General features: G+C 33.3%; 48 protein-coding genes and 2 pseudogenes (1 of these 50 running past the window's edge). 29 read left to right on the top strand and 21 right to left on the bottom strand.

Annotated elements, in window-relative coordinates; translation table 11 throughout:
• The 3 genes in view from VOI25_RS04035 to VOI25_RS04025 are tightly spaced (at most 12 nt apart) and all read left to right on the top strand, a layout consistent with a single transcriptional unit that may run on beyond the window.
• On the top strand, positions 1–873 hold the 3' portion of the coding sequence (locus tag VOI25_RS04035) for an RHS repeat domain-containing protein (RefSeq protein WP_323787685.1). It extends 2,595 nt beyond the left edge of the window; the window shows 873 of its 3,468 coding nt (coding positions 2,596–3,468); the start codon falls outside the window, past its left edge; its stop codon occupies positions 871–873.
• Positions 874–880: 7 nt separating this feature from the next.
• Positions 881–5,413 carry a DUF6443 domain-containing protein gene (locus VOI25_RS04030; protein ID WP_323787684.1) on the top strand — a complete coding sequence of 1,511 codons (4,533 nt, stop codon included), beginning with the start codon at positions 881–883 and terminating at the stop codon, positions 5,411–5,413.
• A gap of 12 nt (positions 5,414–5,425) precedes the next feature.
• The gene (locus VOI25_RS04025) at positions 5,426–6,088 is read left to right on the top strand and encodes a hypothetical protein (RefSeq protein WP_323787683.1); all 663 of its coding nucleotides are present in this window, start codon (positions 5,426–5,428) and stop codon (positions 6,086–6,088) included.
• A 351-nt stretch (positions 6,089–6,439) separates the two neighbouring features.
• On the opposite strand, the gene VOI25_RS04020 is transcribed toward VOI25_RS04025, so the two are convergent.
• Both VOI25_RS04020 and VOI25_RS04015 read right to left on the bottom strand, forming a co-directional pair.
• Positions 6,440–7,705, bottom strand: a complete 1,266-nt coding sequence (locus tag VOI25_RS04020) for a DDE-type integrase/transposase/recombinase (protein ID WP_323787682.1) — start codon at positions 7,703–7,705, stop codon at positions 6,440–6,442.
• 152 nt (positions 7,706–7,857) lie between these two features.
• Complete coding sequence (locus VOI25_RS04015) at positions 7,858–8,523, bottom strand: hypothetical protein (RefSeq protein WP_323787681.1); 666 nt, start codon at positions 8,521–8,523, stop codon at positions 7,858–7,860.
• 399 nt (positions 8,524–8,922) lie between these two features.
• Between VOI25_RS04015 and VOI25_RS04010 the strand changes: the two genes are divergently transcribed.
• The 3 genes and pseudogenes from VOI25_RS04010 to VOI25_RS04000 all read left to right on the top strand — a co-directional run.
• The gene (locus tag VOI25_RS04010; RefSeq protein WP_323787680.1) at positions 8,923–10,458 is read left to right on the top strand and encodes a ComEC/Rec2 family competence protein; all 1,536 of its coding nucleotides are present in this window, start codon (positions 8,923–8,925) and stop codon (positions 10,456–10,458) included.
• Between the two features lie 283 nt (positions 10,459–10,741).
• Positions 10,742–11,569 (top strand): annotated as a pseudogene (locus VOI25_RS04005) (recombinase family protein); the annotation flags it as partial.
• A 549-nt stretch (positions 11,570–12,118) separates the two neighbouring features.
• Positions 12,119–12,955: pseudogene (locus tag VOI25_RS04000) on the top strand (YifB family Mg chelatase-like AAA ATPase); the annotation flags it as partial.
• A 4-nt stretch (positions 12,956–12,959) separates the two neighbouring features.
• Here VOI25_RS04000 and VOI25_RS03995 read toward each other — a convergent pair.
• Positions 12,960–15,104 carry a hypothetical protein gene (locus VOI25_RS03995; protein ID WP_323787679.1) on the bottom strand — a complete coding sequence of 715 codons (2,145 nt, stop codon included), beginning with the start codon at positions 15,102–15,104 and terminating at the stop codon, positions 12,960–12,962.
• A gap of 121 nt (positions 15,105–15,225) precedes the next feature.
• Here VOI25_RS03995 and VOI25_RS03990 point away from each other — a divergent pair, with 121 nt between their 5' ends.
• The 7 genes from VOI25_RS03990 to VOI25_RS03960 all read left to right on the top strand — a co-directional run bounded on the left by VOI25_RS03990 (position 15,226) and on the right by VOI25_RS03960 (position 21,977).
• Positions 15,226–16,353, top strand: coding sequence for a DUF2891 domain-containing protein (locus VOI25_RS03990; RefSeq protein ID WP_416376061.1), 1,128 nt, complete (start codon positions 15,226–15,228; stop codon positions 16,351–16,353).
• Positions 16,346–17,572 (top strand): Nramp family divalent metal transporter, encoded by a 1,227-nt coding sequence (locus tag VOI25_RS03985; protein ID WP_323787678.1) that lies wholly within the window; start codon positions 16,346–16,348, stop codon positions 17,570–17,572. Before VOI25_RS03990 ends, VOI25_RS03985 begins: the two co-directional genes overlap by 8 nt.
• Before the next feature lies 1 nt (position 17,573).
• On the top strand, positions 17,574–18,308 hold the full coding sequence (gene pxpA, locus VOI25_RS03980) for a 5-oxoprolinase subunit PxpA (protein ID WP_323787677.1): 735 nt from the start codon (positions 17,574–17,576) through the stop codon (positions 18,306–18,308).
• Positions 18,309–18,311: 3 nt separating this feature from the next.
• On the top strand, positions 18,312–19,046 hold the full coding sequence (gene pxpB / locus VOI25_RS03975) for a 5-oxoprolinase subunit PxpB (protein WP_323787676.1): 735 nt from the start codon (positions 18,312–18,314) through the stop codon (positions 19,044–19,046).
• Positions 19,039–19,887 (top strand): biotin-dependent carboxyltransferase family protein, encoded by an 849-nt coding sequence (locus VOI25_RS03970; RefSeq protein WP_323787675.1) that lies wholly within the window; start codon positions 19,039–19,041, stop codon positions 19,885–19,887. Before pxpB ends, VOI25_RS03970 begins: the two co-directional genes overlap by 8 nt.
• Positions 19,888–19,975: 88 nt before the next feature.
• Positions 19,976–20,488, top strand: coding sequence for a hypothetical protein (locus VOI25_RS03965; protein WP_323787674.1), 513 nt, complete (start codon positions 19,976–19,978; stop codon positions 20,486–20,488).
• Positions 20,489–21,161: 673 nt separating this feature from the next.
• On the top strand, positions 21,162–21,977 hold the full coding sequence (locus tag VOI25_RS03960) for a sensor histidine kinase (RefSeq protein ID WP_323787673.1): 816 nt from the start codon (positions 21,162–21,164) through the stop codon (positions 21,975–21,977).
• Here the strand turns inward: VOI25_RS03960 and VOI25_RS03955 are convergent.
• The 5 genes from VOI25_RS03955 to VOI25_RS03935 form a co-directional block, all read right to left on the bottom strand.
• Positions 21,974–22,678 (bottom strand): RluA family pseudouridine synthase, encoded by a 705-nt coding sequence (locus VOI25_RS03955; RefSeq protein WP_323787672.1) that lies wholly within the window; start codon positions 22,676–22,678, stop codon positions 21,974–21,976. The genes VOI25_RS03960 and VOI25_RS03955 overlap by 4 nt on opposite strands.
• Positions 22,679–22,726: 48 nt before the next feature.
• Positions 22,727–23,008, bottom strand: a complete 282-nt coding sequence (locus tag VOI25_RS03950; RefSeq protein WP_323787671.1) for a four helix bundle protein — start codon at positions 23,006–23,008, stop codon at positions 22,727–22,729.
• A gap of 67 nt (positions 23,009–23,075) precedes the next feature.
• The gene (panB, locus tag VOI25_RS03945; protein ID WP_323787670.1) at positions 23,076–23,894 is read right to left on the bottom strand and encodes a 3-methyl-2-oxobutanoate hydroxymethyltransferase; all 819 of its coding nucleotides are present in this window, start codon (positions 23,892–23,894) and stop codon (positions 23,076–23,078) included.
• A gap of 76 nt (positions 23,895–23,970) precedes the next feature.
• Entirely contained in the window at positions 23,971–25,395 is a 1,425-nt protein-coding gene (locus VOI25_RS03940) for an L-serine ammonia-lyase (RefSeq protein ID WP_323787669.1), read from the bottom strand.
• A gap of 76 nt (positions 25,396–25,471) precedes the next feature.
• A complete protein-coding gene (locus tag VOI25_RS03935) occupies positions 25,472–25,969 on the bottom strand; it encodes a hypothetical protein (protein ID WP_323787668.1) in 498 nt (165 codons plus the stop codon).
• Positions 25,970–26,161: 192 nt separating this feature from the next.
• Between VOI25_RS03935 and dnaK the strand changes: the two genes are divergently transcribed.
• From dnaK to VOI25_RS03890, 9 genes are all read left to right on the top strand, one after another.
• On the top strand, positions 26,162–28,066 hold the full coding sequence (gene dnaK / locus VOI25_RS03930; RefSeq protein WP_323787667.1) for a molecular chaperone DnaK: 1,905 nt from the start codon (positions 26,162–26,164) through the stop codon (positions 28,064–28,066).
• A gap of 312 nt (positions 28,067–28,378) precedes the next feature.
• The gene (locus VOI25_RS03925; RefSeq protein ID WP_323787666.1) at positions 28,379–28,915 is read left to right on the top strand and encodes a hypothetical protein; all 537 of its coding nucleotides are present in this window, start codon (positions 28,379–28,381) and stop codon (positions 28,913–28,915) included.
• A gap of 146 nt (positions 28,916–29,061) precedes the next feature.
• The gene (locus VOI25_RS03920) at positions 29,062–29,391 is read left to right on the top strand and encodes a nucleotide pyrophosphohydrolase (protein ID WP_323787665.1); all 330 of its coding nucleotides are present in this window, start codon (positions 29,062–29,064) and stop codon (positions 29,389–29,391) included.
• Entirely contained in the window at positions 29,388–31,583 is a 2,196-nt protein-coding gene (locus VOI25_RS03915; RefSeq protein ID WP_323787664.1) for a DNA/RNA helicase domain-containing protein, read from the top strand. The genes VOI25_RS03920 and VOI25_RS03915 overlap by 4 nt, the downstream gene beginning before the upstream one ends.
• A 7-nt stretch (positions 31,584–31,590) precedes the next feature.
• Positions 31,591–32,820, top strand: a complete 1,230-nt coding sequence (locus tag VOI25_RS03910; RefSeq protein ID WP_323787662.1) for a class I SAM-dependent rRNA methyltransferase — start codon at positions 31,591–31,593, stop codon at positions 32,818–32,820.
• Between the two features lie 88 nt (positions 32,821–32,908).
• A complete protein-coding gene (locus VOI25_RS03905; RefSeq protein ID WP_323787661.1) occupies positions 32,909–33,709 on the top strand; it encodes a hypothetical protein in 801 nt (266 codons plus the stop codon).
• 59 nt (positions 33,710–33,768) lie between these two features.
• Positions 33,769–34,668: a DUF2167 domain-containing protein gene (locus tag VOI25_RS03900; protein WP_323787660.1), complete on the top strand. Its 900-nt coding sequence runs from the start codon at positions 33,769–33,771 to the stop codon at positions 34,666–34,668.
• A gap of 43 nt (positions 34,669–34,711) precedes the next feature.
• Positions 34,712–34,858 (top strand): hypothetical protein, encoded by a 147-nt coding sequence (locus VOI25_RS03895; protein ID WP_173424380.1) that lies wholly within the window; start codon positions 34,712–34,714, stop codon positions 34,856–34,858.
• 3 nt (positions 34,859–34,861) lie between these two features.
• The gene (locus VOI25_RS03890; RefSeq protein ID WP_323787659.1) at positions 34,862–35,152 is read left to right on the top strand and encodes a DUF2188 domain-containing protein; all 291 of its coding nucleotides are present in this window, start codon (positions 34,862–34,864) and stop codon (positions 35,150–35,152) included.
• Between the two features lie 20 nt (positions 35,153–35,172).
• Here VOI25_RS03890 and VOI25_RS03885 read toward each other — a convergent pair whose 3' ends face one another.
• Positions 35,173–36,363: a multidrug effflux MFS transporter gene (locus VOI25_RS03885; protein ID WP_323787658.1), complete on the bottom strand. Its 1,191-nt coding sequence runs from the start codon at positions 36,361–36,363 to the stop codon at positions 35,173–35,175.
• A 120-nt stretch (positions 36,364–36,483) separates the two neighbouring features.
• On the opposite strand from VOI25_RS03885, the gene VOI25_RS03880 reads away from it, so the two are divergent.
• Genes VOI25_RS03880 through VOI25_RS03870 form a run of 3 tightly spaced genes read left to right on the top strand, consistent with a single transcriptional unit; the run spans position 36,484 to position 39,330 of the window.
• Positions 36,484–38,253, top strand: a complete 1,770-nt coding sequence (locus VOI25_RS03880; RefSeq protein ID WP_323787657.1) for an ABC transporter ATP-binding protein — start codon at positions 36,484–36,486, stop codon at positions 38,251–38,253.
• A 40-nt stretch (positions 38,254–38,293) separates the two neighbouring features.
• Positions 38,294–38,740, top strand: coding sequence for a DinB family protein (locus tag VOI25_RS03875; protein ID WP_323787656.1), 447 nt, complete (start codon positions 38,294–38,296; stop codon positions 38,738–38,740).
• 56 nt (positions 38,741–38,796) lie between these two features.
• Entirely contained in the window at positions 38,797–39,330 is a 534-nt protein-coding gene (locus VOI25_RS03870; protein ID WP_323787655.1) for a GNAT family protein, read from the top strand.
• Here the strand turns inward: VOI25_RS03870 and VOI25_RS03865 are convergent, their stop codons facing one another.
• The 7 genes from VOI25_RS03865 to VOI25_RS03835 form a co-directional block, all read right to left on the bottom strand.
• Positions 39,331–40,872 carry an acyl-CoA carboxylase subunit beta gene (locus VOI25_RS03865; protein WP_323787654.1) on the bottom strand — a complete coding sequence of 514 codons (1,542 nt, stop codon included), beginning with the start codon at positions 40,870–40,872 and terminating at the stop codon, positions 39,331–39,333.
• A 7-nt stretch (positions 40,873–40,879) separates the two neighbouring features.
• Positions 40,880–42,319: an acetyl-CoA carboxylase biotin carboxylase subunit gene (accC, locus tag VOI25_RS03860; RefSeq protein ID WP_323787653.1), complete on the bottom strand. Its 1,440-nt coding sequence runs from the start codon at positions 42,317–42,319 to the stop codon at positions 40,880–40,882.
• Positions 42,320–42,333: 14 nt separating this feature from the next.
• A complete protein-coding gene (locus VOI25_RS03855; protein WP_323787652.1) occupies positions 42,334–42,810 on the bottom strand; it encodes an acetyl-CoA carboxylase biotin carboxyl carrier protein subunit in 477 nt (158 codons plus the stop codon).
• 84 nt (positions 42,811–42,894) lie between these two features.
• A complete protein-coding gene (locus tag VOI25_RS03850; RefSeq protein WP_323787651.1) occupies positions 42,895–43,572 on the bottom strand; it encodes a PrsW family intramembrane metalloprotease in 678 nt (225 codons plus the stop codon).
• A 19-nt stretch (positions 43,573–43,591) separates the two neighbouring features.
• Positions 43,592–44,146 carry an NUDIX hydrolase gene (locus VOI25_RS03845; RefSeq protein WP_323787650.1) on the bottom strand — a complete coding sequence of 185 codons (555 nt, stop codon included), beginning with the start codon at positions 44,144–44,146 and terminating at the stop codon, positions 43,592–43,594.
• Between the two features lie 3 nt (positions 44,147–44,149).
• On the bottom strand, positions 44,150–45,301 hold the full coding sequence (locus VOI25_RS03840) for an aminotransferase class V-fold PLP-dependent enzyme (protein WP_323787649.1): 1,152 nt from the start codon (positions 45,299–45,301) through the stop codon (positions 44,150–44,152).
• A 33-nt stretch (positions 45,302–45,334) separates the two neighbouring features.
• On the bottom strand, positions 45,335–46,423 hold the full coding sequence (locus VOI25_RS03835; protein WP_323787648.1) for a M42 family metallopeptidase: 1,089 nt from the start codon (positions 46,421–46,423) through the stop codon (positions 45,335–45,337).
• Positions 46,424–46,547: 124 nt separating this feature from the next.
• Here VOI25_RS03835 and VOI25_RS03830 point away from each other — a divergent pair, with 124 nt between their 5' ends.
• Both VOI25_RS03830 and trhA read left to right on the top strand, forming a co-directional pair.
• Positions 46,548–47,234, top strand: coding sequence for a DUF4294 domain-containing protein (locus VOI25_RS03830; RefSeq protein ID WP_323787647.1), 687 nt, complete (start codon positions 46,548–46,550; stop codon positions 47,232–47,234).
• Entirely contained in the window at positions 47,234–47,860 is a 627-nt protein-coding gene (trhA, locus tag VOI25_RS03825) for a PAQR family membrane homeostasis protein TrhA (protein ID WP_323787646.1), read from the top strand. Before VOI25_RS03830 ends, trhA begins: the two co-directional genes overlap by 1 nt.
• Here trhA and VOI25_RS03820 read toward each other — a convergent pair.
• The 4 genes from VOI25_RS03820 to thrA are packed head-to-tail and all read right to left on the bottom strand — an operon-like array spanning position 47,853 to position 52,773.
• A complete protein-coding gene (locus VOI25_RS03820; protein ID WP_323787644.1) occupies positions 47,853–48,098 on the bottom strand; it encodes a CBU_0592 family membrane protein in 246 nt (81 codons plus the stop codon). The two genes, trhA and VOI25_RS03820, sit on opposite strands and share 8 nt — an antisense overlap.
• Positions 48,099–48,105: 7 nt before the next feature.
• Positions 48,106–49,398 (bottom strand): threonine synthase, encoded by a 1,293-nt coding sequence (thrC, locus tag VOI25_RS03815; protein ID WP_323787643.1) that lies wholly within the window; start codon positions 49,396–49,398, stop codon positions 48,106–48,108.
• A 6-nt stretch (positions 49,399–49,404) separates the two neighbouring features.
• Positions 49,405–50,325, bottom strand: a complete 921-nt coding sequence (locus VOI25_RS03810; RefSeq protein WP_323787641.1) for a homoserine kinase — start codon at positions 50,323–50,325, stop codon at positions 49,405–49,407.
• Positions 50,326–52,773, bottom strand: a complete 2,448-nt coding sequence (thrA, locus tag VOI25_RS03805) for a bifunctional aspartate kinase/homoserine dehydrogenase I (RefSeq protein WP_323787640.1) — start codon at positions 52,771–52,773, stop codon at positions 50,326–50,328.
• Between the two features lie 84 nt (positions 52,774–52,857).
• Here thrA and VOI25_RS03800 point away from each other — a divergent pair, with 84 nt between their 5' ends.
• Complete coding sequence (locus VOI25_RS03800; RefSeq protein ID WP_323787639.1) at positions 52,858–54,408, top strand: NAD(P)H-hydrate dehydratase; 1,551 nt, start codon at positions 52,858–52,860, stop codon at positions 54,406–54,408.
• A 69-nt stretch (positions 54,409–54,477) separates the two neighbouring features.
• On the opposite strand, the gene VOI25_RS03795 is transcribed toward VOI25_RS03800, so the two are convergent.
• Positions 54,478–55,515, bottom strand: coding sequence for a TlpA family protein disulfide reductase (locus VOI25_RS03795; protein ID WP_323787638.1), 1,038 nt, complete (start codon positions 55,513–55,515; stop codon positions 54,478–54,480).
• Positions 55,516–55,641: 126 nt separating this feature from the next.
• On the opposite strand from VOI25_RS03795, the gene hutH reads away from it, so the two are divergent.
• Complete coding sequence (gene hutH / locus VOI25_RS03790; RefSeq protein ID WP_323787637.1) at positions 55,642–57,153, top strand: histidine ammonia-lyase; 1,512 nt, start codon at positions 55,642–55,644, stop codon at positions 57,151–57,153.
• The last annotated feature ends 518 nt before the right edge of the window (positions 57,154–57,671 follow it).

Raw genomic sequence — 57,671 nt, 5'->3', positions numbered from 1 at the left:
CCACAATTAGCAACTGATTTTAAATCAGGTTGGGCTCAAATGTTAGGTACTACAACAACCGAATATTTCTATGACGAACAATCCAACCAAACTTCAAGTGTTTCACGCCAGGAATTTGAGTATAATACAGATAACTTCCAGATATCTAAGCAATATTCTTATTTCGATGAAAAAGGTACTGAACAAGAATATCTAACACAATTTTATTACCCCATTGATAATACTTACCCTGGAGGTGGAAATTCTGGTTCAATTAGACAGCAGCTTATAGATATCAACAAAATAAATGTCGTTCTAGAGACAAAAAACAAAAAAAACAACACTTGGTTATCACAGACTTTTAATATATATAATGATTTTGATCAAGATCCTAATAAAAAATTATTACTTCCAGAAAAGATTAAAGTAGGTAAAGGGGCAGTAACACCTGAAGAACGTATTAAGTTCTATGACTATGATGATTATGGAAATCCATTGGAAGTATCAAAAACATTAGGCGCTCATATTACATATATTTGGGGTTACAATGACATGTACCCCATTGCAAAGATAGAGAACGCAACCTATGCTGATGTTAGTAATTATGTTGTAAATCTAAAAGCACTTTCAAATGCAGATGACGATACCACTATAGGCTTTGTTGGGAATGAAGGTAGTCTAAGACAGGCACTCGACAATTTGAGAAATGACCTACTAGATAGTCAGGTCACGACATTTACCTATGATCCAATTATTGGCGTTACCAGTGTCACTGATCCTAGAGGTAACACCTCATACTATGTCTATGATGATTTTAATAGATTGAAAATGATAAAAGACAAGGATGGTAACATCCTTAGCGAAAACGAATATGTCTACAGAACACAAAACTAAACTAACTATGAAAAATTCAATATACATCCTTATAAGTATTCTGTTGCCATATACAATTTTAGCACAGACCACAACCGAGAACCATGTCCAAACAACTACCTACCAAGTTGAAACAACAGATGGTATAAATAAAGCAGGGACAACTATGCCTTTAATTCAAGACGATAAGATTGAAAGCATTACCTATTTCGATGGACTCGGAAGACCAATACAAAGTATTTCTAAACATTCAGGAAGCAATAAACAGGATATCATTGTTCCTTTTGAGTACGACGCTATTGGAAGACAGGTCTTTGATTATCTTCCTTATGCTGACGAAGATCAAGTATTAGGAACAGGAAATCTTAATTACCGTAACCATAACCAATTACTTCTAGATTTGGAAGGTCATTATGCTATTAAATACACTGAGGATATTATCAGTTCTGGTGAGATAAATGCCTATTCAGAAAAAAGATTCGAAGCCTCTCCGCTTAATCGCATTTTGGAGCAGGCAGCTCCTGGAAAAGATTGGAGTATGAATGAAAATCACACCATCAAATTGGATTATCTTGTTAACAAAACAAGTGAAAATATAAGACATTTTATAGTCAATCATCCTGGTGGTAATATGGATGAAGCTAATCTGGCTTATAATGGCATTTATAAAGATGGTGAACTATATAAAGCAATTACAAAAGATGAAAACTGGGAAACATTAGATGCTGAAAATCACACAACAGAAGAGTTTAAAAATAAACAAGGGCAAATTGTTTTAAAAAGAACTTATGAAACTACTGATATTTATGATACTTATTATGTATATGACAATTTTGGAAACTTAACTTTCGTTATTTCTCCTGAAGGATCTGAGAATATTTTAGATTCAAATGACAATGTAATTCAATCAGCATTAGATGATTTATGTTACCAATATCATTATGATTCTAGAAATAGGCTTATAGAAAAGAAAATACCTCAAAAAGGTTGGGAATATATTGTTTATGACATGGCAGATCATCCTATACTTACCCAAGATGCCAATTTGAGAACTAATAACGATTGGTTATTTACCAAATATGACAAATTTGATAGAGTCATTTATACTGGAAAGCATCATTTTGTGCCCAATGGAGGGAACGATAATTCTGGACGGATCGAACTTCAAAACGATGTAAATACAGAAGGTAATTATAGCGAACCAAGATTACTTAATTATATTACTGTAAATGGAACTGATATTTACTATGATAACAAGATTATTCCAAAAGTGGATATTGATATATACACCATAAATTATTACGATGACTATCAGTGGGACACCCAGGATTCTTTTGAGGCTTCATACGAACTAGAAATAGATGCTAATGATGGTTTAGTTGAAACTGGAAATGTGGTTGAGAAGCCTGATGGAGCAGTTGGTGGTTGGAATGCCGGTTTCGAAACTACAGCAACAATAGGAAGTGATGGATATATTCAATGGACTGCTTCTCAAACTGATAAAGGTGTAATGGTTGGTCTCTCAAAGACTAGCTCAGCACCAGATAATAATTACACATCTATAGATTATGCTGTTTTTCTTAGGAAAAATTTCGGATACTTTGATGTATATGAAGAAGGTGTAGTTAAGTACAGTTCGACTTCTACAAGTAGTGTATATTCCGTTGGAGATGTATTCAAGGTTGAACGATATGGTAATCAAATTACTTATTATAGAAATAATATAGCATTTTATACATCTTCTGACTCAAGTACTAGTGCGCTTATAGGTGATAGTTCGTTCTTTGATTCAGGTACTAAAATTGAAAATGTATTTATAGGATATACATTATTAAATCAGCCATTTGCATTAAACACAAAAGGTCTTAGCACAGGTGGGAAAGTGCGAATTCTAGACACGAATAAGTGGACAGTAAGTACCTCATCTTATGATACAAAAGGAAGGCCTATTCATTCTGTTTCAAGAAATGATTACTTAACATCATTAGATGCTTTAAGTAGCTACCTTGATTTTAGTGGAAAAGTTATAAGGTCAATCAATTCTCATGCAACTAAATTTAGTCCATTGACAATAGTTGTTAATGATGAGTTTAGATATGACCATACTGGAAGACTAATCAGACACGAACAAGCTATAAATAATTCACCTTTTGAGCTCATAGCAAAAAACAACTATGATGAACTTGGTCAGCTAACAAAAAAGTATGTTGGTGGAGAACTACACCCTAGTCCTTCGTCTTCATACGCTAACGAAGTAGGAGTTTCCACTTCAACAGATATAATAAACTCGACAGCAAGTGGTTGGGGTAATTCAGGTCTTTCAACTACAAATTCTATTTCGGGAGATGGTTATATAACATTTGAAACTACTGATTTAAATAAACTCTATATAGCTGGTCTTTCATATACAGATACTAACCAACATTGGAATACAATTGATTACGGCATAAGAATATTTTGGAATGGAGTTGTTTCTATTAGAGAAGGTGGTGTAAGTATTAATAATGTAGAAACCACCCATTTTCCTGGAGATAAATTTTCTGTAGAAAGACGTGGTACAACAGTTTATTATCTTAAAAACGGAGAACCATTTTACGTCTCTGGAGTTCAAACTACAAATGCACCTATGATTGGTGATTTATCAATATATAGTTTAGACACTAATATTAAAGATTTTAATATTATAGATTTAGAAAGTGGATTACAAGAAGTAGATTACACCTATAATATTAGAGGTTGGTTAAAAACTATTAATGACGTTAATGACCTTAGAGTAAATAGTGCTATTGAAGATATGTTTGCTTTTAAAATCAATTATAATACAAATGAATTAGATGGCACTCCTTTATATAATGGAAATATAAGTGAAACCTTATGGAAAACTACAAGTGTAGATCCTAATAATCAAGAATATGCAAATAAACGAGGTTATGACTATACCTATGACGCACTCAACAGAATTAAATCTGCTGACTATCATAAGCTTTTAGGAGTAAATCAAAATGATTATTACAATCTTAACAGTATAACTTATGATAAAAATGGAAATATTCTTACTTTAGCTAGAGAAGGTCATACAGATGATAACAATCCTTCTACATTTGCTACAATGGATAATTTAAATTATTATTATAATGGTAATCAATTGCACTCTGTTACCGATAATACAATTTATACAACTGGGTTTAATGATGGTAATATATCAGATAGTATATATAATAACAGTGATGATGATTACCTATATGATGTCAATGGTAATATGATAACAGATAACAACAAAGATATCACCATAACTTATAATCATTTAAATCTTCCTGTAAGTGTTACACAAACTGGTGGTGACATTGTAACTTATAAATATGATGCAACTGGTGTAAAGTTGTCTAAAGCTGTTACGGTAGGCAGTAGTACGAGTAGTACTCAATACATAAATAATTTTATTTATAAAGACAGTAGTTTAGAGTTCTTTTCGCATCCAGAAGGATACGTTGAACTTAATGGAAGTGGTGGCTTTGATTATGTTTATCAATACAAAGACCATTTAGGAAATATTAGACTAGCATATTCTGATATTGATAATAATGGTTCTATCGAAGTATCCAAAAGTGAAATCCTTGAAGAAAATAACTACTATCCCTTTGGCTTAAAACATAAAGGGTATAATAACGTTATTAATGGTACTGACCATAAATGGGGTTTCCTGAACCAAGAAGAAAATGATGAACTTGGACTTGGTTGGCTTACATTTAGATATAGAAACTATATGCCTGAGATTGGAAGGTTTTTTGGAATTGACCCTATAAGTGAAGATTTTTATACAATAACTAATTATCAATTTGCTCATAATAACCCTGTCTGGAAAGTTGAACTAGAAGGTCTAGAAGGAGCTATTACAACACCAAATGCTATAGATGTTGTCAATCAAGAATTTGTTCCGCCACCAGTTTCTAGTGATTTGGGAGGTGCAAATGGAACACCAGCTGATACTAGTAATCCTAATTATTTATCTCCAATTAATAATTATGACTCATCAACTAATGATGTATTCACTTGGGCAGATAGTGATTTGACTGGTAATAACACTTTTGGTGCACCTAGAAATACTAATTGTGCAAATTTAGCTTGTGCTCAAGCTAATGAACTTGGGACTGACCTTGCTGGTCAAGGGAGCACAGGTGAAGTAACCATTGCAAATAGAATTGAAGTATATAATGCTGGTACAGATGAATTACTAAATAGTGATGATGCCATTAATTATATTAACTCGGAATTAGAAAACGGAAATGCTGTTGTTGTAGGTGTTGATTATTCAGGAGGTAGTAATACAGACAATTTAGGAACTGACCATTACGTTACAGTAGTAGGTAGAGATACAGAAAATGGACAAGGATTCTTTTTCTTTATAGAAAATGCAGTTGGTTCAGAAGCAAATGCAACGAATTTTACTGTTAATAGACTTACCCCTAATACTGGAAATTCTAATTTGTCTGGGACAACTACTTATCACGGTAATAGTTATGAAACAACTAGAGTACAAAGAAATGAACAAGAAAACCCATAAATTTGAATTATTATGAATATTTATCGATTATTAATTTTTGCATTATGCTTCACTTTTTACGCATGTGCGCATACTTCTAAGGGAGAAGATGCTAGTGCCAAAACTGAACAACCAAATGAGCTAAACTTATATGCTGAGAACTCGAAAGGAGGGTTTTTACAAATTAAGACTGATGATTCTGGCAATGCTTATTTGAAAATGAGAGGCTCAAATTATTCAAATCACTATTTTGGAACTTTGACAAGTAGAAATGATACAATTCGATTTATTCCAAATAATGCAATATCATTACAAAAATGTAAAAGTGGTAAGTATGGAGATAATACACTTGGAATAGCTTTTGGTAAAGACCAAGAAGCACTAGATTTTATGAAAGACTACAATGTTTCGTTTAAATCTGATTTGATGTCTGAAGTTAAAATACTAGAACTTAAAGGTCTTGAAAACTATATTGATTTACCTAATGAAGAGAATATTTCAATAACTATTGAAACGAATAAAAATAAATTTTTCAAATTTGAGTCTGTGGAGTTTGACCCTAAGACCACAATGCTATGTATCGATTCTAGAAAAAGGTCTACTGAATTTATATTTATTATCAAGGACGATAAAATTACGGCTTCAAATTATTTTGGTAGAGCTCAGATTTACACTCAAAAAGAGTCGCCGTATTAAACTTAATGTCTAACATTAATTTATAAAACCGCGATAAAAGTGTTCCAAAGTTGGAACATGACCAAAATACAATAAGATTAGAGTTAAGGCAGTTTTAAAAGACTGTCTTTCTCTTTTTAAAGTAAATTTTAATGACACCAGAAGAAATCAAACATATCATCCATACAGGAAAGCTTAGTGGCCTGCTCTTCCCAAGATCATTTTAAAATAGACTGTCCCATTTATGGGAATTGGTTATAAATGAGTGATTTAAAATACAAAATCAAATAAAGTTGATTTTTATGGGTTTAACTTAAAAAGAGAAGTAATGTTTTTTACTTCTCTTTTTAGTTTTCCAATATTGAAGGAGTTTTATAAACATGTATTACAAATGTTTTGCTTGTTTTTAATAATTCTAAGTGCTTTTTGTATTTTAAAGCTATTAGAGTATGTTCCAAATTGAATTGGAGAACCATCAAAAATTTCGTTAGGTGTATTACCCCCTAATCTTAATTGTGGTCTTTCATTATTATAAATTGGTATGACTTCTGTCATTACTTTTTCAAGTGAAGTTCTATTACTAATCACTCTTGGATACAGGAACTGATGTTTTAAAACTTTATTAAAGGCTTCTATCATTGAGTTAGAGAATATCACATCTCGCTGAGCGATTCTATGTATGATAGTATCGTTGTATGATTTTAATAGTGAAGCGACATTTCTGTTGACGTTTTCTGATCCACCATCCGTCAGAAACATCGTATTTATAGGTTTGTATTTTTTATAAGCAACTTGTAATAAAGATCTGATGGCTTTTCCAGAGCAACTATTTTCAATACGATAATCAATAATTTTCTTAGAGTAATGATCCATTAAAATATGAATGTAATGTTTTATATAATCTTCTGTTCTGAAAATAGTGACATCAGCACACCAAACCCCATTTGGTCTTGATGTTTTGTGAGGATTATACCTCTTAGATTTTAGATAATTTTTTAGATTAGAAAAACCTAGTAACCTACAATATTTATAAAAGGTAGATAACCCACAGAATAATGAATTATCTCTTATAGCTCTTAAGTAGATACATGACTTTGACCAATCTCTATAACGCTCATCTTCCATATACTCTTTAATCATTTCTACTTCTTTTGGTAAGAGTTGATTAGAAAAACGCCTATTACACCATTTAAAATATGAAGCTTCACATTTATGAATAACAATGGTTTTATAGTTTTGATAAGTGGTTCTTGAAATGTTAAATAGTTTTAGTGCATTATCAATTGGTATGATATTTTTTAAAGAATTAATAGTATTTACTAAAAGCTCTTTTTGATTTTTGAGTAAAGTTTTTACTCCCTTAATGTTTGAAATCACAAAATGAAAAGTATCAGCGAGTTTAAAATAAGCTTCATTAATTTTTTTAATCCTTGAAGTTTGATTTATTCGTTTTATAAGCTCAATATCTTTTTTGATGATTTGATTTATCTCTGAATATAGGTACTTATCATCTGATTCATTTTTCCAACGTGATAAATTTGAACTAGGAATATTAGAAACTTGCTGAGAAGTTAATATATCTTTTAGTAATCCATGTCTAGCAAGATGCTTTATTGATGTGTCCCAAGAAATTCTCATGATATTATGTTATATCAAACTAAATTAGAACCTCTACTAAATCTGTTAATTAATTTTGACTTATAATTTATAAGTCTAAACCTTTAAAATTTTATGGTTTTATCATTATATAATTAATGATAATTATTATTCTTTAATCTTAATTTAACTTATTAGATGAATCCATGTTCGCGAGCTTTCTCAAATAAAAAACTGTCTTGTTGCCTTTCGGCATTAAACAATTGTTTTAATTTTCGCTTTCTACTTTCGATAGCACTATGAGATAAAAACACCATTTTAGACATATCTTTCATTCGTACACCTTTTGATAAATAATACAGTATTAATTGATCACTTTTATCTAAGGAAATATTACATGACATACGAATGCGTAAATGTTTTAGAATGGTAGTACTATAAAAAGGAATATTTTGAATTACTCTATCTATCGCAGTTGTTAAGTCTTTAAATTTCATGTCTCGCTTTAACAAAATACTTTCAGGGTTTAGAGTTTTAAAAAGATTGTGTATTAAGAAATTATCACACTCATGAATTAGGATCATAAGCTGTATGTTTTTAAGACTCTTTTCTAATAAACTAAAAACTTGATTCGTTAAACTTGATTGCTTATTAAATGAATTATCTGAATCAATGCTCAAGAAAACAAGGTTATAATGTTTTGAAGAATTTAACTCGTTTAAAGCGGACTTATAATCATAAACAGATGTCATATTACAAAACAGATCATTTTGTACCGATATGTTTCTTAGAGCTTCTTCAATAGAGTAAGAGATCAACGGTTCTTGTTCAATAATGAGAACATTGGTTAGCTTATTCATGGTTAGTGAGTTTATTCAAAACTAGTATTTAAGATCTCTATAAACATCCAATAATGAGTGAACAGTAATTATGATTTAGTTAAATGAAAATTACTTCTTACAGAAAATGCTTGTATTATTTAACGCTATTAGTAGAGTAATTATTCTATACGTTACATGTTTTCTATAAAAAAATACGTAGAACTACGTATTGATACATGTTTATATTTGATTTATATTGGTTTAATCAAAACACCAATTCCGATGGCACTAAATATTAGTAAGGCTTACTTCATCAAAGAAAGAGATGTTGTTCTCAGACTCGAACCAAAACAAAGCACAAGTAAAAATGCAGCAAACCATCTTATTCTAGGTGACTATGCTCGATACTTAGGAGAAACAAACGGAGATTGGGTCAAGATGAAATGTCGCGGGAATGAGGGATGGTTAAAAGAAGAATGGGTTACTGACAAGCGTATGCTAGAAATTAACTTTGTTGACATAGGTCAAGGCGATGGCTGTCATTTGGTTACTCCTGATGATGAAATTATCTTAATAGATGCTGGTGAAGGAGTTGGATTTGATGGTTCTGGAGGAGATAACATGTCGCGATTTTTAAACTGGAGATATAACTTACGATATAGAAAAGTTACAGGTGTTGATGATGTAACAGATGCAACTGTTGGTGTTAAAAAACCAAAGGATATTGATTATGCCATTATATCTCATCCTGATTTAGATCATTACTATGGCTTTCATAATATTTTTAAGAATAAAAAACTAAAAATCAAAAAGATTTGCCATAATGGAATTGTTGAACGATCCACGCAAGGTATCGATAAAAATACATGGATGTATGACTTAGGCAGAAAAGTACCACCAATACCGGATCAAGACATTTATCATCTATGGGATACTGTCCTTACGGATAAAGAAATGCAGGATTTGATAGCCAAGAACCTGAAATCTGGAAAGTACTATCTAAAGACATTAGTGTCAGCAAAAGAGAATAATCCTGATATTAAGTTTGACTTTCTCGATATTTCAAAAGAGCACCTTGATCATTATAGAGGAAATAATCCTTTGAAATTAGAAATATTAGCTCCAATAACTGAGACGATAGAATTCGAAGGTGAAAAAAGAGAATGCCTTAAGAAACTAGGAAATGAAGGAGAAACAAAAAACGGACATTCTATAGTCTTCAAATTACATTATGGAAAATTAAAAGTGCTTTTAGGAGGAGATTTAAATACAAAGTCTCAAGATTATATTGCTCAGTATTATTCTAAGGATGATAATCTGATGAGTGACCTTGAAAAAGAAATTTATAAATTAAGACAGAAGCTAGTTAGTGATAACTCTCTTTCTGTTGAAAAAAGAAGAAAGCTAAATCAAGATTTAGAAGTACTCAGCATTCAATTAGATTTAATAGTCTCCAAGACAAGAGGGAGGTTTCAATGTGATATAGCAAAAGCATGTCATCATGGAGCAAGTGATGTATTGGACTCATTTTTAAGCGCAATCAATCCTATTGCTACCATTATTTCAAGTGGAGATAATGAATCCCATTCCCATCCACGCCCTGATGCATTGGGTTCTTTTGGAAAAAATAGTCGAGGCAAACGTCCACTTATTTTCAGTACTGAATTAGCTCGAAGTACCAATGAATTTTCATATCCAATAAAATTCTATGCACTACTGAAGAAAATAGAAGAACGCATGAATGCGGCTACAACAAAAAAGGAGAGGGAACATTATGAGTTTAGGATGAATAGACTAAGAGATAGTAATGTAGCAAAGTATGGAATGATAACAGTCAGAACAGATGGAACACAAGTGATTATTGCTCAAAAGCTTGAAAAAAAACGCTCAGATGGTCAGAAATGGGATATTTATGAATTAACATGGAACAATAAGCTTGAGGAATATGAGTATCATGCTAATAGCAATCATTGATTACTATATTCATAATTTAAATTTCATCAAAAAAACTCATAAACTTAGTTATGAGTTTTAAACCCTATTCAATTCTCTTTTTTCATAACTTTTTTTGATTGTTAAGTTTTTGATTAGAATTAGGAGTCTATTTGTTGTTTGCCTGTGGCAATTCGCCACACCATTTACAGTCATATATGAAATGATGAGCATTACTGATATATTCTTTAATGGCTATTCTGGTTTAATATTTTTATAACAAATCAACATACCCTTTGAATTAAAGTATGTTTTTCGTATATTCATGCCTATATATCAGGAAGTTATGAGTATAAAGAATATTGGCATTTGGATTCGTGTAAGTAGTACGATGCAGGTTGAAAGCGAGAGCCATTTGCACCATGAAATGAGAGCAAAATCTTTTGTAAAATCTCGTGATTGGAAAATCGCAAAAACATATCGTCTTGAAGCACTTAGTGGTAAATCGGTTATGGGATATGATGAAACTCAACGGATGTTAGCTGATATTAAGTCAGGAAAAATAACGGGTTTGGTTTTCTCTAAAATTGCAAGATTAGCACGAAACACTAAGGAGCTAATTGAGATTTCAGAAATATTCAGGGAGTATGATGCCGATTTAATATCTATGGATATGTCGATTGATACGTCTACTCCAATTGGTCGTCATTTCTTTCGCTCAATGAGTTCAATGGCTGAATGGGAAAGGGAGATGATTGCTGACCGTGTAGCTGGCTCAGTGTTAACCAGAGCAGAACTTGGCAAGCATATCGGCGGACAAGCTCCATATGGCTTTAAGTATGAGAATAAGAAACTTGTAATTGACCCTGATGAAGCACCGATAAGGAAATTGATGTTTGAATTGTTCTTAGAACACAAAAGAAAGAAAACTGTTGCCCGTCTCTTAAACGATAAAGGACATAGAACTAGTAGAGGAAATAAATTCACTGACTCTACGGTCAAGAGGTTACTCACTGACCCTGTTGCAAAAGGTTTGCATATTATGAACAGAAGATATAGTTCTGCATCCAAACCAAATAAATTCAAACCTAAAGAAGAATGGTTTTTTCATGTAGTAGAACCCATCGTATCAGAGGAGGTTTGGGATAGTGTGAACAATATCATTAACGCACAGAAGAAAAATCATAAACAAGTTTTGAATACCAGAGTCCATCTTTTTACTGGATTTGTATTTTGTCATTGCGGCTCTCGAATGTACACACGATACAATAGTGAAAACTATGTGTGTCATTCATCATGTGGAAATAGAATACGCAAAGATGACTTAGAAGAAATTTTCAGAAGTGAATTGCACGCCTATACGGTATCTGAAAACAAAGTTGATGATTATTTCAAACGACTAAAAATTGTTCTTAAAGACAGAGAGAAAGAGCTACTCAAACTTCGTAAAGAGAAAGAAAAATTGGACAAGCATATTGAAAGCATTCTATTGCTTCATACGGAAGGTAAAATTACTACCGAATCCTTTCATTCATACCATCAAAAACCATATGAACAAATTTCACAAATTGATATTCGTATTCAAGAATTAGAAAATGATATTTCTCTTGATATTAATTCAAAAAAATCGACGAATGAGGTTCTTAAATTAGCCAAAGGTCTTTTTGAAAAATGGACTTCATTATCTCATGCTGAAAAACGAGAAGTGATAGAAACCATAACAGAAAAGATAATCGTGGGTAAAGATGAAATCAATATTCATCTTTATAAAATTCTACCCAATAGCCAACCACACCAAATTTTTGAATCAGGAACAAATGGGCAACATACTCTTTCAAATGTAGCACTTGTTGGAGGTGGAAGCTATCCGCAACCAGGTGAAATTTCATTATCACACAATGGTGTGTTGTTTTTAGATGAATTGCCAGAATTTAAGCGTGAAGTTTTAGAAGTCATGCGTCAGCCTCTTGAAGATCGAGAAGTTACGATTTCAAGAGCAAAGTTTACGGTTACCTATCCAAGTAGTTTTATGTTGGTAGCTAGCATGAATCCAAGTCCTAGCGGTTATTTTAATGATCCAAATGCTCCTGTAACATCGTCTCCTGCTGAAATGCAACGTTATTTAAGTAAGGTTTCTGGACCTTTATTGGACAGAATTGATATTCATATAGAAGTAACGCCTGTGCCTTTTGAAAAGCTGTCAGATGAACGTAAAGGCGAATCTTCTGTAGCCATAAGAAAGCGTGTCACTGCGGCTCGTGAACTACAAACCAAACGTTTTGAAGACTCAGAAAGTGTGCATTATAATGCGCAAATGAACACCAAGCAAATTAGAAAGTATTGCAAGCTAGATGAGGCTTCGATGCAATTGCTTAAAACAGCAATGGAACGGTTAAATTTGTCGGCTAGAGCTTATGATAGGATTTTAAAAGTATCAAGAACAATTTCAGATTTAGAGGCTTCAGAATCCATTAATGGATCTCATATTTCTGAAGCTATACAATACAGAAGTATGGATCGTGAAGGTTGGTTGGGATGATTCGTTACTCCTTCAAAAAGTAATTAGTTTCGCCGTCTAATCGTTCCCATTCCATGTTTTCAGCTTTAAAGCTATAAGGAACAGAAGCAATTTGATTGGTTTTGGTAACTTCAAAAATCATAGTAGTTCCTAGCTTAGAAAAGTGCATGTATTCGTTTTCTGAAATCGCTAATAACTCAACTCTGGGTAGGTCAACGCGGTCATCTTTTCGCTTGTAAAAGAACTTGCCATCTTCTAACCAGAATTTTCTCGGACCATAATTCCCTGAATATCTTTTGTGTTGTCTTAATAATGAGTCTTTGCCTTTTTTGGCAGTATATTTTAAATGAGACAATATGTTTTTTAGATAGGCGTGTTTTGGATTTTCGGTGTAAGCTATTTCGTAAAGACGTTCTGCTTCTGTAAAATTGCCTGCTTCAAAAGCTTCATTTGCTGATGTAATACTTGAATCTAGTTTCCAAAAAATATTAGTAACAGTTCCATTCCAATAATTTGTTGAATTAATAAAACCTATTGGCTTATCATTATCATTTTTAATAAGTTCATAATTCCAAGTCGATTCTCCAACATAGCCACCACCTAAAGAATTGGGTCCCGAAGGAAGTAAGGTTTGCATGCGCTGATGCGAAATGTACTGTATAATGCGGTCGTTTTCAATCCATAATTCTAAGGATTGTTCATTTTCATTTGAAATGTATTCACCAACGAATTGTTCTAAGTCTTCCGTTTTAGGATTATTAGTATTGAAATGAGCTATTATAGAATCGTAGACTTTGATTCGAATTGAGTTTTTTGGGTTTTGAATTTTTAATTCTTCAACAAGCTTTTCGGCACCTTTAATATCTCCACTAAATATTAAGGGTTCTAATTTCATTTGTGCAATATTAGGACTTATAATTTCGTAAGGTTTCAAGGCTTCTAGAAGCTCTTTTTCTTGACCGTTTATAAGGGTCGCTTTTGCTAAATTCGTACCGTTATCACCTTTTGGATCTTGTTCGAAAAGTTGTTCAGATTTTTCTAAATAAGCCTTTACTTGTTTAGTGTTCCCGTATATAGAAAATAACACCTGATTGTAAAATTCATTATTCGGATCAACTTCTAATTGTAATTTTACTTGCTTCTCAGCTTCATCATATTTGTTGTAAGCTAAATTTCGTTGAATAAATACCTCTAATTGTTTTTGTAGTGGCAGTTTGTTTTTTAACGCAAATGCTCTGTCAATAATATCTTGAGTCTCAAGTTTGCCTTTGTTATAAAGGCTATTGCGTTTTGCATTTTCAAGATAGGCTAAGGCGAAGTTTTTGTCTAATTCGTATGCTTTATAGTAATTTCCGTTAACAAATGCTTCTATTGCGGGAAGTGAACTACTCATAAATTCATCAATTGGTAAATCAAGATAATTTACAGCATTGCTCTCAACATAGCCAGCTTGGGATGTAATAAATACGCTAATGTCATCAAGTAGTTTTAAAAAATCAGTTCCTTTAATAATGTGTTCATTTAGCTTTTTTCCATTACTTGCTTTTCTAATAAACGTTTTAATTTCATACTCGTTCCCAACTTTTTTGTAGGAGCCGTCAACGTAAAAATCATAAAATAATGAGGCTTCTCGAATTTTTGTGGTTGTTGTTGTAAAGTGTGCAAAATCAGGACTTAAACTCTTGTTTTGCAATAAATCTTCATAGAGTAATTTGCCAATGCCATAACGCATCCATGTTGTTGTACTGTCCTCGACTTCTTGTTTATAACCATAAATTGGAATTCCAATTCTAAATTCTTCTTTAGTGATTGTCTTGGTTTCTACTTGGCCTTCAGAATTTTCAAAAGATACATTCTTGGTTGTAGCTCCAAGATCACTATTTCCAAATCCGAAATATAAAGTGACTATCAGTAAGATGATATTAAGTGGAATGATAATCTTTTCTCTAAGCTTTAATATGCGCTTGTTAATACGCTCTTGATTGTGGAGATATATCAATAGTGATGGTACTATTCCAATAAAAATCCACAACAAGATATCAACCCAATGTGGTGAAATGCTATAGCGATTTAAAATCCAATCGATAAATTGCAAAAAGGTCCAAGCAGCAACTAAATAGGCTGCTAAAAACTTTAGAGTATTTATCCATTTTTTCTTATTCGTAAACATAAATAGGGTTTAAAAAACTAAAATCGAAGATAATAATAATTAATGAAAACTATTATAAACGGCTGAGCTATCTCTTGAGCAAATGCATTATATTTAAAGTCAATTCTTTAACTAATTAAAAATGTATAGATATAAACTCTTCTTTTGTCTTTGTTTTACTGTGTTATTAGGTTGTGTAGATTCTAAAACTGAAGAAAAACATATGGAGACTTCAGAAATTAAGGCTGTTGAAAAGGTGGCTGTTCCAATATTGAATCTGGAGGAAGCTAATCGATTAGCAAAATTACCACTAGATTGTATTCAAACGGAATATCCAAACAAGCTCAATCAGGTCATTGGTGGTGACGAAGATTTACAATCGCCTCAAGCATTACATCCAGCATTTTATGGCTGCTTTGATTGGCATTCTGCGGTACATGGTCACTGGAGTCTGGTGAGTTTATTGAAGCAATTTCCTGACTTGAATGCTAGAGAAGAAAGTATAGCAATGTTGCTTGAGAATATGTCTGAAGAGCATATGAAAATTGAAGTCTCTTATTTTTTCGGTAAGCACAATTCATCATGGGAGAGGACTTACGGTTGGGCTTGGTTATTGAAATTAGCTGAAGAATTGCATACTTGGGAAAATCCTAACGCGCGAGTACTAGAATCTAATTTACAACCACTAACAGACGTAATAGTTGGGAAGTATTTAGAATTTCTACCGAAACTAAATTATCCAATTCGAGTTGGAGAACATCCAAATACAGCGTTCGGTCTCTCATTTGCTTACGATTATGCTAAAACTGTCGGGAATACAGAGTTAAAAACGCTTATTGAACAACGAGCTAAAGACTTTTATAGTAATGATGCTGGTTGTCCGTTGTCTTGGGAACCTAGTGGATTTGATTTCCTGTCGCCTTGTTTAGAGGAAGCCGCTTTAATGAAGCGTGTTTTGTCTTCCGAAGACTATAAAATATGGCTTGATAAATTTCTTCCCCAATTAAAAAATAAAAATTTCACTGTTGAAACTGGAAAAGTTAGTGATAGAACCGATGGAAAACTAGTGCATCTAGATGGTGTGAACTTTTCTAGAGCCTGGAGTTTAAATGAAATAGCAAAAGATTTACCTGATTATGTGCATTTAAAAAATGTAGCAAATCAACATATAAACTATACCTTACCAAATATTGTTGGTGATAGTTATGAAGGAGGTCATTGGCTTGGAAGTTTTGCCATTTATGCCTTAAATTCTGTGCAGCGTGATTAAGAATTGGTTTAAAAATATTGGGCCAGGACCACTTGTAGCTGCTGCGTTTATTGGGCCAGGAACAGTAACGGTCTGTACACTTGCTGGTGTTAATTTTGGTTTTGCGCTACTATGGGCAATGGTGCTATCCATTTTAGCAACAGTAGTTCTTCAAGAAATGGCAGCTCGATTGGGTATTATTTCTCAGAAAGGATTGTCTGAAGTTATTCGTTCTCAGATTTCAAATCCAGTTTTGCGATCACTCGCTATTATCTTAATCTTGTCCGCAATTGTAGTAGGAAATGCAGCCTATGAAGCTGGAAATATTAGTGGAAGTATTTTAGGTTTAGAAAATTTGTTTGGCACACAAACTGTTCAATTTGGGTCATTACATCTAAATTTGTACAGTATTGTAATTGGAGTTGTTGCTTTTGTGTTGCTCTATATTGGTAATTATAAAGTGTTAGAGAAAACATTGATTTCTTTAGTAATTTTAATGAGTATAGCTTTTTTGATTACAGCTATAATGACAAAACCTGATTTAACTGAAGTCTTGAAAGGGTTGTTTGTTCCGAAATTTTCAAGTGAAAGCGTTTTGACGGTTATTGCACTTGTAGGAACTACGGTTGTGCCATACAATTTGTTTCTTCACGCTTCTCTAGTAAAGGAAAAATGGAAAACAGAAACTGATCTCAAATTTGCTCGTAAAGACACCATTATTGCTGTGGTTTTAGGTGGAATTGTATCTATGTGTATTATGATTTCTGCAGCAGCTATCAAATCTTTTGAAGTTAATAATGCTGCAGATTTAGCTAAAGGACTCGAGCCTCTTTTTGGAAACTTTGCATCTGTTTTTTTATCTGTTGGATTATTTGCTGCTGGAATAACAAGCGCAATTACAGCGCCTTTAGCGGCTGCTTACGTGGCTTCAGGTTGCTTGGGTTGGGACTCTAATATGAAATCTAAACGATTCAGGTTGGTTTGGGTATTTATTTTAGTATTAGGAGTGGTATTCTCGTCTATTGGTTTTAAATCCATTGAGATTATCAAATTCGCTCAAGTAGCAAATGGCTTGCTTTTGCCTGTTATTGCTGGGTTTTTATTGTGGATTATGAATAAATCATCAATCCTTGGGAAGTATAAGAATACGGTTTTCCAGAATATGCTAGGTTTTGTAATTTTAGGGATAGCGATATTTTTAGGAATGAAAAGTATTTTGAAAGTATTTAATTTTATTTAAAATGAAACATATAGATGTCAATTGTGATTTAGGTGAAGGTATTGGTAATGAGGCTTTGGTAATGCCTTATCTGTCTTCGTGTAGTATTGCTTGTGGTGGACATGCAGGAGATATTGAAACAATGACAAGTGTTGCGAAATTAGCTAAAAAGCATAACGTTAAAATTGGAGCACATCCATCCTTTCCGGATAAAGAAAATTTTGGCAGGACAATTGTAGAAATGTCTTCTTCCGATTTGTATAAGTCTTTAGAAGAGCAAATCAATTCTTTAATTGAAGTGTTAGAGCTAGAATGTGTTAAGCTGAATCATGTGAAACCACATGGAGCTTTATATAATTTAGCATCCATTGATAAAAAAACAGCGCAGATTATAGTAAGTGTGATCAAAAGTATTGATAAAAACTTAATTCTTTACGCGCCTTATCAGTCCATGATTTCTAAAATAGCAATTACTGATGGATTGAAAGTAATGTATGAAGGCTTTGCTGATAGGAATTATAATGAAAATCTAACTTTGGTTTCAAGACAAAATTCTGATGCAATAATTTATGATGCTGATCAAATTTTTGACCATGCATTTAGAATGATTTCGGATGAAAAAGTAAAGACAAAAAGTGGAGTAGAAGTAGAGCTAAAAATTGACACAATTTGTGTTCATAGTGATCATGAAAATGTGATTGAAAATTTGAAATTTTTTACAAGTAAATTAAAGCAAAATTCTATAAATATTTTGTAACTTTTGAGGGATTTTAAACTTACATATCATCGCTTTTCTGAACGTTCAATATTGGTACAATGGCCTCATAAAATTGATAAAATCATCCTAAATGACGTGTTGATTTATAAAAATCACCTCTTAAATTCAAATATTAAATCTTTACTTCAGGTAAATATCGCATACAACTCGATATTAGTTATTTACGATGTTACTATTGATAATATCAATGATGCCTTTTTAGCATTAAAAATGTTATATTCGACAAGAGTAAGCATAAAAACACAGGACTTGAAGCACTGGAAAATTCCAGTGTGTTATGATGACAAATTTGGAATTGATTTAGAAGAAATTTCAAAAGCAAAACAACTCTCAAAACTTGAAATTATTAAGATTCATTCTGACGTAATTTACACTGTTTTTTTCATCGGATTCTTACCTGGATTTTTGTACTTAGGTGGACTCGATAAACGACTGTATTTTCCACGTAAAAAAAGCCCGAGATTGGAAGTTGAAAAAGGAGCAGTTGCAATTGGAAATGAACAGACCGGAATTTATCCAAATTCGAGTCCTGCAGGTTGGAATATTATTGGAAATTCACCTTTAGAATTTTTTTCTACCAAATCAAAGCTACCTTGTTTTGCAAAGGCAGGTGATACAATTCAGTTTGTTCCTATTGCAATTGATGCTTATAATGACATGTCAGAAGCAATAAAAAATGGAACCTATAACTTAGAAAGCGAAATTGCTGATGATTGAAGTGCTTAAATCGGGTTTATATGACACAATTCAGGACTTAGGACGTGTTGGAGTTCAAGACTATGGTATTCCTTATGCTGGAGCTATGGATTTGTATTCGGCCAAAGTTGCAAATACTATTTTAGGTAATCCAATATCACATGCTGTTTTAGAAATTACCATTATGGGTCCTAAGCTAAAATTCAATTGTAGTACAGAAATTGCCTTGTCTGGAGCTGATTTAAGTCCAAATTTAAATTCCAAACCTATAAGAATGAATACACGAGTTCGTATTCATAAAAATGATGTCTTGTCATTTGGTACGCTAAACTATGGTTGTAGAAGCTATTTGGCAGTTAATCGAGGCTTCCAAACTGAGTTTATTATGAATAGTTATAGCATGTATAAGGATATAACAAGACATTTCAGATTACAGAAAGGTGATTTTCTTCCTGTTATAGCAGATAATGATAGTCATGATAATGAATTGGGATCATTAAAAATTGATGAAGACCATTTCGATGTTAATGAAATCGAAGTTTTTAAAGGAATGGAATACAATTACTTAACAGAATTAGAACAAGAGACGTTATTTTCAACTCAATTTACGATATCTCAAGATAGTAACAGAATGGCATATCAAGTCAACGAAACTATTGAAAATAAGATGATGCCTATTACGACGTCATTAGTGTTGCCAGGCACAATTCAATTAACACCTTCTGGTAAACTATTAATTTTAATGCGTGATTGTCAAACTACTGGAGGATATCCTAGAATTTTACAAGTTTCAGAACAATCTATAAATCAATTATCACAAAAGATTTTTGGTGAAAAATTTAGGTTGAAATGCATTGATTAGTAAGAAAAAACCTCGAAAATTGGTGATTTTTTGGTTTTATATTGAGAATTTCAATACATTAGACTACAATTAACTTAAACCAACATTTATGAAAAAATTAGTATTACTTATTCTAGGATTTATTTTAGGTGCTTTAGCGATGTATTTTTATTTTCATAATGATAAAAATGAAGAAAGTATGGATGAAACACCAGTTCCAAGTGGCATAATTAAGCCGGCAGAAATTAAAACATTAACAGAAGCTTACGATCCAAGGTATGAGGCAATTAACGACTCGGTATTTAAAGGAGTTGAAGGAGGTGACAACAGGTCGTCTTGGTATTCTCTTGAGGATTTGCAAAATTTCCTTACACTAGCTGAAAAACAAGCCACCGATTTAGGTTATACTATGAATGGTGTAAGAATTTACCCAGGAGCACACCCTCAAATTGATGGTGTTCCAGGATATTCTACATTTCTTCTTGTGCCAACAGGCTATGAAAACCAATCCGAAGGAAGTATGGTTTCAGCATTAGTAGGAGGTAATGGAGATATTATTGGAGGTAATGGTTTAAACCAAGGAGAAGAAGGAGATCCTCCAGGAATTAACTATCCTCAATAAGCTATAAATTTTTGGAAGAGTTTCTACTTAATCATAAAACATCAATTACAAAATCTGTAGAAATTCTTGCAGCCATTTTTGGTTCTTATTATTTAATAAAAACGAAAAACAAAAAGCTGAGTGTATTTGTCTATTATTTATGGCTAACAGTCATAGTAGAATTCATAGCCGAATACACTCATCTTATGCTTAATAATTACGACTACGATTGGTTTGTGAGCCTTAAGAACAGTGGGTTTTGTAGAAATATATGGTTATATAATATTTATTCATTTTTAGGTATTGGATTACTAGGTATTTTTTATTCAGATTTACTAATTAGTAGGACGTTTAAGATTATTGTACGGTTTATTTTTATAGTTTATTGTGGATTTACGTTGGGTTATTATTTATCTTCGGAAGCTTTTTTTACGCCCTCTGATAACTATGATTTTATAGTATCTACAATAATTATTAGTATTTATATCATTTTGTATTTTATAGAGCTTATGAGGAGTGAGTATATCTTGAAGTACTATACCTTACCTTCGTTTTACATTAGTGTAGCTTTATTGTTTTGGAATATCTGTGCAACACCTTTGTTTATATTTAGTAATTATTTTAAAGCGATAAATGAGAATTTTGTTAACTTCAGAAATTTAGTTTTATTAATTATAAATATTTTCGCTTATTCATGTATCATATTTGGTTTTTTATATCCACTTTACAAGAGCAAACAATCCTTAAAGAACATATAACATTAATTGCTTATGTGATTTTTGTTGTCTTGTTATTGGCTGTTATGGTTATCTTGTTTTTTGTGACCTTTCAGAAGCGAAAAAACAAATTGCTTTTAGATCAGATTGAAGCTCAAAAGGCCTTTGATGAGGAAATTTCAAGAACACAATCTGAAATACAAGAGCAAACCTTAAAACATATAAGTTGGGAATTACACGATAATGTTGGACAGCTTTTAGCCTATGCCAGCATGCAACTTAATATGTTAACTTCAAAAGCACCAGATGACTTAAAGAGTAAGGTGAGTGAGACTTCAGATATCGTAAAAGAAAGTCTTAAGGAAGTCCGTTCCTTGTCTAAATCGTTAAATAATGAGGTTATTTTGAATATGGGTTTTGAGGAAACTATTTCAAACGAGTTGAATCGCATAAAACGCATGAAATTCTCTACTGCTGAATTAATTATTAAGGGTACTCAAAAAGCAATCGAAAACAAAAAACATGAAATTGTTTTGTTTAGAATTCTGCAAGAGTTTTTCTCTAATTCAGTTAAATACTCTGAAGCCGAAGCTCTTAGTGTCACCTTAGATTATCGAGATGCTCAGTTAGAAATAACGGTTATTGATGATGGAAAAGGATTTGATATTCCTTCAGCTGAGAAAGGTTCAGGATTAATTAATATGAAAAGTAGAGCCAAATTAATTAATGCCACTTTTGATTTAGTCTCACAACCAAACAATGGTGTGAGCTTAACAATTAATTACCCATTTTAATGGTCACAAGCATTCCAAATAGGATCATTTGGTAAAGGTGCTTTTACATCAATAGGTACTTTAGAAACTGGATGTTCAAATTGCAAACGTCTTGCATGTAAGCTAATACTTGCATCCTTATTACTACGATCAAATCCGTATTTTAAATCCCCTTTTATAGGCGAACCAATACTTGCTAATTGGCATCTGATTTGATGATGTCTACCAGTTTCTAATTCTATTTCTAAAAGAAAATAATTGTCTAAGGCCTTGAGTACCTTATAGTGCAAGACCGCTTTTTTGCTATCCTTAATCTCCTTACTGTAGGCAGTAGATTTATTGTTTTTAGGATTTTTTTTAAGCCAATTGATTAAAGTGTCTTGAGGTTGTTCAGGAGCATTTTTTACAATGGCCCAATACGTTTTATTAGCCTTTTTTTCTGCAAAAAGTTTATTGAGTCGAGGCAAGGCTTTACTAGTTTTAGAAAACATGACAATGCCTGTTGTTGGTCTGTCTAAGCGATGTACGACACCTAAATACACATTCCCAGGTTTATTGTATTTGTCTTTAATATACTCCTTTACAACTTCACTTAAAGGTTGATCTCCAGTTTTATCACCTTGAACAATATCACCAGCACGTTTATTAACAATAATAACGTGATTATCCTCATAAATGACTTGTAAATTAGATTTGGTAGACATGTTAGACTTCTTAGTCATGTTAGATTTTTAGATAGTTAGGCAATTAAAACGTTTAGCTAGTTTGAGCTATTTTAAAGTTGATTTGAATTTCAAATCATTTGCAATTATTAATTGTGTTTCGATTTCATAAGCCGAACCCAAAGTAATTTGAAGAAACCTAGAAAAATCTTTATTAAACTGTCTTGAGGATCCTTCTGCTATGTTTGAAGGCATTGACACAGAAGCTCTTCTTAACTGATTGGTTAGCCCAAATTTTTCAGATTCAAGAAAGGAAGATGTCAGTGTATAAATTTGAGAACAAAACAACCGACTCCTTTTCCATATTTCTAATTCTTTAAATCTATGCATATCTAGTATAGTATAAAATCTAATAGTCAAAGAAGTCTAAATAATCTAACAATCTAAAAAGTCTAGACTAATATTGTTCCTTATCATTAGGGAAATCTGATGACTTAACATCATCAACATATTGACCGATTGCGTTAGTCATTTCTTCATATAAATTCATATAACGACGTAAAAAACGCGGATTGAACTCATGTGTCATTCCAAGCATATCATGTAAAACTAATACTTGTCCGTCAACAGCACCACCTGCACCAATGCCTATAACTGGTATAGACACACTTTCGGCAACTTCTTGAGCTAACTTGGCTGGAATTTTTTCTAAGACAATTCCGAAACAACCTGCTTTTTCAAGCATTAAAGCATCTTCTTTTAATTGTTCTGCTTCTTGCTCTTCTTTAGCACGTACTGTATACGTACCAAATTTATATATAGATTGAGGTGTTAATCCTAAATGTCCCATTACAGGAATTCCAGCATTCAGGATACGTTTAATTGATTCTTTAACTTCCTTACCACCTTCCATTTTAACAGCATGACCGCCTGATTCTTTCATAATTCTTATGGCAGAACGTAGAGCCTCCTTTGGGTCACTTTGGTAGCTTCCGAAAGGTAAATCAACCACAACTAAAGCTCTATCAATAGCTCTTACAACAGAAGATGCGTGATAAATCATTTGATCAAGGGTTATGGGGAGCGTCGTTTCGTGACCAGCCATAACATTACTTGCCGAATCACCAACCAAAATAACATCAATTCCTGCTTCGTCTACAATTTTAGCCATTGTATAATCGTAAGCGGTAAGCATTGATATTTTTTCACCTTTAGACTTCATGTCTACTAAGGTTTTTACGGTAATTCGTTTGTATTCTTTTTTTGCTGTTGACATATGTGCAATGGATTTATAATTGTAAAAATAAAAATATTAAATGATAAAGGTTTGATTTGTGTTTTAAATTGAAAGTCTAACAGTCGCTTAAATGCACACCAACGGCTAAACCACCTTCTGAAGTTTCCTTGTATTTGGTGTTCATGTCCTTTGCTGTTTCCCACATGGTTTGTACGACTTTGTCTAAAGGTACTTTTACATTATTCGGATCTGTATCTAATGCTAACTCACAAGCATTTATTGCTTTTATGGCTCCCATAGCATTGCGTTCTATACATGGAATTTGAACCAAGCCACCAATAGGATCACAGGTCATTCCTAAATGATGCTCCATAGCGATCTCAGCAGCTACTAAAACTTGCTCTGGAGTTCCGCCAGATAATTCACATAAGGCTCCAGCTGCCATTGCTGAAGACACGCCAATTTCTGCTTGGCATCCACCCATTGCAGCACTAATTGTGGCTCCTTTTTTAAAGATGCTTCCAATTTCACTAGCGACTAATAAAAAACGTTTGATGTCTTCAAAATTCCCATCATGATTTTCAATAACCAAATAATACATCAAAACTGCAGGAATAACTCCAGCACTTCCGTTTGTTGGAGCAGTAACCACACGTCCTAATGACGCATTAACTTCATTTACAGAAAGCGCAAAACAACTCACCCATTTCAAAATTTGACGAAATTTAACTTCAGTATTTCTTATTGAGTTTAACCATTCAATAGGCGTTGAATATGGTGTATCGCCTTTTAAATTTTGATGCATATCATAAGCACGACGTCTTACGTTTAAGCCTCCTGGAAGATTGCCTTCTGTGTGACAGCCAACGTACATGCATTCTAACATGGTATCCCAAATGCGTTGTAATTCAGAATTAATTAGGGATTCGTCACGAATAGATTTCTCGTTTTCTAAAACAACACCAGAAATAGGTAATTTTAAATCATTGCAAAACTTTAGCAATTCAGTGCCTGTTGATACTGGGTAAGGAAAGGTGCAATAGAAAATTATTTTATTGGCCTTAGAAATTTTGCGTTCTTCTTGAACAACAAAACCACCACCAATGGAGTAGTAGGTCGAACGTTGACGTCTACCGTTTATATGGGCTGAAAATGTTAAGGCATTTGAATGAAAGGGTAGAAATTTTCTATTGAAAATGATGTCGGTTTTAATATCAAAATCTATAGATTTCTCATTATTAAATAATAAGGTATTTGTAGTCTTTATGGCTGCAATAATCGCATCAATAGACTCTACAGGTACATATTCAGGATCTGCACCACTTAAACCTAATAACAGAGCAAAATCTGTTGCATGTCCTTTCCCAGTTAGAGACAGAGAACCATATAGATCGACAGTTATTTTTTCAACATTGTCAAATTTGTTAGTGTCTTTTAATTCTTTGATCCAACGTTCTGCAGCTCTCCAAGGACCCAAAGTGTGGGAACTTGAAGGACCAACTCCAATCTTAAGCATGTCAAAAACAGAAATACACTCCATTAACTAAGTTGTTTTAGTTGCAGAGCAAATATACGTTTTGTTAAAGAGGTTTGACAAACACGCAGAATTTTTTGTATTACCTTATATTAAAGCTTTCAATATTAGTGGCTTGCATTACTATGTTGAGATCAGACATATCTAATCCATCTATATTATCTGCAGGAACAACAACAACTCTAAAAACTTGATTTTGAGTCCACTCAGATTCTAAAGCATCTAAATCTGTTGAGCCGTCTAAAAAGAAACGTACATCAGCTTGTGTAAAATCGTAGTTATAAACTAAAGTGCCATCATCAAATTCTACAGTTTGAGGTAACAAACGCCAAATATCTTGTCCATTTACCGAATCCCATAAAATGTAAACTAAAGTGACGTCAGAAGGATAGACATCAAATCCGTAGGCTTCAATAAAAGAATAGTCATCGTCTGCATTAAAATCAATTTCAATTTCAAAAGCAGAAGAAACTAACAATCCGCCAGAAGGACCTTGAGGACCTTGAGGACCAGAATCACCTGTACAAGACATCATAAAAAAAGTAGCGAAAGCTAAAACGAAGTAAGAGATATGTTTCATAAGTATAAGATTTTCTTTTTTAGTAGCAAATCATGTACCAAAATGGCGATACAACAAGACAATTTTCAGAAAGTATTCTGACATCATGTCATATTTATTGTAATGGCATAAAGATTGTCATAATCAAATCGTAATTAAAATGAACACAACATTTCCATGAGAAGTGGAAATTAATAAAACAAATATAATATTATGAGTAAGATTATTGGAATCGATTTAGGAACAACAAACTCTTGCGTTTCTGTAATGGAAGGTAACGAACCAGTTGTCATCCCAAACGCTGAAGGTAAAAGAACAACACCTTCGGTTATCGCCTTTGTAGAAGGTGGAGAAATTAAAGTTGGTGATCCAGCAAAAAGACAAGCAGTAACAAACCCAACAAAAACCGTTTATTCTATTAAACGTTTTATGGGTAACAAATATTCTGAATCTAAAAAAGAAGCAGAACGTGTACCATATAAAGTGGTTAAAGGTGACAATGATACACCAAGAGTAGACATTGATGGTCGTTTATATACACCTCAAGAATTATCAGCAATGATTCTTCAGAAAATGAAGAAAACTGCTGAAGACTATTTAGGTCAAGATGTAACTGAAGCAGTAATTACTGTACCAGCTTACTTTAATGATTCGCAACGTCAAGCTACTAAAGAAGCAGGTGAGATTGCAGGTCTAAAAGTTCGTAGAATTATCAACGAACCAACTGCAGCAGCTCTAGCTTATGGTATGGACAAAAAAGGCATTGATCAAAAAATCGTTGTTTTCGATTTTGGTGGAGGAACACATGATGTATCTATCCTAGAATTAGGTGATGGTGTATTTGAAGTGTTATCTACAGATGGAGACACACATTTAGGTGGTGATGATGTTGATGAAAAAATCATCAATTGGTTAGCCGATGAATTTAATGCTGATGAAAGCATTGATTTACGTAAAGATCCAATGGCATTACAACGTTTGAAGGAAGCTTCAGAAAAAGCGAAGATTGAATTATCATCATCTGCCCAAACTGAAATCAACTTACCTTACGTGACTGCTACAGCTTCAGGACCAAAACACTTAGTGCGTACATTAACACGTTCTAAATTTGAACAATTAATTGACGATTTAGTAAAACGTACTATTGAGCCATGTGCTTCAGCTTTAAAAGCAGCAGGTTTATCAAAGTCTGATATTGACGAAGTGATATTAGTAGGTGGATCTACTCGTATTCCAGCAGTACAAGAAGCTGTAGAGAAGTTCTTCGGGAAAACACCAAGTAAAGGTGTAAATCCAGATGAGGTTGTATCTCTAGGAGCAGGAATCCAAGGTGGCGTATTAACAGGAGATGTAAAAGACGTTCTTTTATTAGATGTTACACCATTATCTCTTGGTATTGAAACTATGGGTAATGTCATGACGAAGTTGATTGAAGCGAATACTACGATTCCAACTAAGAAATCACAAGTATTCTCAACAGCAGCAGATAATCAGCCATCGGTAGAAATCCATGTATTACAAGGAGAGCGTCCAATGGCAGCAGATAACAAAACAATTGGTCGTTTCCATTTAGATGGCATTCCACCAGCAAGACGAGGAACTCCTCAAATTGAAGTTACTTTTGATATTGATGCCAATGGTATCATCAAAGTATCTGCAACAGATAAAGCGACAAACAAAACTCAAGATATCAGAATTGAAGCGTCTTCAGGTTTAACAGAAGAAGAAATTGCTAAAATGAAGCAAGAAGCAGAAGCGAATGCCGAAGCAGATGCTAAAGCAAAAGAAACGGCTGATAAATTAAATGCTGCCGATGCTATGATTTTCCAAACCGAAAGTCAGCTTAAAGAATTTGGTGACAAATTATCTGATGATAAGAAAAAACCAATTGAAGAAGCACTTGAAGAATTGAAGAAAGCTTATGAAACTAAAGATGTGGCAGTTATTGAGCCAGCTTTAGAAAAAATAAATGAAGCTTGGAAAGTGGCTTCTGAAGAAATGTACAAAGCACAAGCCGATGCTCAAGGTGGAGCAGAAGCACCAGGACCAGATGCAAGTCAAAATGGCGAAGCAGAAGGAAGTGATGTTGAAGACGTAGATTTTGAAGAAGTAAAGTAAGTAGAGAGCCACTTTTTAAATAGAAAAGTGTGCGAATCACTTATTCCGAACTTGATTCGGGATCTCAACAGAATATCGTTATGCTGAACTGTCACACTGAGCGCAGTCGAAGTGTTATTTCAGCATCTCATAAAAATGTCATTCCGAGGGAAGCTGAGGAATCTCAAATAATTACTTAACATTTGAAAAAACGCAATCTGAAAGGGTTGCGTTTTTTTGTTTATTCACAACTAATCAATAAAATACGATGATTTACAAATGAATTGTGAAATTAATTTTTAAATTTGCCGCTTACAAAAACTCAATTAAATTATGAAAAAATTACACGTTTTATTTATTGCATTAGCTTTAGTATTTACTGCATGTTCAAGTGATGATAACAACACTAATAATGATCCAGGAGATGGAGATGTTAATGGTGAATTATTAGGACTTTGGAATGCTGTTGATGTATTATATACAGGTGACACAGTTGTTGAAGTAGCAGGACAAACAATCGTAACTGATTTTGTTGGTGAATCTTATGATGTTGACTTTACATTAGAGTTTACTGAAAATCCTAATGAATATGTATCTGAAGGTTCATACAGTGTTGAATTAACATCTACAACATTAGGTCAAACACAAGTATTTGATGTGCCAAATCTTGAATTTATTGGTGATGGTACTTGGACAAGAGATGGTAATGAAATAACGACAATGGCTAATGGAGATGAAGGTGTGATGACGATATTAGAATTAACAGCTACAACATTAAGATTAGGATATCAAACTGTAGAAGTTATTAATAATCAAGGAACTTTAAATACAACAACCATTGATTTAGTTACAATCTATTCAAGAATGTAATTTCAAAGCATATAAGTTTACTAAACGCAACTATTTCTAGTTGCGTTTTTTTGTTGAGATATTCTTAGCGTTTTTCTTTTGCTTGAATTATAAAGTGTCTATCTTTAAAATCTTCATAGCAAAGATTTATTTTTTTGAAAACTATTATGAGTGAATTTAAAGAATTAACAGATTTATTAATAAAATTCAGGGATGAAAGAGATTGGCAGCAATTTCATAATTCCAAAGACTTAGCACTAGCAATTTCAATTGAGGCTTCTGAATTAAATGAATTGTTTTTGTGGAAATCTAATGAAGATGTTGATGTTGAAAAGTTAAAAGAAGAACTAGCAGACATTTTTTCGTTTGCATTCCTATTGGCTGAAAAACATAATTTAGATATTTCTTCAATTGTAAAAAGCAAAATAAAGCATAATGCTGAAAAGTATACGGTTGAAAAATCGAAGGGCACTTCAAAAAAATATGACCAATTATGATGGATAATGAAGCTTTCCAGATTGAAAGGCATAATTTTGATATCACTAACATAGAATCTTTAGAAAACCATTATGCTAATAATTTCTGGCCTATTGTATACTTACTAAGTGATGATAATATAAAAGAAGCTTATATAGGAGAAACAACAGATGCAGCTAACAGGTTAAAAACTCATTTAAAGAATAATAAAAAAAACAAGCTAACGACATTTAGATTAATAAGTAGCCTAAGGTTTAATAAATCTGCAACTTTAGACATTGAGTCATTATTAATAAAATATATTTCTGGAGATGGTCAATACAGATTATTAAATGGGAATCTTGGTATAGCTAATCATAATTATTATCAAAAAAAAGATATCTATTGGAATGTTTTTAAAAACATTTGGGATGGCTTAAGGTCGGAAGGATTAGTAAAACATTCACTTCAGTATATTGATAATTCTGATTTATTCAAGTTTTCACCATATAAAAGTTTAACCCAAGAACAAAAGAATGGACTCTACTTAATTATTAGAAATCTTTTAGATGATTCTATTTCTAATACTATAATTGAAGGTGGTGCAGGAACAGGAAAAACAATATTAGCTATTTTCTTATTTAAATTATTAAACTCGGATAATTCCGATTTTAACTATAGAGATTTTGGTGATGACGAAATGGAGTTGAAATTTGAGCTTGATAAATTAAAATTGAAATTTCCTGAACCAAAAATGGCATTGGTCGTGCCAATGTCTTCCTTAAGAAATACCTTAAAAAGAGTATTTAAAAACATAAAAGGTTTAAAAGCAAGTATGGTGATTGGTCCTGCTGAAGTTGCTAAATCAAAATATGATATTATTGTAGTTGATGAATCACATCGTTTAAGAAGAAGAGTAAATTTAGGTGCTTATTTTGGAGCTTTTGATAAAATAAACAAGAAACTTCAATTAGATAAATTTGAAGGAAATGAACTAGCTTGGATGACCATGCAAAGTTTGAAATGTGTTTTTTTTTATGATGAAAACCAATCAATAAAACCTTCAGATGTTTTGAAAGAGGATTTTGATATACTAAAATCTAGCAATAATTCGAAAATAGAATATTTACAATCTCAGTTTAGAGTTAAAGGAGGAAATTCTTATGTGAAGTATATTGATGATTTACTTAACTGTAATATTGAGAAATCTCAAGATTCATACGAGAATAAGAGTTATGAATTTTATTTATTTGAAAATATTGAGTTGTTTATTAGTGAAATTAAGCAAAGGAATAATGAAGTAGGTTTGAGTCGTTTGATTGCAGGTTATTCATGGAAATGGATTTCAAATAAAGATGATAGTTTATTAGATATAGAAATAGAAAATACAAAATTAAGATGGAATTCAACGAATATAGATTGGGTTAATTCAGTTAACGCAATTGATGAAGTCGGTTGTATTCATACAACACAAGGTTACGATTTAAATTATGCTGGTATTATTTTTGGTAATGAAATCTCATATTCAAAAGAAAGAAATGAAATTATAATAAATCAAGATAATTATTATGATATTAATGGTAAACAGTCAATTAATAATCCTAATGATCTCAAAGATTTTATAATAAATATTTATAAGACTATAATGCTAAGAGGAATTAAAGGCACTTATATTTATGCTTGTGATGATAAATTGAGAGCTTATTTAAATTCACATATTAAGTCTTTTCAAAAGGGAAAAATTAAGGAAAATAAAACTCCCACTTTACAAATTAAAGACAATCAATTTATAAATAGTATTCCTTTATATAATCTCGAAGCAGCAGCTGGAGAATTTAGTGATTTACAATCAGTTGATTTAAATAAATGGATTGAATTACCGGAATATGTGAAATACTCAGATGATTATTTTGCTTTTAAGGTTGCTGGTGAGTCAATGAATAAGATAATTCATAATGGTTCCATTTGCCTTTTTAAGAAATATCGTGGAGGATCAAGAAACGGTAAAATTGTACTAGTTCAATCTACTGAAATTCAAGATAATGATTTTGGTTCAGGCTATACCGTTAAAGAATATTCAAGCACTAAATCTTTTGCCAAAGATTCTTGGTCGCATCAATCAATAATTTTAAATCCTCAATCTTTCGATAAGTCTTTTGAATCAATAGTTCTTTCCGAAGAAGGATTGGATGATTTTAAAGTTATTGGAACATTTGAATTGGTATTATATTAAACATTCTATGTCATTTTCAAATCAAATAAAATCCAATCTGCAATCTAAACGCCTAGCTGTAAAACTAACCGCTAAAGGCGAGAACTATGTGCAAGATGGACATCCATGGGTGTTTTCAGATAGTATTGTAAAGATAAATGACAATGCACAAACTGGAGATTTAGCAATTATTTTTGGGAAACGTGCCAATAAAATGATTGGGATTGGTTTGTACGATGCTAATTCGCCAATTCGTATCAAAATGATTTATAGTGATACGGCTTCAGTTAATATTGATGATGCCTTTTTTAAGACTAAGATTCAGGAAGCCTATCAAAAGCGATTACCACTTTTAAAGACCAAAACCAATAGCTACCGTTTACTATTTGGCGAAAATGATGGCTTTCCTTCACTTATTGCAGATGTCTATGCAAACGTATTGGTAGTTAAGCTGTATTCAGAAATATGGTTACCTTTTATAGAAACCATTTTGGAGAGTTTATTGCAAGTTTCAAAATGTAAAACGCTTGTGATGCGATTAAGTCGTGGTTTACAGAATTCTAAGTCACATCAACTCAAAGATGGAGACGTGGTTTTTGGGACCTTAGACAATGAAGTTGTTCAATTTGTAGAGCATAGTGTCAACTTTTCGGCAAACGTCATTAAAGGTCATAAAACAGGCTACTTTTTAGATCATAGAGAGAATCGACGACAAGTCGGACTCCTAAGTAAAAACAAAACCGTTTTAGACGTGTTTTCTTATGCTGGCGGATTTTCAGTTCATGCCTTAGCCAATGGCGCAACAGAAGTCACGAGTTTAGATATTAGCGCCCAAGCTTTAGACATCGCAGTTCAGAATGGGAAACTAAATCCATATTCAGGCATTCATAATACCTTGGCAGGAGATGCGTTTAAAATCTTAGAAGATTTGGTGTCAGAACACATACAATTTGATGTTGTAGTCATCGATCCTCCAAGTTTTGCCAAGCAACAAACAGAAGTCGCTTTAGCAAAGAAAAAGTACGCTCAACTCGCAGAACTAGGAGTGAAGCTTACTGCAAAAGGTGGTATGTTGGTCTTAGCGTCTTGTTCCTCAAGAGTAACAGCAACCGCTTTTTACGACATCAATGCGCAAACCTTACAAAAGCATCAACGTCCATTTTCAATAGAACAGAAAACGCAACACGATATTGATCATCCAGTTGGTTTTCCTGAAGGCGCTTATTTAAAATGTGCCTATTATCGATTTTTAGACTAATTTATTTTCAATATAAATTTACCCAATACTGGGTAATTGTAGATTCCACATTAATGTGTAATTTGCAGTAAACCAAACCAACTATATTATGAAAATCAGAATCGTAACCAGTCTTCTGGTCTGTTTTACAGTATGCAACACTTTTGCACAAGACTATAAAGTAAGAGATATTGTCACTTTTATTGCGAGTGTGCCTGTAATAGAAAATGAGACTATATTGTTGAGTTCTTCAGACTTCCGAAACTCTAAATTGAAAAAATTTCTAGAGCCAAATATTAAATTTTTTGTAGTAGCCATTAATGATTCGACAGTCGAATTAAGAGCTGTAGAATTTAAGTCAACTCCTAAAAAAAGACGTGACGCCTTAGAAGGAGTAGGAATAGAAATTACGGAGGATTATTATTTTGGTAAATCTTATTTTATTAAGCTAAAAGATTTCATAGCATTTGCTGAAAAAGTAGTACCAGATGATAAAATTTCTATTGGCATATTAACCTTACCCTTTAAAGCCAGACCTCAAGAAGAATTTGCTTTTGATACCAAATTCAATTTGAATTCTACATTAAATGTTCGATTGAAAAAATGGAATGGCATCTCTTTTTATAGCCAATTAGGAGCAGGTGTTGGCAGTGTCAATTTAAATACTGGAAATGCAAACGGAATCTCTGATTCTGAAGCACAAGATGTGTCAATTCTAACATTTTTCTCTGGAGTTATGTTAGAATATAATAAAATGCAAGTCGGATTTTATGTAGGTGTTGATCACATTAATAATCAAAAAAATTATGATTGGCACAGCCACGGAAATTTATGGATTGGCTTCGGACTTGGGTACAATTTATTTAAGTTATCTAGTTCTGAACCCAAAAATGTTCAAGCTGGTAGCTAAAAAAATAGTATTATATTGCTAGTCATAACACCATTCATTAACCACAAACTAGCAATCACATGAAACATTTTTATCTTTTATTAATTTGCCTAATCGGCTTTTCAAGTTATTCTCAAACCGATGATGAGCCATCAGAACTATCCGAAGAAGAATTGAGGGTAGTTTTAGATAGCATCAATAATTCATTTACCTATCAATATGGAGAAATTGATTTAAAAAATGGTCTGGCAACCCTTCATGTGCCTGATGGATTTAAGTTTTTAGATGGCGAACAAAGTGAGTATGTTTTAACTGAGCTATGGGGAAATCCGCCAGGTGATAATCCGATAGGGCTATTATTTCCAGAAGATATGACGCCATTTCATGATGAGTTCACCTATTGCGTTGAAATTACTTATTCTGAAGATGGTTATATAGAAGATGACGATGCAAAAGATTTAGATTATTCAGATTTATTAGAAGACATGCAGGAAGATATTCTGGCTCAAAATCCAGAACGTGAAGCACAAGGTTATGAAGCTATGGAATTAATTGGTTGGGCTTCACCACCTTTTTACGATTCTGAAAACAAAAAACTGCATTGGGCAAAAGAATTAAAATTTGAGGGTTACGAAGCGAATACCTTAAACTATGACATTCGTGTGTTAGGACGAAAAGGGTATTTAAACCTAACAGCCATTGGAGACATCTACATACTTGATGCATTTAATGAAGATCGTGATAATATCCTTGCAAGTGTAGAGTTTAATGATGGCAATCGTTATGCCGATTTTAATCCTGATATCGATGAGGTTGCTGCCTACGGAATAGGTGGTTTAATCGCAGGAAAAATATTAGCTAAAGCTGGTTTTTTCGCACTCATTTTAAAGTTTTGGAAGTTCATTGCAATTGGAGCAGTAGCGATTTTTGGTGGATTTAGAAAAAAGATTTTCGGAGGAGGAAAAAGTGACGATGCCTAAATCTGTAGGTCAACAGACACAAGGCTTATAAACACGGTTAAACATGTCGAAAAAAGGATCAGAAAAAAACACAAGAGCTAAAGCCAAGCACTCAAAACTCATGGCTCAAAAAAAGAACAAGCTCAAGTCAGAAGCTGCGACTCGAAAAGAGCGCCTTAAAGCGATTATAAAAAAAGCCAAAGAGGAGTAATATATGTCCAGTAAAAGTAATTTGGTTGATGCCATTCAACAACTCATTGAAGCGATTCTTAAAAGTCTGGGTTACTCCAATACTAAAAAAAGAACTTGGCACCAACACGTCGTGCCATACGAGGATAATTGGGCAGTAAGACGAGAAGGCAACAAACGCATCACCTCCAAACACCGAAAACAAAGTACAGCCATCCGTAAAGCCAAGACCTTAGCCAAACGTTATAAAGCAGATGTGATTATTCATCGCGAGAGTGGTGGGATTCGGGATCGCATTAGTTATGGTGAAGAATAGCATATTGGTACTTTAATCAATTAACGCCTACGCTTCAACCACAAAAACACACCAAGCGACAACACACCAAAAATAGAAAATCCAATAAAAAGTGGTAACACAGACGTCTTTACAAAACTCCCAATAAAATTTGCGATTGGAACCGCCATAACCGTAGATACAAACCCATTAATAGCAGAACCAATACCAGCAATATGACCTAAAGGTTCCATAGCCAGCGAACGTAAATTTCCGAAGAGAAAACCAATGGCAAAAAACTGAATTAAAAAGAAACTGACCAATACTGCAATACTCGGATTGTCACCAGAATGAAATAATACAACATATAATAATGAAATCACAACATAGGCTATGGTTCCATAATAGGCAATATTAAAAGAACCAAATCGTATCACGAGTCGACTGTTCATAAACGTAGCTAATCCAACGGAAAACGCTGTACTTGCGAAAATATAAGGGAATAATTCAGCCAATTGGTATTGCTCTTGAAAAATCTGTTGAGATGTACTTAAATACACCATAAACGATCCTGTAATAAATCCAGAGACAAAGGTGAAAGCAACAGCTTCTTTATATCTTAAAAACTCTTTGGTGCCTGTGATAAAAATAGCAGGAGAGAATTTAATTCTGTTGTCATCTTTAAGTGTTTCGGGCTGTCGTTTCCAAAACCATAAAACGATGAGTAAGCCAATGACAAGGTTGGCATTAAAAATGGCTTGCCAATTAAAAATATCCAATAACCATTGTCCAAGTGTTGGTGCAACAATAGGAACCAAAATAAAGAACATAACAATAATCGATAAAACCTTGGCCATAAAATCACCACTATAGGTATCACGCGTCATGGCAATAGCGATGGTTCGAGGTGAGGATAAACCAATACCTTGAAGAATACGACCAACGATCATGACTTCAAAACTGTTTGTGGTTACGCAAATAATACTCGCAATTACAAATACAGCAAATCCAAAGTAAACCATGGGTTTTCGTCCGAAACTATCTGATAAGGGGCCGAAAATTAATTGCCCAAATCCTAAACCTAAAAAAATCATGGTAATCAATAACTGATTATCATTTGGGTTGGTCACGTTTAGCGCTTTGCCAATCTCTGGTAATGCTGGTAATAAGGCATCAATCGATAAGGCAACAATAGACATCAAGGATGCCATGAGTGCAATAAATTCGATTTTAAACGTAGGCTTATTTTGCATGCCGCAAAAATACAAGAAAACCAAGAGCAAATAACCTCAAAAAATGAATTAACAAAACATTGACTTTTCAAAAATCAGCGAATCAATTTCAAGTGTATCTTTGTAGTTCAAATTTTAGACATGCAGCATTTAAAAACCATAGATAAAACGACTAAATCCAAACCAAAAGTCACGTTAAAACAAGCCTTTATTACCATTATTTGGCCACGACGAAAGCTTGTGTTTATAGGCTTAATACTCATTGTGATTAGAAGTTTGTCAGGCCTCGTATTGCCTTGGCAAAGTAAAGTATTACTAGATGATGTCGTGCCAAGCGGAAATACATCTGCTTTGTGGACACTCATCGCCATCGTTATTACAGCCATAACGGTTCAGGCAGTAACCTCCTTTTTACTCACTAAAATTTTAAGCGTACAAGCGCAATATTTAATCAGTGAGTTGCGAGCTCAGGTGCAAAAGAAAGTCTTATCCTTACCCATTAGCTTTTTTGACAACACCAAATCGGGTGCTTTGGTGTCACGAATTATGAGCGATGTAGAAGGCGTCCGAAACTTAATTGGTACAGGATTAGTACAATTGGTAGGCGGAAGTTTCACAGCCATCGTCTCCCTAATCATCTTAATCAAACTGAATGCATGGATGACATTATTCGTATTTGTGCCCTTATCAATCTTCGGAATTATTGCCCTGAAAGCTTTCAAATATATTCGTCCTATTTTTAGAACCAGAGGAAAAATTAATGCTGAGGTCACAGGACGTCTCACCGAAACTTTAGCTGGAGTTCGGGTGATAAAAGCTTTTAATGCGGAAGAACAGGAGAACAAAATCTTCGAAAAAGGGGTTGATAGACTCTACCAGAATGTCAAGAAAAGTTTAACAGCTACTGCCTTAATGACGAGTTCATCTACCTTTTTAATAGGAGTTGCCACCACAGGAATTATGGGAATTGGTGGGTATTATATGATTCAAAGTGAAATGACTACAGGTGATTTTCTGTTTTTTACATTGGTTTTAGGTTTTATGATTGCACCAATTGTTCAAATGAGTAATATCGGAAGTCAGTTAACCGAAGCATTAGCAGGTTTAGATCGTACCGAAGAATTAATGAATATGGCTGCGGAAGAAGAGGATACCAATAGGAGCATAGAGCTTCAGACGTTTAAAGGCGAATTAGAATTCAACGATGTCTCTTTTGCTTATGAAGAAGGAAAACCTGTGTTGCATGATATTAATTTTAAAGCCGAATCTGGTTCTGTAATTGCACTTGTGGGAAGTTCAGGTTCAGGGAAATCGACCATTGCGGGATTGTCGGCTACATTTTTGAATCCGAAATCTGGACAAATCACCATTGATGGCGAAGATCTATCGAAGGTGAAATTGAAAAGTTTCAGACAGCATTTAGGCGTCGTGTTACAAGATGAGTTTTTGTTTGAAGGGACCATTCGTGAGAATATCATGTTTCCAAGACCTAAGGCTTCCGAAGCACAAGTTCAAGCAGCTGTCAAGGCGGCTTATGTGAATGAATTTACAGATCGTTTTGACGACGGATTAGAAACCATGATAGGCGAACGAGGTGTAAAGTTATCTGGCGGACAACGACAACGTATAGCGATTGCCAGAGCTATTTTAGCAGACCCGAAAATTATCATTTTAGATGAAGCAACCTCTAATTTAGATACCGAAAGTGAAGCTCTCATTCAAAAGAGTTTGAGCCAACTGACTAAAAACAGAACGACGATTGTAATTGCGCATCGTTTGAGTACGATTCGCAAAGCAGACCAAATCTTAGTCATCGAAAACGGAAGAATCGCCGAGCGAGGAACGCACGATGAACTAATTGCATCTAAAGGTCGATACTTTGATTTGTATACCTATCAAGCTAAGATTTAATTTAATTTGAATAATTTTATAGAACGTTAAAACTAAAAGGATGAACACAGCATCACTCATAGCATTGTATACTAAAGATTTAAATGCGCTTATTAAAGAAATTCAATTATATAAAGACGAATCCAATCTTTGGTTAGTTCCAGATGGCATTTCAAATTGTGCAGGTAATTTATGTCTGCATCTTATTGGGAACTTAAATCACTTTATTGGCGCAGCACTCGGAAATTCTGGATATGTGAGACAGCGTGAACAAGAATTTTCTTTAAAAGATGTGCCTAGAGAAATACTTGTAAAGCAAGTGGAGGATACCATGGTTGTAGTGACTTCAGTTTTAGAACAATTATCTGAAGCACAGTTGCAAGAAGAATACAAACATCGTGTCATGGAAAAACCAATGACTACTGGTTTTTTTCTTATGTATTTAACCATGCATTTGGCGTATCATCTCGGACAAATTAACTATCACAGACGATTGCTAGATAGTTAGATATTTAGAAGGTTAGATTGGCAGTTTGATAAAAATCAGATTAAATATTACTAAATATGATGACTTTTGACCACTATAGCATTGAGCTTTTACAGGCCAATGAAAGCGAAGCATTTTTCAATTTAATGGACGGTAATCGACCACGTTTAGAAGATTTTTTTGCGGGAACAGTCTCTAAAACGCTAACCTTAAAGGCGACAGAAGAATACTGTGTAGAAATTGAACAACGCATCAAAGATGTAAGTTATTTGCCTTATATGATTACTGATCTCAACACAAATGCTTTTGTAGGTTTGGTAGACGTAAAAAACATAGATATGAATGTGCCAAAGGCCGAATTAGGCTCCTTTATTGATGGTAATTACGAAGGAAAAGGCATTGTTACTCAAGCAACTAAACTGGTCATTGATCATATTGTTGAACATTACAAATTTGTCAAGTTGTTATGTAGAGCTGGTAGCAGAAATAAAGGCAGTATTGCAGTCATTCTCAAAAATGGATTTGAATTGGAAGGTACAATTCGTAAAGATTACAGAACAACAAAAGGGGAAATTGTCGATTTGAATTATTACGGTCGCGTATTCGACTAATTACAACGGAATATTCCCATGCTTTCTACTAGGTTTGTTAACGGCTTTGTTTTCTAGCATTGAAAAGGCTTTAATAAGCTTTCTTCTTGTATTCTTTGGAAGAATAACTTCATCAATAAAACCGCGTTCAGACGCACTGTACGGATTTGCAAATAGTTCGGCATATTCGGCTTCTTTTTCTTTCCATTTAGCCTCTGGGTCTTCAGCAGCAACTATTTCACGTTTAAAAATGATTTCGGCAGCACCTTTTGCTCCCATAACCGCAATTTCAGCATTTGGCCAAGCAAAGTTCATATCTGCCCCTATATGCTTTGAATTCATTACATCATAAGCACCACCATAGGCCTTTCTAGTAATTACAGTAACTCTTGGGACTGTAGCTTCACTAAAAGCATAAAGTAGTTTTGCACCATGAACAATAATACCATTCCATTCTTGATCAGTTCCTGGTAAAAATCCTGGAACATCTTCAAGGACTAGCAACGGAATATTAAAACAGTCGCAAAAACGAACAAAACGTGCCGCTTTTTTAGAACTATTTACGTCTAATACACCTGCCAAAAACATAGGTTGATTAGCAACAATACCAATTGATTTCCCGCCTAAACGCGCAAAGCCAACAATGATATTTTCGGCATGGTCTTTATGAATTTCGTAAAAGGAATCTTCGTCAATAATGCCTTCAATGACATGATGCATATCGTAGGGCTTATTTGCGTTTTCAGGAACGATATCAGATAAACTTTCTCTTACTTCATCTTGAAAATTAAAGTCTAAATCTTTAGGTGTTTCTTTATTACTTTGTGGTAAATAACTCAGCAATTTTTTGACATCTTCTAAACACTCTATATCATTTGCTGAAGTTTTATGGGCAACACCAGACTTGGTAGAATGCACACTAGCTCCACCTAATTCTTCACTAGTAACTTCTTCGTTGGTCACTGTTTTTACAACATTCGGACCAGTAACAAACATATAACTTGTGTCTTGAACCATAATGGTAAAATCTGTCATGGCAGGAGAATATACAGCTCCACCAGCACATGGACCCATAATGGCTGAAATTTGTGGAATTACTCCAGAAGCTTGAACATTTCGGTAAAATATATCAGCATAACCACCTAATGAGCGAACACCTTCTTGGATTCGAGCACCTCCTGAATCATTAAGACCAATAATTGGAGCTCCAACATTTACAGCCATATCCATTATTTTACAAATCTTTTCGGCATGTGTTTCAGATAAAGAACCACCAAAAACGGTGAAATCCTGAGCGAAAACATATATTAACCGTCCGTTAACTGTGCCATAACCTGTAACAACACCATCACCATAAAACTTTTGCTTTTCCATACCGAAGTCTTTTGTTCTATGAGTGACTAAAGCACCAATTTCTTCAAAAGAACCTTCGTCCAAAAGGTATAAGACCCGTTCTCTAGCAGTTAGTTTTTTCTTTTTATGTTGTTTATCTATTCGAGCTTGTCCGCCTCCTAATTTGGAAAGCTCGATTTTGTCATTAAGCGTCTTTATTTTTGAATTCATAGTCGTCTTAGTTTGGTAAGCGTAATAGTTTTTGATCCTCTAAATAGCGTTTTAAAGCAATTTTTCCAGCGATTTCCGCTTCCTTATGGTGTTGTTCTTCCAAAAGGCTAGGTGAGTAGTAGTTTTTTACAAAGTGCGTATCAAAATTTCCACTTTTAAAGGCTTCATGCTCACATACAAAACGTCCGAAAGGTAAGGTCGTTTGCACACCTTTGATATGATAATTGTCAATTGCTTTTATCATTAGTTGTATAGCTTCAGAACGCGTTTTACCGTAGGTAATTAATTTGGAAAGCATTGGATCGTAATAAATAGGAATGTCCATGCCTTCTTCAAAACCATTATCGACACGAATATTTTCGCCAACTGGCAATTGATAGACCTCTAGATTACCGACACTAGGTAAGAAATCGTTCATAGGATCTTCAGCATAAACGCGAAGTTCTAAGGCATGACCATTGATTTTTAAATCCTCTTGTTTGATATCTAAGGCTTCACCACGAGCCACTTTTATTTGAAGCTCAACAAGATCGACACCTGAAATCCATTCAGAAACAGGATGCTCCACTTGTAAACGTGTATTCATTTCTAAGAAATAGAAATTAAGATCAGCATCCATTAAAAACTCAACAGTACCAGCACCTAAATAATCACAAGAACGTGCCACATTAATTGCTGCTTGTCCCATTTTTTCTCGCAGTTCTGGTGTTAAAATTACTGAAGGTGCTTCTTCGACTACTTTTTGATGACGACGTTGCACAGAGCATTCGCGTTCAAAAAAGTGAAGGATATTTCCATGACTATCTGCCATGACTTGAATTTCGATATGACGAGGAGAACTTACATATTTTTCAACAAATACTGAACCATCTCCAAAAGCAGAAGTCGCTTCACTAATAGCACGTTTCATTTGTTCTTCGACATCTTTTTCTTTTTCAACAACACGCATTCCTTTTCCACCACCACCTGCAGCCGCTTTAATTAAAATTGGAAACCCAATATCTTTAGCAATTTGAATGGCTTCTTTTGGATCTGTAATGGCATGATCTACGCCTGGAACCATCGGAATGTTATAATCTTTAACCGCATCTTTTGCGGCCAATTTGTCTCCCATCATTTTAATGGCTTTAGAACGCGGACCAATAAAAATAACATTATTGGCTTCACACAACTTTGCAAAATCTGCATTTTCACTAAGAAATCCGTAACCAGGATGAATACCATCTACATCTAAAGATTTTGCCACGTCTATAATTGTTTCCCCTTTCAAATACGATTGATTTGAAGGTGCAGGACCAATACAAACGGCTTCGTCTGCATATTTTACGTGAGGTGCATTTCTATCTGCTTCAGAAAAAACTGCAACAGTTTTTATACCCATTTTTTTTGCAGTTCGCATGACCCGAATAGCAATTTCTCCACGATTGGCAACTAATATTTTTTTCATAAATAGAGTTTGATTTATTCGAATTCGATTAAAAGAGAATTCTTATCAACAGTTTCGCCTTGTTTCACTTTAACAGATTTGATAATGCCTTCTCTTGGAGATGTAATTACATTTTCCATTTTCATGGCTTCCAAAATTAAAAGAGCATCATCTTCTTTTACCTCCTGACCTTCACTTACGCTGATTTCAAGTATAAGTCCAGGCATTGGAGCCTTAACTTCATTAACTTGTTTGGTTACACCAACTTCAAAGCCTAATGCTTCGATTAATTGATCTAAATCATCATTGATGTCAACTTCATAAATATTGTTATTGACCTTTATCGTATACTGCTTTTTATTGAAATTTGAGTTTAAAACTGAAGCTTTAGTCGAAATGTTATTCTGTAACACATGAAATTGATCTGTGTTGGTTTCAATAGCATCTAGTGTGTCTAAATCTTCTTGTGAAATGTCAAAACTATATGATTTATTGACTTTTATTTTATACATAAAATTGAAGTTTATAAGGTGTTGCAAAGTTTAAAAAAAACAACTTTTAAAAATATGAAAAATATCAGTTTCCATGGCTATTCTTTATAAAGATTTGAATTGAGAATTTTCCTGATGCTTTTTAATTGCTTTTCTTGATAATACAATACCTATGATTAGGGAAATAAAAGCACCAATCCAAATACCTGGTATAAAATCGATAAACAAAAAGAAATCATATGTGCCATGAAACAAAACAGCTAATGCTAGTCCATACAGGTTTAATTTAATTCGACTATTAGAAAACTTAGCTTTCCCCATAAAATAGCCCATTAATATACCGAAAGTTGCATGAGCAGGTACTGCAGTAAAAGCTCTTAAAACAGCAACTTGAGCGCCACCTTCAAGAACGTAGAACACATTTTCTGTAGCTGCAAAACCCATTGAGACCATTACAGCATAAACAATCCCATCAAAAGGTTCGTTAAATGCAAATCTAGGTTGTGCAAAATAACGTACAATGACATACTTGCTAAACTCTTCTATTAGAGCAACAACAAAAAACGCTTTGATAAATTGTTGTAGAACACTTGAGTCGTCTTTTAAGGGTAAAATTATATCAAATCCAAGGTACAGAATGGTTGTGATTATGATACTTACAATAGCTCCAAACACAAAACTTAAGAGCAACAATCCTTTAGGTTCTTTTTCATATTTATCTTTACAATAGATATAGACAATTATAATAAGAATGGGAGCAACTGCTAATAATACGTTATTCATACACGAAAATTAATGAAAATTATGGAGTTAGGTTTGCTTTTATAGCTTCAAAAACAAATTCGTAGTACTTGCGATTGCTAGACACAAAGTGGTTGTTGATTTCACTTGCATTCAAAAGAATTTTGAATTCTGAAAGACTTACAAATTTTAAGGCTTCAACTTCTTCCTTTTGCGGTGTTAAGTCATCAATATTGACATCAACTTTCGCTATAAAAGTATTATGAAGTTCATTATCGATAATGCCGTTAGCATAGGATTGAAAACATTCAAAAACGCCAATTTTTAGGAGTTGATTTTCAGACATATGGATGCCTATTTCTTCTTTAGCCTCTCTAATTGCAGCGTGTTCAACTCGTTCTCCAGCATCAACATGTCCAGCAACCGAAACATCCCAAAGTAAGGGACAAATAGCCTTTGAAGCTGCACGTTGTTGCAGTAAGATATTACCTTCTGAAGTATAAAACCAAACATGGGCTGTGTTGTGCAAATGACCTTTTGTATGAATTTCAGATTTGAGCACACTAACACCAGTTGGCTTTCCATTTTGGTCTACGATGTCAATGTTTTCTTCCAAAATTTAGAGGACAGATTTAATGCAATTTACCAAGGTGTCAAAATCCTGCTTAGTATTATATAAATGACAAGATAATCGGATGAATTTACCTCGAAAAGACACGAAAATATTTTCTTTTTGAAAGGCTGCTTTCAGTTTTTTAATATCAATAGTGTTGGGAAGTTTAGCTCCAAAAAGATGATGAGTACGATAAGATTCGTCTTCAATTTCACAACCAAAATTAGTAAGTTCTTTTGCAGCCTCAAAAGAAATAGATTTGCAATAGTCTTGTATGGCTTTAGGAGTCCAATTAATTACCTGTTTTAAGGCTTCAATTTGCATTTTCACATAAATGAAATTCCCACTTTCGCCCATGGCATATCGATTTGCAAAGGGTTTGTATTCGGATTGGTAATTCGTTAATTCTGCTAAGTTTTCACTATGTAATCGGTTTGACCAATTGTTTTCAATAGGTTCGCCATGGTCAAAATAACTTCCGTAATAAGCATATGCACAACCATAAGGACCAAATAACCATTTGTAGCCAGCGCAAATAAGAGCATCAGGTTGAATGTCTTTTATTGAAAAAGGGAAAGCACCAATTGTTTGGCTTCCATCAACAATTAGTAAAGCATTATGTTCTTTAGTTTTTTTTCTAAGGTCTTTTAAATCGAAAATCGTTCCGTTAGACCAATGAATATTTCCAAGTGCAACCACAGCAGTTTTTGAATTTATAGCATCTAAAAGATCAAGATTCCATTGCTTTGCATTGGATTGTTTTAAATTCGGACTTTTTATGGTTACAATTTTAGCATTATAACGTTCTGCAAGTTTTTTCCAAGAATAAATATTACTTGGAAATTGTTCTTCAATAACTAAAATCTCATCGTTAGGTTGAAGCCTAATATTGTTAGCCACTGTTGCAATGCCATAAGAAACAGATGGAATAGTTACAACACGTTCAGGCTCATCAGCATCAATAAGCTTTGCAAATAATGATTTTAGTTCAGTTACTGGATCAAAAAAATCTGAAATTGGAATAGTAAAAGGCTTACTTTTTTGAAGTACAGCATCTATTCCAGCTTGTTCAACAGCCTTAAAAGAAGGTGAGAGACTTGCTATATTCAAATAGGTAACCTCTTCAGGAATATCGAATAAATGTTTTTGATCCTGCATTATTATTTTTTTAGCCAAACCCAGCTTAGTTGGTTATTCAAAATAAGAGAATGTTTCACCTCCTTTGATGTTTAGTAATGTTTCATAAATCATTTTAATCACATTTTCTACATCATCACGATGTACCATTTCTACAGTGGTGTGCATATAACGCAATGGCAATGAAATTAGAGCAGAAGCAACACCTCCATTACTGTAGGCAAAAGCATCTGTATCTGTTCCTGTTGCTCTTGATAATGCAGAACGTTGAAACGGTATTTTTTTAGCTTCAGCAGTATCTGTAATTAAATCACGTAATTTTTGTTGTACAGCAGGTGCATACGCAACAACTGGACCTTTACCCATTTCTAAATGACCTTCTTTTTTCTTGTCAATCATAGGTGTAGTCGTATCATGAGTCACGTCAGTTACAATGGCTACATTTGGTTTAATAGTTTCGGTAATCATTTGGGCTCCACGTAAACCAATTTCCTCTTGTACTGAATTAGTTACATACAATCCGAAAGGCAGTTTCTTTTTGTTTTCCTTTAGTAATCGAGCAACTTCGGCTATCATAAATCCTCCCATTCTATTATCTAAAGCACGACATACAAATTTGTCCTTATTTAAAATGTGAAATTCATCTGGATAGGTAATTACACAACCAACATGTACACCAAGTTTTTCAACGTCTTCTTTTGTAGCACAACCACAATCGATAAAGATATTATCTGGTTTTGGTGGCTCTTCTTTGGCTTTACTTCTTGTATGAATTGCTGGCCAACCAAATACACCTTTTACAATGCCTTTTTTAGTATGGATATTTACAATTTTACTAGGTGCAATTTGATGGTCACTTCCACCATTTCTAATCACATATATTAATCCGTTATCTGAAATATAATTCACATACCATGAGATTTCATCAGCATGTCCTTCAATTACGACCTTGTATTTAGCTTTTGGATTGATCACTCCAACAGCAGTTCCGTAGGTATCTGTGATGAATTCATCTACATAAGGTTTTAAATAGTCCATCCAGATTTTTTGTCCGTCCCATTCATATCCTGTTGGTGCAGCATTGTTTAAATATTTTTCTAGGAAATCTATTGATTTTTTGTTGAGTATGTGTTTTGTAGCCATTTATAAAAATTTTGTACTAAATTAATAATATTAATAGGATTTTAAGGTTTAACACATTGTAAATATTTAATTTTGACTAAAGTTTAAAATCTGTTTTGGAATGGTTTTAGCTTAACATTCAATAATGAAATTAATAAAGTACATATTCCTTGTGTTTCCTGTCTTTGTTATGGCGCAAATTGAGCCCATACAACAAGACTCAACTGTTGTTGAATTTATTTTAATTGAAGGCGATTCAATTCCAAAAACAGCAATTGACCTGAATGAAGTTTTGCTATTGCAGAATTTGAAATTTGATTCCAAAGATGATCGAATTAAATACTTGATTTTAAAACGGAAAACTATAAAAGTATATCCTTATGCAAAGCTTGCTGCCGAACGACTAACATCTTTAAATGAGCGCCTAGCAACTTTAAAAAGGAAACGTGCAAAGAAGAAATATGCGAAATTGATTCAGAAATATATAGAAGAAGAATTTTCAGCAGAACTCAAAAAATTAACACGAACTGAAGGTCAGATATTAATAAAGCTTATACATCGACAAACTGGTAAAACAACTTTTGATCTCATAAAACAATTAAGGAATGGTTGGCGTGCTTTTTGGTTCAATACCACGGCAAGCATGTTTGATATTTCATTAAAACGTGAGTTTGATCCATTTAATATCAAAGAAGATTTCTTAATAGAAGACATTTTAGAACGTGCTTTTCAAGACGGAAAATTAAAGCGACAAGATCCAGCTTTAGATTTTGATTATTATGATCTTTCTGATAAATGGCTTAAAAATAAAACTCCTGAAACGAAAGAATAATGCGCATACAAACAGCTTTTGAAGAACGACTTAATGCTTGGAGTCATGGTTTAGGAGCTGCTTTAGGTATTGTTGGACTTATACTATTAATCGTTTTTTTAAAGCAAGACACGCCTTATGCTTTATTTAGTGTTATTATTTACGGCGTTTCAATTATTATTTTGTTTTTGGCCTCCACTTTTTATCATGCCGTTAAAAGTGAGCGACGAAAACATTATTTTAGAATCGTAGACCACATTAGTATTTATTTTCTTATCGCAGGAACGTATACACCTGTTTTGCTTATAGTATTACCTGATAGTTTGGGTTGGGAATTGTTTTGGACCGTTTGGGGAATTGCAGCTTTTGGTGTGATTTTAAAACTATTTTTCACAGGTAAATTTGAAACATTCTCAACGCTTTTATATTTAGTTATGGGTTGGTTGATTGTGTTTGATTTTTCAACTCTAGCAGATCGCATGGCAACCAACGGATTACTATTTTTGTTTGCTGGAGGTTTATTTTATACGGTTGGAATAGTATTCTATGCGATTGAAAAAATCCCATTTAATCATGTGATTTGGCACTTTTTTGTTTTGGGAGGAGCCATTTGTCACTTTTTTATGGTGTATTATTACGTTATTTAGCAGCTACCTTTTTAAAGGTTAAAAGTGCATAAAGAGATACTAAAAACCAAGCACCTTCAAGAATAATAAAAGGTAGATAATCTAAAAGTATTGAAGCTAAACAAGCTAAAACGGCTCCAATTAAGTTCAATAATATAAACGAAATATCTTTATGATTTAGTGTACCTCGAACATTCAAAAAATAGGCGAGAAGGATTAGAAAAACACCAATAGAACCTATCCAATCTGCTGAATCCATAATCTTTTTATTTTAGTAGAAACGCTTTCAAATCATCGTAATTTGAAATCTTAGTAGCCACTTTTTCTTTATCCATAACCGCTTTTATTTGTGGCGGCAAGACAACTTTAGTTTTTATAATGTCTTCAACAACATCCAAGAATTTTGTTGGATGTGCAGTTTCTAAAAAGACACAATGCGAATTAGGATGTTTTTTCAAATGTGATTTGCAGCCTAAGTAACCAACAGCTCCATGAGGATCTGCAATGTAATTGTAAGTATTATAAATTTCTTCTAATGCAGTTTTAGTTTGGTCATCAGTAAAACTATAAGAGGATAAATTTTCTTTTAGTTTACTAAAGTTGTTGTTATAAATTTCTTGAATGCGAATAAAATTACTAGGATTTCCAACATCCATGGCATTACTAATGGTTTGCACTGAAGGTTTCGGATTGTAAGTTTCAGTCTTCAAATATTCAGTAACAACATTATTTGCATTGTTTGATGCCACAAAGTGATTAATTGGTAGTCCTAATTGTTGAGCCATCATTCCAGCACAAATATTCCCGAAGTTACCACTAGGAATAGAGAACACAATCTCATTGTGAGTGTTGTGTAATTGCTTATAGGCAAATATGAAGTAGAACATTTGTGGTAACCAACGAGCAACATTAATTGAGTTGGCAGAAGTTAATTGCATTTTGCTTGTCAAATCTTCATCTAAAAATGCCCGTTTTACCATATCTTGGCAATCGTCAAAAACGCCATCAACTTCTAGTGCTTTAATATTTTGACCAAGTGTAGTAAGTTGCTTTTCTTGAATGTCACTTACTTTTCCTGAAGGATATAAGATGACAACATTAACCCCTTTAACACCTAAAAAACCATTGGCAACTGCACCACCTGTATCTCCAGAGGTTGCAACTAAAACGGTAACTTCATTTGTGTTAGTCGCATTAAAATGACCTAGACATCTCGCCATAAATCGAGCACCAACATCTTTAAATGCCATTGTTGGTCCGTGAAATAATTCGAGTGTAGACATGTTTTTACCTAATTCAACAACAGGAAAATCAAAACACAAAGTGTCTTCAATGATATCTTTTAAAACGTCTTCAGGTATATCAGGACTTACAAACTGATTAATTGCTTGAAACGCGATTTCGCTATAGGATAAAGAATCAATATTATTAAAAAATGTAGCTGGTAAAGGATCTACTTGTTCTGGAAAATACAAGCCTTTATCTGGAGCTAACCCTTTTATAACAGCATCTTTAAAAGTTGAATGTGGAGCTTTTTTATTTAGACTAAAATAGATCATGATCGATTACAATATTTTTATGCCTTCGGTGTTAATTTTTGACAAATGAATTTCAAAATCAATTCCTGTTTGAGAATAAACATTCTGAATGGCATCTTTAACTTTTTTAGCAATGACTTCCCCTTTGCATAAACTGAAAACTGAAGGGCCAGAACCTGAAATACCACAACCTAAAGCACCATGTTTTAGTGCAGTTTGTTTCACCTTTTCAAAATGCGGAATTAACTTGCTTCGATGCGGTTCAACGATAACATCTTCTAGGCTTGCACTAAGCAAACTATAATCTTCAGTATGCAATGCATGCACAAGACTACCAACATTTGACCATTGCGTGATTGCATTTTTTAATGGGACTTCTTGAGGTAAAATCGCTCTAGATTCTGAAGTTTTAATTTCTATTTGTGGATGAATAACAACGGCAAACAGTTCGTTTGGAGTTGGTAATTGTAAAACTTTCAAGGGTGCTAAACTTTTCACTAATGTAAAGCCACCAAATAAAGCAGGAGCAAGGTTATCTGCGTGTTCACAGTGACTAGCTAAAGCTTCGCCTTTCATGGCAAAGTTTGTAAGTTGAGTCTTGTTGTATGGTCTTCCCAGTAGTTCATTCATTGCAAAAACACTTCCAGCTGCACTTGCAGAACTACTTCCAATGCCACTTCCTGGTTTAATTTTTTTATAGATTTCTATATCAAAACCAAAGTCTGGATTTGCATCGTTGTATAGAGCAAGAGCCGAAACACCAGCGACATTATTTTCAGTTTCAAAGGGCAATTTATAACCATCAATTTTTGAAATGGTTATTCCTTTTTGAGATGTTTTTTTAATAATCATTTCATCTCCTATGGTATCTAAACAAAAACCAAGAACATCAAAGCCGCAGGACACATTTGCTACAGTTGCAGGAGAGAAAATTTTTATCTGATCCATTTATTTATTTCCTATTTTAATAATGTCAGCAAATAATCCAGATGCAGTTACATCTGCACCAGCACCAGCGCCTTTAACGATCAATGGTTGTTCAGGGTATCGCTCTGAATAGAACATGACAATATTATCTTTTCCTTCTAAATTATAAAACGGATGACCTTCAGGAATTTCCCTTAAACCAACTTTTGCTTTCCCATTTTTGTATTCAGCCACATACTTTAACTGACAGTTTTTCGCTTTTGCAGAAGCATATAGTTTTTGAAAATGAGCTTCGTCAGTTTTAAGAGATTTGTAAAAATCATCTACAGATTTACTGGCAAGATTTGCCTCAGTCAAAAAGGACTGGTTATCGATGTCTTCGATTTCCATTAAGCCTCCATTTTCTCTAGCTAGAATTAATACTTTTCTTGCTACATCAATACCACTCAAGTCTATTCTAGGATCTGGCTCTGTATAGCCTTCAAATTGAGCACGTTTAACGGTGTCATGAAAATTTGTTCGATCACTAAAATTATTAAAAACAAAATTTAAACTTCCAGATAAAACAGCTTGGATGCTTGTTACTTTATCACCCGAAGCTATTAAATTATTAAGTGTATTTATTATTGGCAAACCAGCACCAACATTCGTTTCATATAAAAAAGGAGTATTATAACTTAATGATAATTCTTGAAGCTTTTTATAGTTTTCATAAGTTCCAGAACAGGCTATTTTATTACAAGCTACAACAGCAATACTTTGCTTTAAATAGTCATCATACCAGGTTGAAACACTTTCATTAGCAGTTATATCAACAAAAATACTATTGCGAAGATTCATTTCTACAGTCTTATTAAAAAAACCTTGTAAGCTCGATTTATCTGCATAATGAAATTGCGAGGCCCAATCATTAAGATTTATACCATCTTCATTGAAAATCATCTTTTTAGAGTTCGCCATTCCTATAATACGAACATCAATTTTTAATTTTTTCTTGAGGAAACTATACTGTTGTGTTATTTGGTCTATAAGTTTTTCTCCAACATTTCCAATGCCGATGATAAACACATTGAGTTGTTTCGTTTTAACTTCAAAAAAGCGTTCATGTAATACATTGAGTGCTTTTTTTACGTCATTTTTATCAATAACCGCTGAAATATTTCTTTCCGATGCGCCTTGAGCAATGGCTCTAATATTAATATTGTTTTTACCAAGTGTGCTAAACATTTTTCCACTTATACCTTGAAAACTCTTCATATTGTCACCAATAAGCGCAATAATTGAAAGTCCATCTTCAACAAGTATTGGATCTATTTTGTGTAAAGAGATTTCATTTTCAAAAGCGGAATCAATAGCCGTTTTCGCAGTTTCTGCATCATTAACATCTATTCCGAAACAAATAGAATGTTCAGAAGATGCTTGGGTGATAAAAATGATATTGATTTTTTCTTGAGCAAGTGTTTCGAACAAACGTTTTGAAAACCCAGGAATCCCAACCATACCACTTCCTTGTAATGTAAGTAAGGCAATATCATTAATATTTGTAATGCCTTTAACAGGAGAGATGCTAGGCATTTCAGTATCAGAAGAAATTACAGTCCCATTTTCTTCAGGCTTTAAAGTATTCTTAATATGAATTGGGATATTTAAATCTAACACAGGTTGAACCGTAGGAGGGTATAATACTTTTGCTCCAAAATGAGAAAGCTCCATGGCTTCTTGATATGACAATTGTTTTATTGGATAGGCATGTTTTACAAGTTTAGGATTTGCCGTATACATTCCGCTAACATCTGTCCATATGTCTAACTGTTTCACTTTTAAAGCAGCTGCTACAATTGCAGCAGTAAAATCTGATCCTCCTCGACCTAAAGTTGTAATTTCTCCAAGACTAGATTTTGACACAAATCCTGGAATAATGGTGATGTCTTGATTTACAGAATTAAAATAAGTTTTGATATTCGCATTAGTTTCATTGTAAAGAACGTCGGCTTTAGTGAAATTTGAATTGGTAACAACCAATTCTTGAGAATTTTTACATTCAGCGAACATACCTCGAGACTTCATAGTTTCGGCAATTATAAAAGATGATAGTAATTCGCCAAAACTCACTAATTTATCAGATGTTTTTGGAGATAATTCATTTATTAAAGCCAAGCCATCTAAGAGGTTTTTAAGTTCTTGGAGTTTTGTTTCTACATATTTTACAACCTCTTTGTTTTTCTTAGGAATAAGCGTTTCAATAAGTTTTAAATGACTCCGTTGAATAGCATTAAATGCATCTTTATATTCGTTATTTTTTGCCTGTGCAAGTCGACCAGCATTTAACAATTTATCTGTTATTCCACCAATCGCTGAAACGACACAAATAACCTTACCAGTTTTAGATTGATTTTCTAAAATTGCAATAACCTGGTTGATATTATTTGCAGAGCCAACAGAAGTGCCTCCAAACTTTAAAACTTTCATTATTTTTGATTTACAACTTAATGTATAATGTTTTTATACTAAGTTCCAAAAGTATTACTTTTACTTTTAAATAAAACAGTACACGTGAAAATTTTCTCTAAGGAACAAATATATGAAGGTGATAGGTTAACTGCTGAAAAACAGAATATTACCTCGACAGAATTAATGGAACGCGCAGGAATCCAAATTTTTAATTGGTTGCACATTAGAATGCAAGGAGCTCAAGTTCCCATTCATGTGTTTTGTGGTATTGGTAATAATGGAGGTGATGGTTTAGTAGTCGCTAGACATTTAATTACACATGGTTATAATGTAAAAACTTATATTGTTAATTGTAGTGATAAACGATCAAAAGATTTTTTAGTCAATTATGATCGTATAAAGGAAACTACAAAAGAATGGCCAATAATGTTGACCTGCAAAGAAGAGTTTCCTCAAATTCACAAGGATGATATTATTATAGATGCTGTTTTCGGAATTGGTTTAAATCGTTCAGTAGATGAATGGGTAACTCAATTATTTATGCATTTTAGAACAAGTCAAGCATATACACTATCAATCGATATTCCTTCAGGTGCATTTACAGATAAGGTTGTAGATAATGAAAATAGTGTAGTTTGGTCAAATCACACGTTGAGTTTTCAATCTCCAAAATTGATTTTCTTTTTACCAGATACTGCTAAGTTTTCATTGCAATGGGAAGTTATAGATATAGGGATTGATAGGGAATTTTTATTCAAAACAAAAACAGACGCAATACTCATAGGTAAGCATGAAGTTTTACCAATGTATCAACCTCGAGAAAAATTCTCTCATAAAGGCTCTTATGGTCACGCTTTAATTATTGGTGGTAGTTATGGTAAAATTGGAGCAACACTTTTAGCAAGTAGAGCTGCATTGGCTTCAGGAGCTGGCTTGGTAACTGTATTTGTTCCAAAATGTGGTTATTCTATATTACAAACGGCATTACCAGAAGCGATGGTAATTACTGATAAAGATGACCATATTATTACAGATATTAATTTTGAAATTGAACCAAACGTTATAGGCTTAGGAATTGGACTTGGAACAGATGCCAAAACAATAACTGCATTAGAAAAATTCCTCAAGTCTAATAAAGCACCTTTAGTTATAGATGCTGATGGATTAAATATTTTGTCTAAGAAGAAGTCTTTATTAAAATTGTTGCCTAAGCAAACCGTTTTAACACCGCATCCAAAAGAGTTGGAACGTTTAATTGGTAAATGGAATGATGATTTCGATAAGCTACAAAAAGTGAAAGCCTTATCAAAAAAGTATGACATCATTTTAGTAATTAAAGGCGCAAATACTATCACTGTTTATAATGAAAACTATTACATTAACACTACTGGAAATCCAGGACTTGCAACTGCAGGAACTGGAGATGTATTAACAGGAATTTTAGCAGGAATGATCGCTCAAGGCTATGATGCCTTGCAAGCCACGTTATTTGGTGTTTATCTTCATGGACGCTCGGCAGATATTGCCATTGAAGATTTAGGCTATCAAAGTTTAATGGCTAGCCATGTTATTGAAGCCTTAGGTAAAGCTTATATTGATTTGTTTAAGCAACCTGAGCAACCTCAAGTTGAGCAAGAAGAAGAGAAAAAATAAAAATTTAATTATACAAAAAAAGCCACTTAAGAATGAGTGGCTTTTTTAAGGTAATGCGTTCTAACTATATTAGATACTAAGTTTTTCTTCTAAAATTTCTACTAGTTTTGGATTAGATGGTCTTGGTGCATCTGGACTAACAATGTTTCCGTTTGGATCTATAAGAATAAAACGAGGAATACCATTCACCTTATAATTTTTTACAAAATCAGATTGCCAAGCATTATCAGAAAACAATTGAATACCACCTAGTTGTTTATCTTTAACCATGTTTTTCCATGATTCAAAGGCTTTCTCTTTAGTTCCACTTCGTCTTTCATCATCCACAGAGATGCTTACAAATTCTATATTTTTTCCATGAAATTGTTCTTCTACTTTCTTAAGAGAAGGAATTTCACGTTTGCAAGGTCCACACCAAGTAGCCCAAATATCAACATAAACATATTTGCCTTTTAAATCTGAAAGCGAAGTTGTACCTCCTGCATAATTGATATAATTATCAAAAGTTGGAGAAGGCGATCCTTCAGGAAGAGCACTACGTAGAGCGATTTTTCCAGACAAATAACTTTTTAAGGATTTAATAGTGCCTTCCATATTAGCTTGTCCATTCGCTTTATGCAAAGAATCTAATCCTTTATAATTTGCTTCTAATTTCTGAAATCCAGCCTTATATTCAGTTACAGCTTTTTCTAAACTTGCAGCATTAGGATTTGCAAATAAGTCATCGGTAAAATAAGTATCTGACAACAAATAAGATTGAATCCCATAATTATTAATGTCAGATCCATCTCCTTTATATACTAAGGTTTTATCAAAATCATTATAATCAGTTTCAAAAGACGCTTCAAATCCATTCTTTAAATATATAGATCCAAGTTCATCTCCATGTTTCATTGAATAATCTCCTTCAGCTACTTTTAGAGTGTCGCTAAACGTACCATCATCATTAACGGTAATCACTTTTTCAAACTCTTTGTCTTTATATACTTTTAACGTTTTACTTTCATGAGCGTTTAAAATTTTCCCACTAAGGGTAACATAATCTTTAGGTTCTTCTTGACATGCTACTATTGATAATGCGCATAATACTACAAGTATTCTTTTCATTTGATATGATTTTAGTTTCTTCAAAAATAATAGATTATAAGTGTTTTGTTTACATTTTATAAATTATTAACATTTGTTGCATACTATTTATGTATTGTTGATTTTTGAAAAAACAAATCAATTATAATGAATACTGTGCATAAAATTTCTTCTGAAACATTAGATCTTACTACCCTTAATGATATTGTTTTTCAGCAAAAAAAAATAGAATTATCTACTGATGCCATTAATAAAATATTAAGGTGTAGGGACTATCTAAATGTAAAAATGCAAGAAGAAGACAAGCCTATTTATGGTATTAATACTGGATTTGGGTCGTTGTGTAATGTGAAAATTTCAAAAGATAAATTAACCCAATTACAAGAAAACCTTGTCATGTCTCATGCCTGTGGAATTGGAGATTTAGTTCCGAAGGAGGTCGTTAAATTAATGTTGTTTTTAAAAATACAATCACTTAGCTATGGTCATAGTGGTGTGCAATTAACGACTGTTGAACGTTTAATCTTCTTTTTTAACAACGATATTTTGCCATTAGTTTATACTCAAGGTTCGTTAGGAGCATCTGGCGATTTAGCACCATTAGCTCATTTATCTTTACCTATAATTGGTAAAGGTGAAGTCTATTATAATAATGAAATTTGTAATGCTGAATCTGTTCTGAACGAATTACAACTGCAGCCAATCAAGTTACAATCTAAGGAAGGTTTGGCTTTGTTAAACGGAACACAGTTTATGAGTGCTTATGGAATTCACCTATTATTAAAATCCTATAAGTTGTCTTATATGGCAGATTTAATATCTAGTATTTCTATTGATGCATTCGATGGTAGAATTGAACCGTTTGATGAATTAGTACATTTAGTTAGACCTCATAACGGACAGCTTAAAACTGCTGAGCGCATCAGAGAATTTCTAGAAGGTAGTGAAATGATTCGTCAAGAAAAAACAGAAGTTCAAGACCCCTATTCCTTTAGATGTATTCCTCAGGTTCACGGAGCAACAAAAGACACATTGGCATTTGTAGAACGAACTTTTAAAACTGAAATTAATTCAGTAACCGATAATCCAAATGTATTTGTTGGTGAAGATAAAATCATCTCAGGCGGAAACTTTCATGGACAACCCTTGGCATTAGCATTAGACTATTTAAAAATAGCAATGGCAGAATTAGGAAATATTTCTGAACGAAGGATTTATCAGTTAGTATCTGGTCTAAGAGGTTTACCAACTTTTCTAGTAGATAATCCTGGTTTAAATTCAGGATTTATGATTCCACAGTATACAGCTGCCAGTATTGTTAGCGCAAATAAACAATTAGCTACACCTGCAAGTATAGACAGTATTGTATCTAGTAATGGTCAAGAAGATCATGTAAGTATGGGAGCAAATGCAGCAACACAAGCCTATACATTAGTGCACAATGTAGAACGTGTTTTGGCCATTGAATTATTTAATGCGTCTCAAGCCCTATACTTTCGAAGTCCAAAGTTGTCTTCTCCATTAATCAATTCTTTATTAAGAAGTTACAGGGAAGAAGTCCCATTTGTGAAAGAGGATAGTATTTTTCATGAAAATATTAAAACTTCAATACATTTTATCGAAGATTTTTGCATCGAAAATGAATTACTTTTCGACTAAATGCAAAAAAAAATGTTCAACTGTTTAATCTGAAAAAAAACAACAAATTTATTTGGCAGTCAATATATTATCCTCTACTTTTGAAAGTAAGTTAAGGTGAATTGTATTCATTTTGACGCCACAGAAAATAGTATTATAGCAATTATTTTTTGTGTTCTTACCTTAAAATTGTTTGATAGCACAACAATTGATTATTAGCATTTATTACAGTTAGAGTTTTACTATTCTAACGGAATATTCTGTTTTTTCAGAATGTTTTACTGAGTTTAAGCTTATTCGCAAATTTTGTATTTGCGGTTTTGCTGACAATATTAGTATTGTCAATATAAATGTTAAGATAATTTTAATTTAAAACCAAATGTTATGTTTATGAGCAATTTTACCCGAAGCGGTAGTCGCGCCTCAATCTGGCAGTCTATCACAAATTTATCGTGTTGTAGCATTGATCTTATTACCAAACAAAGTAGCAGTATGAAGGCTTTAGTCTTTATGATGCTTTTTGCGTTTAGTATAGGAAC

This window comes from Psychroserpens sp. (assembly GCF_034670085.1).
Classification (GTDB): domain Bacteria; phylum Bacteroidota; class Bacteroidia; order Flavobacteriales; family Flavobacteriaceae; genus Psychroserpens.
Note: the sequence above shows the minus strand (reverse complement) of the source record. Positions and strands in the feature narration are given on the sequence as shown.

Excerpts from the sequence above, each read along its gene's own strand:
- VOI25_RS03830 (WP_323787647.1), top strand. The coding sequence starts at position 46,548 with ATGAAATTAATAAAGTACATATTCCTTGTGTTTCCTGTCTTTGTTATG.
- accC (WP_323787653.1), bottom strand. The coding sequence starts at position 42,319 with ATGAAAAAAATATTAGTTGCCAATCGTGGAGAAATTGCTATTCGGGTC.
- hutH (WP_323787637.1), top strand. The coding sequence starts at position 55,642 with ATGAATACTGTGCATAAAATTTCTTCTGAAACATTAGATCTTACTACC.
- VOI25_RS03865 (WP_323787654.1), bottom strand. The coding sequence starts at position 40,872 with ATGAATTCAAAAATAAAGACGCTTAATGACAAAATCGAGCTTTCCAAA.
- VOI25_RS03890 (WP_323787659.1), top strand. The coding sequence starts at position 34,862 with ATGTCCAGTAAAAGTAATTTGGTTGATGCCATTCAACAACTCATTGAA.
- VOI25_RS03950 (WP_323787671.1), bottom strand. The coding sequence starts at position 23,008 with ATGCATAGATTTAAAGAATTAGAAATATGGAAAAGGAGTCGGTTGTTT.
- VOI25_RS03965 (WP_323787674.1), top strand. The coding sequence starts at position 19,976 with ATGAAAAAATTAGTATTACTTATTCTAGGATTTATTTTAGGTGCTTTA.
- VOI25_RS03990 (WP_416376061.1), top strand. The coding sequence starts at position 15,226 with ATGTATAGATATAAACTCTTCTTTTGTCTTTGTTTTACTGTGTTATTA.
- VOI25_RS03835 (WP_323787648.1), bottom strand. The coding sequence starts at position 46,423 with ATGGCTACAAAACACATACTCAACAAAAAATCAATAGATTTCCTAGAA.
- thrC (WP_323787643.1), bottom strand. The coding sequence starts at position 49,398 with ATGATCTATTTTAGTCTAAATAAAAAAGCTCCACATTCAACTTTTAAA.
- VOI25_RS03810 (WP_323787641.1), bottom strand. The coding sequence starts at position 50,325 with ATGGATCAGATAAAAATTTTCTCTCCTGCAACTGTAGCAAATGTGTCC.
- VOI25_RS04020 (WP_323787682.1), bottom strand. The coding sequence starts at position 7,705 with ATGAGAATTTCTTGGGACACATCAATAAAGCATCTTGCTAGACATGGA.
- VOI25_RS04015 (WP_323787681.1), bottom strand. The coding sequence starts at position 8,523 with ATGAATAAGCTAACCAATGTTCTCATTATTGAACAAGAACCGTTGATC.
- VOI25_RS03880 (WP_323787657.1), top strand. The coding sequence starts at position 36,484 with ATGCAGCATTTAAAAACCATAGATAAAACGACTAAATCCAAACCAAAA.
- panB (WP_323787670.1), bottom strand. The coding sequence starts at position 23,894 with ATGTCAACAGCAAAAAAAGAATACAAACGAATTACCGTAAAAACCTTA.
- dnaK (WP_323787667.1), top strand. The coding sequence starts at position 26,162 with ATGAGTAAGATTATTGGAATCGATTTAGGAACAACAAACTCTTGCGTT.
- pxpA (WP_323787677.1), top strand. The coding sequence starts at position 17,574 with ATGAAACATATAGATGTCAATTGTGATTTAGGTGAAGGTATTGGTAAT.
- VOI25_RS04025 (WP_323787683.1), top strand. The coding sequence starts at position 5,426 with ATGAATATTTATCGATTATTAATTTTTGCATTATGCTTCACTTTTTAC.
- VOI25_RS03925 (WP_323787666.1), top strand. The coding sequence starts at position 28,379 with ATGAAAAAATTACACGTTTTATTTATTGCATTAGCTTTAGTATTTACT.
- VOI25_RS03900 (WP_323787660.1), top strand. The coding sequence starts at position 33,769 with ATGAAACATTTTTATCTTTTATTAATTTGCCTAATCGGCTTTTCAAGT.
- VOI25_RS03875 (WP_323787656.1), top strand. The coding sequence starts at position 38,294 with ATGAACACAGCATCACTCATAGCATTGTATACTAAAGATTTAAATGCG.
- VOI25_RS03870 (WP_323787655.1), top strand. The coding sequence starts at position 38,797 with ATGATGACTTTTGACCACTATAGCATTGAGCTTTTACAGGCCAATGAA.
- VOI25_RS03895 (WP_173424380.1), top strand. The coding sequence starts at position 34,712 with ATGTCGAAAAAAGGATCAGAAAAAAACACAAGAGCTAAAGCCAAGCAC.
- VOI25_RS03820 (WP_323787644.1), bottom strand. The coding sequence starts at position 48,098 with ATGGATTCAGCAGATTGGATAGGTTCTATTGGTGTTTTTCTAATCCTT.
- VOI25_RS03970 (WP_323787675.1), top strand. The coding sequence starts at position 19,039 with ATGATTGAAGTGCTTAAATCGGGTTTATATGACACAATTCAGGACTTA.
- trhA (WP_323787646.1), top strand. The coding sequence starts at position 47,234 with ATGCGCATACAAACAGCTTTTGAAGAACGACTTAATGCTTGGAGTCAT.
- VOI25_RS03920 (WP_323787665.1), top strand. The coding sequence starts at position 29,062 with ATGAGTGAATTTAAAGAATTAACAGATTTATTAATAAAATTCAGGGAT.
- VOI25_RS03940 (WP_323787669.1), bottom strand. The coding sequence starts at position 25,395 with ATGGAGTGTATTTCTGTTTTTGACATGCTTAAGATTGGAGTTGGTCCT.
- VOI25_RS03910 (WP_323787662.1), top strand. The coding sequence starts at position 31,591 with ATGTCATTTTCAAATCAAATAAAATCCAATCTGCAATCTAAACGCCTA.
- VOI25_RS03955 (WP_323787672.1), bottom strand. The coding sequence starts at position 22,678 with ATGACTAAGAAGTCTAACATGTCTACCAAATCTAATTTACAAGTCATT.
- VOI25_RS03905 (WP_323787661.1), top strand. The coding sequence starts at position 32,909 with ATGAAAATCAGAATCGTAACCAGTCTTCTGGTCTGTTTTACAGTATGC.
- VOI25_RS03935 (WP_323787668.1), bottom strand. The coding sequence starts at position 25,969 with ATGAAACATATCTCTTACTTCGTTTTAGCTTTCGCTACTTTTTTTATG.
- VOI25_RS03995 (WP_323787679.1), bottom strand. The coding sequence starts at position 15,104 with ATGTTTACGAATAAGAAAAAATGGATAAATACTCTAAAGTTTTTAGCA.
- thrA (WP_323787640.1), bottom strand. The coding sequence starts at position 52,773 with ATGAAAGTTTTAAAGTTTGGAGGCACTTCTGTTGGCTCTGCAAATAAT.
- VOI25_RS03850 (WP_323787651.1), bottom strand. The coding sequence starts at position 43,572 with ATGAATAACGTATTATTAGCAGTTGCTCCCATTCTTATTATAATTGTC.
- VOI25_RS04010 (WP_323787680.1), top strand. The coding sequence starts at position 8,923 with ATGAAATGTCGCGGGAATGAGGGATGGTTAAAAGAAGAATGGGTTACT.
- VOI25_RS03885 (WP_323787658.1), bottom strand. The coding sequence starts at position 36,363 with ATGCAAAATAAGCCTACGTTTAAAATCGAATTTATTGCACTCATGGCA.
- VOI25_RS03915 (WP_323787664.1), top strand. The coding sequence starts at position 29,388 with ATGATGGATAATGAAGCTTTCCAGATTGAAAGGCATAATTTTGATATC.
- VOI25_RS04030 (WP_323787684.1), top strand. The coding sequence starts at position 881 with ATGAAAAATTCAATATACATCCTTATAAGTATTCTGTTGCCATATACA.
- VOI25_RS03960 (WP_323787673.1), top strand. The coding sequence starts at position 21,162 with ATGTATCATATTTGGTTTTTTATATCCACTTTACAAGAGCAAACAATC.
- VOI25_RS03855 (WP_323787652.1), bottom strand. The coding sequence starts at position 42,810 with ATGTATAAAATAAAAGTCAATAAATCATATAGTTTTGACATTTCACAA.
- VOI25_RS03795 (WP_323787638.1), bottom strand. The coding sequence starts at position 55,515 with ATGAAAAGAATACTTGTAGTATTATGCGCATTATCAATAGTAGCATGT.
- VOI25_RS03840 (WP_323787649.1), bottom strand. The coding sequence starts at position 45,301 with ATGCAGGATCAAAAACATTTATTCGATATTCCTGAAGAGGTTACCTAT.